This is a genomic window from Coprococcus sp. HCN-4056, assembly GCF_037892645.1.
Taxonomy (GTDB): Bacteria; Bacillota; Clostridia; order Lachnospirales; family Lachnospiraceae; genus Coprococcus; species Coprococcus ammoniilyticus.
Genome location: NZ_JBBKBL010000004.1, coordinates 1 through 57,671 on the forward strand (window position 1 = coordinate 1; position 57,671 = coordinate 57,671).

Below are 57,671 nucleotides of genomic sequence, written 5' to 3' on the forward strand. Positions count from 1 at the left end.
ATTGTCGAACTCATCAGCGACAACTTCTATATGTTATCACATTCAGTGTTCTTTGTCAACAACTTTTTTAATTTCTTTTTTGATGTTCTGCATGCTTTCCAGATGAGAATCATCATGAAATTTGTAAGTTGTAATCTTTGTTCGTTCGGTGTTTCGTACCGCGAACAGTTGATATAATACTAAATCAGACGTCAGATGTCAACACTTTTTTTGACATTTTTTGCATTTTTTTTATGCCTGAAAAAAGCCCCAAATATGGCTGTTATACTTATATATATAACTGTCCATATTCAGGGCTTCCGTCTGATATTCTCTATCTGTATATATTAAAACTTCTAGTTATTCTGGGTCAAATCTTCTGTCTTTGCTTCCAGAGTTGCTTTTACAGTTTTCTTAACATATTCGCCTTTTTCATTTCTGTAGAATTCGATCTCGATCTCATCGCCAACCTTTCCACTTGCTATTTGGCTTTGAAGATCTGTACTGTCTGAAATATCATTTCCATCAATACCTACAATGATATCACCTGTAAGAAGTCCGCATTTCTCTGCCGGAGATCCTTCACTTACCGAATATACATATACTCCTTCCGGCATATTCAGTCCTTCTGCATATTCAGATGTGATATTTTTAACGGTTACACCAAGATAGGTTGATCCTGATTTGGTTGTACTCTTGCCTGCAAGAATATCGTTGATAATATCCTGTATATCGGATATAGGAAGTGCGTAGCCCATTCCTTCTACTGTACTGTCTACATATTTCGCTGTGTTCATACCGATCAGTTCGCCCTTCATATTTACAAGAGCACCACCACTGTTACCAGGGTTGATAGCTGCATCAGTCTGAAGAACCTTTACAGTTCCGTCATCTACACTGACTTCACGGTCAAGAGCACTGATATATCCTACTGTTACCGACTGTCCATATCCAAGCGCGTTACCAATAGCGATACATGGATCTCCGGCTCTTAAGTTCTCGGATGAACCGATTGTGATCTCTTTGATCTGACTTAATGTGTCGTCCTTGATCTTCTTTAACGGAACGGTTACAACCGCTACATCATTTGATTCGTCATAGCCTTTTACTTCTGCACCGGCTGATTCACCATCTATAAATCCTGCTGATAATTCTTTTGCATCCTTTACCACATGATAGTTCGTCAGGATATAAAGGCTTGTTTCATCTTTTCCGATTATGATACCTGAGCCTGCTCCTGACTGCTCCTGCTCATAGGTATCAAACCAGTACTGATATGTTGTTACATATGTTCCTGTTATGGATACAATGGATGGCATTACAGTTGCACTTACATCTGCTACACTGTAGTCACCGGTGCTTCCGGATGCATTTGCATCGAGCAAAGCGGAGCTTGTAGTTGTATCTGATCCGATCTGAACCGTCTGATTTTCTTTCTTTAAGAACTTATCGCTTCCATACCGGACACCCTGGAAGACACAGCCTGCAACCAGTCCGAAGACAACTGCCGCAGCTATAGTCGTTGCTACCTTCTTTCCTGTACTTCTTCCACCGTTTGTTTTCTTCATTTCTTTCTTAGCTTTTTTATCTGCTTTCTTCTTTGCCGAGCGTACCATCTTTTCTGATTTTTTCTTTTCCTTCTCAGCAGCCTTCTGCATTGCTTTATTTACATTTTCGGAATAACCATTCATATTCTGCGTGGAAGCACCTGTACCCTGTGCAGCATTTCCTGATGGATTCGTGTAAGCTGATGTATAGCCGGTCTGGCTGTTATATCCTGCATGCTGATTGCTGGAGTAAAATGCACCGCCAAAATACATATTCTGTCCCGGTGTTCCATGATACATACTACTCTGTGCATTCTGCGGGTTATATGCATTTGCGTTCTGTTCTGCACCAGTCTGTCCATATACGTTGCTGCTTCCATAGTTCTGTCCATAGGAGCTATTCTCATTCTGCATATTCATCTGTTCCGTCGTCTGTTCGGAAGCTGTCTGTGTCTGTTCCTGTGTTTGGCTTTCTGAGTCGAACTGACGATCCTGTTCTTCTCTAAAATTCTCATCCATAATCAATCATCCTTTCTTTCTATGTAACAGCAGCTTTCTTTTGTTTACTGCTCTCTTTCTTATTTACAGGTTATACTATAATCTGTAATTGTGTAAGAAGTGTGTTTTCCATGTAGAAGAAATGTGTTTTTCGTGTATAAAAATTTTGAACAACTTACATTTATTTATGCTTGACTTCATATGGAAATTGAAATACAGTTTTTTATGACAGATTACAGAATGATTTTTGTGGTATGCAATATTTTTACATATATTATATAGAAATTGAGGTTTTAACTTATGTTCCGAGTATGGGGTAAAATAATGAAGGATAACCGGCTGATAAAGGATACGGTTGTCTGTATAGATGATGCGTCTTTGACACGAACAAAAAAGGTATACAAAGCATTAGAGGAAATGTGCTATGAATTTGATCTTGCAAAACCGATCTGGCTGAAGAAAAATCAAAATGATTTTATTCTCCACGCAAGAACACGTTTCAATCATGATAATTTCGTGGAAGCGATTGAATTCGACTATCTGGATTTTCAGGTTATTGAAGAGGATTATTAATATGTTTACTGTAAATGATATTGGAAAAAATTATAAAAAGAAAATGGTACTAAATCATATCTCCCTGCAAGTTGCACCCGGTGAATGTATCGGGCTTCTGGGAATCAACGGTTCCGGAAAATCAACACTGCTTGGTATTCTGTCCGGTGGACTCCGACAGGATCATGGCACTTATTCTTTTGACGAACCGGATAATACGATCAGTTTTCTTCCACAGGAAAATCCACTGATTCCGGAGCTGTCCGGTCTGGATAATCTGAAGCTCTGGTACTCCGGCAGATCTGCCGAGCTAAACAGCACCTACAGCCTCTCTATCTTAAAAAAACTCGGTGTAGATGCTTTTCTTCATCAGAAGGTAAGTACAATGTCCGGTGGTATGAAGAAACGTCTGAGCCTTGCTATCTGTATGCTGGAGCGACCGGATCTTTTATTACTGGATGAACCACTTGCTGCGTTAGATCTTCTCTGTAAAAAAGGAATTCTGGACTATCTGAAGGAATATACCGGTAATGGAGGCAGCATTATCGTTGCAACACATGAAGAAGATGCGCTCTCCATCTGTAATCGCATCTATATATTAAAGGATGGTTTACTACAGGAAGCAAATGGTGCAGATTACGCAGCCATGCTTCGTGCCTGATTCAGATTGGATGTGAATGTTCTTATGTTTTTTCGATTATTTCTAACAGACCTTAAAAGAATAAAGCAGCGGTTTCTTCCGCTTGTCCTGATCACTCTCATTCTGGCGGTCGGACTCTCTGTCGTCGTTCTGCTGTCGAACCGGTTATTATATAATGAGCAGACCATCGAACCGGTCAATGTCGGGCTGGTTGCCGATGCATCTTCTCCTTATGCCAAGATGGCATATTCTATGGTAAGTGAAATGGACAGCTACCGGGCTACCTGCCATTTCATCGAGATAGCTTCCGAAGATCACGGCAGACAGATGCTTGCAAACGACCAGATCAAGGCGCTGATCATCATTCCTGATAATATCATCAACAGCATTATATACGGAGAAGACAATCCGATCACGGTCATTTATAATCAGGATGGTACTTTAGAGACATACACCCTAAATGAGGTGTTCAAATCTACCTCATCGATGCTTGCTACTGCACAGGCTGCAACTACGATCATTTATCAGGGCGCATATCAAATGGGGCTCCCGGATGCTGCACTGGAACAAATTGCAACGGACGCCGATAATCTCTACATGGATTATGTCTTATCCAGAACAGAGCTTTATATTAAAGAAGATTTACAGCTTACCGGAGCTTACACCCCTTATCAGTATTACATGGTATCAGGACTGCTGCTTCTGCTGTTCTTCAGCGGAATCGTCTTTTTATCTTTTATAAAAGGGAATTCTGATACATTACGTCTTCGTCTGAAGCTTCACGGAATCACCAAAGCGCATATTATAATCAGTCAGTATCTGACACTTACGATCACATTATTTATGATCTATACGATACTGTTCTTTAGCTGTATGACCGGAGGTACGATCGGTCATTTTGCCCCTTTGCAGTTTCATATATCGGGATTCTTTGCCGGAATACTCGCGATCCTGTTTATCGGATTCGTTATCCTGCTGATCGGGTATCTGCCAACCGGATATTCCGGGGCATGCCTGCTGTTATTTTTGACAGCTTTCTTACTGGCTTATATCGGAGGCGGTATTGTTCCGGTCAGACTTCTGCCTGACTTCATCCAGAATTTTGCTGAACATACCCCGTATTATCAACTGTTAAACCACTTATGTAATGGCTTTTACCATTAATCGATGAAAGGACAACTGCTTATGCTGTTACGTCAATACAGAATCCTGTTAAAACGGACTTCAAAAAAATTCATCAATCTTCTGATGCTGCTGATCATTCCGTTCACGGCATTCTATGTAAAAAATCTGCCGATGGAAGAAAAAAGCACGGTATTCATCTGTGGATATTATATGGAAGAATCAAACAGTTACCTGGCACAGGTGGAGCAGGAGCTCTCCGGACATCAGGACTGCTTTACTTTCGAGAAATGCAGTTCTATGGAGGAATTAAAGGATCAGGTTGCATCCGGGCGGTATGACTGTGGATTTGCGTTTGACAATGGATTTTCTGACGCATTTATACATGATATCAAGAACTGCCACATTCGCTTATACACTTCCCCATCTTCGATGTTCCAGACAATCTTTTCCGAAACATTATTCGACCGGCTGTTGGATACTTTCTCGCCGGCTATTGCCGTCAACTATCTGGCATCGAATTCTGCCACAAAAGACTTTTATCGGAGTTTTTTCCAGTCATATCTGGAAGATCAATACAGAAATTATATGAACAGTGATTCTGTCTTCCGGTTATCTGTCAATAATACAGGAGCCTACCATGGAACAACCGACAGCGTAGATTTGTTCCCGGTTCATGCATTTACCGGTTTTCTTCTGTTCTTATCTTCTCTGGTCGGTTTGCTGGTCTATTTGAAGGATCAGGATGACCACATCTATGACAGAGTATCCAAACGGAAAAGACTGCGTTTCTGTCTGACCGGTATTCTTGCTAATATAACACCGGTATGGCTGGTCAGTGTAGTTACGCTCTACTTATATGAGCAGCCGGAAGCCATCCTGCCATTTCTGTTAAAGATGTTCGGATATATACTGCTGTGTCTGCTGTTCACTTTTATCTGTCTGCTTATCTTCCGACATTATAAGCCGTTTGTATCGGCTCTGCCGGTTCTTGTGATCTGCACTTTGATCTTCTCGCCGATCTTCCTGCATCTGGAGGATTATGCGCCGATCCTGCGGTATCTGTCCTACCTTTTTCCGCCGACCTTTTTTTAGGGAGAACAAAAATAAGCTTACCTGTAACGCTACATAATTACTATGACGTTGTATCATTTCTATTCGCCTCGCACAGCATATTTGTCAGCAGTCGCCCAAACTCACCCTTTCGGGTTCAAACATGGGCTTGGTGCTGACAGCTAGTGCAAGGCTCATAACGAAACTTATACAAATGTCATAGCTAATCATATAGCGCTACAGGCAAGCTTATTTTATATTTACTTTAAATTAATTGGCGCAAAAAGAATGAGCCTTGTTTATACGAATTTCTCGCCTTTTTCGTCGATTACAGCGCGGGCTGCTGTTGCTTCTGTAATCTTCTTTTTGATCATAGATACATCGGAGACAGGGACTGCTGTATGGAAGGTTACGTCTGCGCCATATTCTGTATTCTCTATGCTGATCTCATTTGTTGATAAGAGATACTGTACTTTGCCGGAATCATTATAGGAGCAGGTGATATCCATAAGCTTCATGCGCTGCATCTGATGAATGCCGGCATCTGCAAGGGCAAGCTTAGCGGCTTCTGTATATGCCCGGACAAGCCCTCCTGTTCCAAGCAGAGTACCACCGAAATATCTTGTAACCACAATACAAATATCTGTTACCTGATTTCCCGATATCACTTCTAATATCGGTTTTCCAGCTGTTCCCTGCGGTTCTCCGTCATCTGAAAAACGATAAAGGGTATTCTCTTTTCCGATTGCAAATGCATGGCAATTGTGTCGTGCATCATAATGTTTTTTCTTGACACTTTCTACAAACGCATATGCTTCTTCTTCTGAAGAAACCGGCTGTGCATAACCAATAAATCTGGATTTCTTCTCAACGATCTCATCGATGCCCGGTGTCAGTATTGTGTTATATGAATCTACCATGATTGTTCCCGTCTATTTCTTGTCAGAATTTGCAGATAATAACTTACTCAGCTCATTCATAAATGTATTCACATCTTTGAACTCTCTGTATACAGAAGCAAATCTTACATAAGCTACCTGATCCAGATCCTTGATCTTATCCATAACGATCTCACCGATTGTTGTACTCTCTACTTCTTTTGCCTCCAGATTAAAGATTTCGTTCTCGATATCATCGATACACTTGGATATCTGTTCCGCAGATACCGGTCTTTTATGACAGGATCTTATGATACCGGATTCGATCTTCTTTCTGTCATAAGTCTCTCTGTTCTTATCCTTTTTGATTACGATAAGCGGGATCGTCTCAACCTTTTCATACGTCGTAAAACGTCTGCCACAGGCATCGCACTGTCTTCTTCTTCGAATCGAACAACCGTCATCCGCCGGTCTGGAATCTATAACTCTTGTATCATCAACATAACAAAATGGACATCTCATGTTTTTGCCTCCGTAAATCAGGGAACATCATTTTATCCCCTCTATTCTTTCTGCTACTAACTTTTACATATTCGGGGAGGAATGTCAACTAAAATAATATCCGGCCCGATCTTTACTACATTACAGAAATCAATGCGATACTCCTCACAAGATCCAAAGCACCAGAAAATTTTTCCCTGCTCCGGAACAATTATCGCCTCAATTCTTCCGGAGCAGGGATCAAATTCAATATCTGCAACAAAGCCAAGCCGCTGGCAGTCCTTGCAGTTTATTACTTCTTTTTCTTTTAATTCACAAAACCTCATCTATATTCCCTTTTCAACAAAATCCACCTTCCGTATCATAATATGAAACAGAGAATATATTTAGACATATAAATTATCGGTTGCACCGATCTGCCTATGAATCAGTCACAGCAGTCAGGCTCTGAATCCGATCACATTGATCAGCTTATGATCTTGACCGGACACTTTCTGGCACATGCGCCACAATGGGTACATTTATCATAATCAATATGTGCAAGGTTCTGCTCTACCGATACCGCATCAAATTCACAGGATCTGACGCAGAGTGAACAGCCGATACACCCTGCTGAACATACTGCCTTTACTTCTTTTCCTTTTTCCTTTGAATTACATCTGACACGATGAGGGGCATCGTATGGAACCAGCTCGATCAGATGTCTTGGACAGACATCTACACACTTTCCGCACGCTTTACATTTTTCCTCATTTACAACTGCAATGCCATCTATAATATCAATCGCACCGAATTCACAGACTGCCTTGCAGGAACCATATCCTGTACAGCCATATGTACAGCCCTTTGGCCCGTTATTTGGGCTGTTTTGTGCAAGAACACAGGTCTTTGGCCCAACATAGTCATAGACATCCTTTGCCTTCTCACAGTCACCTGCGCATTTGACAAAGGCTACATACTTAGTGCTTGCTGTATTCTCTACGCCGAGTGCTGCACTGATTGCCTCTGCAACGGCTGCACCTCCAACAGGACATGCAGATGGCGGCATCTCACCCTTTGCAATGGCTGCTGCAAGGCCATCACAGCCGGGATATCCACATCCACCACAGTTATTTCCGGGAAGAAGCTCCCGCACCATAACTGCCTTTTCATCTACCGGAACTTTGAACTTTTCACCAGCTACACCAAGCAGAACACCAATGATAACACCAACGCCTGCTACAACTGCAACTGCGATCAGAATTGTTGTAATATCCATGACGATCCCTCCTTATATCAATCCGGCAAAGCCAAAGAATGCTATTGCCATCAGACCTGATGTGATCAGAACGATCGGAGTACCCTTAAACGCTTCCGGAATATCACTGTATTCCAGCTTTTCACGGATACCTGCAAGGATCGTAATTGAGATCGCAAAACCTACTGCTGAACCAAAACCATTTACTATACTCTCAAGGATCGTATATTCATTCTGTACATTTGAAAGTGCGATACCAAGAACTGCACAGTTTGTTGTGATCAGTGGAAGGTATACTCCAAGTGACTCGTATAAAGACTTCATATTCTTCTTTAAGAACATCTCTACAAACTGTACCAGTGCCGCTATTACAAGGATGAACACGATCGTATTCAGATAATCTAATCCAAGCGGGGAAAGGATTCCATAATAAACAATACTTGTTACCGCTGAAGCGATCGTCATTACAAATATAACTGCCCCGCCCATACCGGTTGCTGTGTTTACACTCTTTGATACGCCAAGGAAAGGGCACAGTCCGAGGAACTGGCTTAATATTACATTATTTACGAGGGCTGCTCCAACTGCCAATAATAAAATATGCATTATTTTCTACCTCCCCTTTTCTTATTCTTTTTATCTGTCGGTTTCTCATCAAATTCCTGATATTTGTTTACCTGATCTGCACTTGCAACATCTGGTCTTACAAGCTTTGATGTGTCAACCATATCGGATTCTTCCGATACTGCTTCCGCTTTCTCTGACTCTGAAACCGGATTGTCTGTCTCTGAGAGTACAACTGCATGTGGTACTCTGTTCAGATTCGCCGGAATATGGATTCTCGGTCTGTCAGACATCTCTTTTGCCACCTGAACCGGAGTCTGCTGTACAGTTGGCGCTGGCTTTTCCTGTACCGGCTGCTGCGCCGGTTGTATTGCCTGTGCTACCTGTATTTGTGGCTCCTGTGAAACCGGAGTAGTCGCAGTCTCTGATGAAGCTGCTATCTGTGGCTGCAGTGTACTCTGAGCAACAGCCTGCTGTACGGTCGGTGCCGACTGCATCTCCTGAACCGGTTGCTGCGCTGATGGTATCGACTGCTCCTGCTGTACCGGCTGTTCATTTTCCTGCTCTACCGGTTTCTTTGCTATCTTGTCCGGGATCACAACCTTTTTCGGCTGTGGTACCGGTGCTGTCAGAGTTTGTGCAGCGGATGCCTTGCCGGCATTTGTCTGGACATTAACCTGAGTATCCTGCATAGCAGCCTTTCTTCCTGCACACATGATGTTTGCGCATCCCATACAGGATTCCGGCTTACAGCTTGCAGGGATCTCTTCTCCATTTGCAAGTGCCTTTGCTGCTTTCTTCGCATTTCTCTTATTGATCGTTGCAATAATAAAAGCAAGTACAAAGAATGCTCCCGGTGCAAGTACAAAGATCGTGATCGGCGTATATGCTGCAAGCACATCTCCGATTGCTTTTCCTGCTCCTGATGTCTTCTGAAGAAGGTTGCCATCTCCAATGATCTGGAATCCGAATACACAGCCTTTTCCGATCAGTTCACGGAACATACCGATCAAGGTAAGACCTATCGTAAAGCCAAGTCCCATTCCAAGTCCGTCAAAGATTGACGGAAGGACTTTATTCTTCGAAGCGTAACTCTCTGCACGTCCAAGAATAATACAGTTTACTACGATCAGTGGAATATAGATTCCAAGACTGTCATTTAAGGACGGCAGGTATGCCTGCATTAAAAACTGAATAACCGTTACAAAGGAAGCGATGATAACAATATAAGATGGTATTCTGACCTTATCCGGTATCACCTTACGAAGCAGTGAGATAAACGCATTGCTTAATACCAGAATGCAGGTTGTAGAAAGTCCCATACCTGCCCCGTTGATCGCTGATGATGTAACCGCAAGTGTCGGACACATACCAAGCATCTGCACAAAGGTTGGATTTTCTTTCACAATACCATTGTATAAACGTTCTGTACATTTACCCATTAGTTTGCTCCTCCTTTCAGATAATCTGCATAGGAAAGTCCCGCATTTACTGCATTCGTGACTGCATTTGTCGTGATCGTCGCACCACTTAATGCATCGATCTCCTCATCCGATGTCGCACCGGATTTTGTATATTTAAACTGTGCTACATTCTTGCCTGCAAACTGTGATTTGAACTCATCTGTATCTGCCTGCATACCAAGTCCTGCTGTCTCACTTAATGACAGGAAGGAGATACCATTTGTAGTTCCATCCTCAGCTACACCAAGAGCAAGCTGAAGATCTCCGCCATATGCCTCATGGGATGTAATAACAAATACATAACCAAGTGCATTTCCATCTTTGTCACAAGCAGTTACTGCCTCATCTATATCTGCTTTATAGCCTTTATCCGAAAGCCATGCAGATACCGCCTCACTGTCGAAGCCATCTACCGTCTGGAAATTATCAGCATCTGTGAATACTTCCCGGTATGCGTCCTCCTTTGCCTGCTGTTCCGCCTGCTCGATCGGCTTCTTTGTGATCTGCTGTACATATGCAAGCACACCGCCGGCAACAAGTGTAATAACAAGGATTGCTACCGATGCGATGACAATTGATTTCTTATCCATCTTCTTGCCGTCTGCTGCCGATCCGCCTTCTTCCTTCTGAAGCTCAGCGCCCTTACCAAATGACTTCGGTTGTGTAAACCGTTCGATCAACGGAACAAGAAGGTTCGAAATAATGATCGCATAGGATACACCTTCTGCCGAGCCGCCATAGATTCGGAACAGGAAGGTCAGAAGTCCAAGGATAATACCAAATACCACTTTTCCCTTCTTTGTAATAGGTGAGGTCACATAGTCGGTCGCCATAAAGAAAGCACCTAACATCAGACCGCCACCGCAAAGGTGCGCTGCCAGATATAATGGCTCAAAGCCCATGCCGGATGCAAGGGAGTACAGGAATATAAATACGGAAAATGTTCCAATATAAACCAGTGGGATGATCGGGCTGATCACCTTACGAATGATCAGATATAAACCACCGATCAACAGACAGATCGCAGATGTCTCACCGATCGTACCTGCAATTCTTCCGATAAACATATCTAATACATCTACTGTTCCGCCACTCTTTAAAATTGCAAGTGGGGTCGCTGTTGTGACTCCATCATATGTAAATGTAGTCATCTTTCCCGCAAATGATATTAACAGGAAGCATCTGGCTCCAAGTGCCGGATTCATAAAGTTCTGACCCAGGCCGCCAAATAACTGTTTTACTATAATAATGGCAAATGCGCTTCCGAGTATCGCCATCCATATAGGAACCTCCGGCGAAAGATTCAATGCCAGAAGCAGGCCTGTTACGACTGCACTGAAATCTTTTACTGTACTGTTTCTGTGCAGGAGCATTTCCACGCCCCATTCAAAAAAAATACAAGATGCTATACAGGTTAAGATCAGCACAAATGCTTTTGTTCCAAAATTATATACACCAAACACACTCGCCGGCAGTAATGCAATGATCACGTCCAGCATCAGGGATGATGTCGTTTTCCGATCTCTGACGTGCGGAGATGCGGAAATCTTCAATGTTGTTTCTTCCATGTCTCCACCTCCTACTTCTTCTTACTTGCCAGAATACTCTTTCTGGTTCCGGCTATTGTCTGTGTCAGATGTCTCTTGGCAGGACATACATAAGAACAACAGCCACACTCACAGCATTCCATGCCATCATGCTTTAAGAATGCATCTATATTGCCATGCTCTGCATATTTTGCAAGATCTGACGGAATAATTCTTCCCGGGCAGACATCCACGCATCTTCCACAACGGATACATGCAGATGGCTCCCAGTCCTGAACCTCATCATGTGTCATACAAAGAAGTGCCGACAGTCCTTTCACTGCCGGAACATCGAGTGAAAACATCGCCTTACCCATCATAGGGCCGCCTGCAATGATCTTCTCCGGCATCTTGCCATCCTTAAAGCCGCCTGCCGCTTCTATGATCTCCCGACAGCTTGTACCATTACGAACCAGCAGATTACATGGATTAACGATAGCATCACCTGTAACCGTTACGATTCTGGTGTACAGTGGCTTACCCTCGATCACCGCTTCATAGATGGAAACGATCGTATCTACATTATGTACGATACAGCCTGCATCTGCCGGAAGCATCTTGGAATTTACATATCTCCCTGTCGTTGCATAGATCAACTGGCGTTCCGCCCCCTGTGGATATTTTGTCTTTAAAACCTTTACCTCGATCTTATCGTTATCAGCCAGATGCTCTGAGATCTTTGCAATCGCTTCCGGCTTATTGTCTTCAATCGCGATAATTCCCTTTGCTTTATCAAACAGATTTACACAGATCTGAAGTCCAAGGATCAGCTTATCTGTCTCCTCTAACATTCTTCTGTAATCAGAAGTCAGATACGGTTCACACTCCGCACCGTTTACAATGATATATTCGATATCATCTTCATTTCTCGGTGACAGCTTTACATGAGACGGAAAACCTGCACCGCCCATTCCAACGATACCTGCCTCCTTGATCATATCCTTGATGTCTTCTCTGTAAAGTGTGGAGAGATCTCGCACATTCTCGGAGAAATCAACCGTCTCAAATAAACCGTCATTTTCTATTACGATTGAATTTACTTTATTACCGCCACTTGTCATCCTCGGTTCGATCATTTTTACCGTTCCTGAGATTGAAGAATGGATATTTGCCGAAACAAATCCTCCTGTCTCTGCAATCTTCTGTCCTACCAGTACACGGTCGCCACGCTTTACGATCGGAACAGCCGGTGCACCTATATGCTGACTGAGCGGATAAACACACTCTCCCTTTGGAAGATATTCTCTGACAGGCTTGTCTTTTGTTAGATCTTTGCCTTCATATGGATGAATACCACCCGAAAAAGTTAATAAACCCATCTGCATACCTCTTTCTCTCGTTATTCTTATCAATTCATTCTCTATTATCGAGAAAAACTAATCATATAATAATACTTCACAGGGTCAAAAACAACCCTAAAACTTGCCAATCTGACCGCCAACCGCCCGCATGACAAATGCTGCCGCAAGACCGATCAGAACTCCCGTGATCGTTCCAGAGACCAGTAAAACCGGAGCATATATCAGGATATTTTGGTTCTTTATCACCAGATATGCAACGATAAGTTGACCAACATTATGTCCGACGCCTCCAAGAATACTCGTTCCCGTTGTTGAAAAAAAACCGATCTTAACAGAGATCCACATAAACAGCATACTGACTGCTGCTCCGGCAAGACTATATATCATAACGGTAAAATTGCCAAATAATAAAGACGACAGGAAGATACGGAGCACGGATACCAAAACCGCATCCGCAAGTCCAAGCTTGCACAGCACTACAATAGTTACAATATTGGCAAGTCCGAGCTTGATTCCCGGTACCGCGATATCGATCCGGATAAAGGATTCGATATATGAAAACACCATTGCAACCGCAATAAACATTCCAAGCTGTGCTATCGTTCCTGCGCTGTTATGAGCCTTTTTCTGTATCTTCCTATTTGTAGGTTTTTTTTTGGAATTTTTTTGTTTCTTCCCCATCTTTTCTTTCTATATATGCCTTTCCTGCTATACTATGAATAGCTCTTATCGATTATCATATTCTGATTTCTGTCCAACATCACCCTCCACCTGAATCACCAGCTTATGCGGCAGGCAGACGATATTTTCTCCTGTCTTTGATATCTTCCCCATACGGATGCATACCTGATCCGGACAGTCTGCTTCTGTTACATATGCCATTCCATTCTTTATTTCCAGAATATTCATTCCTTTTGCGGTCTGAATCTCTTTCGTGGTATCTGTATTCAGATCATATCTGCCAATCTCTTTCTGGTCTTCATATATAATAACCTGACTGCCTTTTTTCTGACCCAGCCGGATGACTCCATAGCAGACGATTCCTAAAAGGATCAGCACAAGTGCCAGAATGATGTCTCTTTTTTTTATCATTTTACTTTATAGTCTCCATTTGTTATCGTGAACTGTTTTCCTGCCTGCTCTGTCATATATATATTCTTATCCTTATCGATCAGGATCACATCTGCGTCAAAGCTTTTTACAAGCTTAAGTGCCCGATCCGCCGGAAGCAGAATACACATCGTTGATAAGGCATCACTTAATGCACCGCTTTCACAGATCACTGTCGCTGATATCGTTCCGGTGTCTGCCGGGTATCCGGTCTTTGGATTTAAGATATGATGATATCTTTTTCCATCCTGAATAAAATACTTCTCATAATCGCCGGATGTTGATATATAGACCGGATGCCTGTCTGACCGGACTTCTACGGTTCCCATCATATCATTTTCATTTCCTCTCGGATCACGAATACCGATCCGGAAACCGGAACCATCCGGCTTTGCGCCGTAGCATAAAACGCTGCCGCCGACTGCCACACAAGCGCCTTCCACCTGATTTTCTTCAAGGCTTTCTGCCACCCGATCACAAGCAATGCCTTTTCCCATCGCACCGAAATCAAGGCTTAAGCCTGTTTCATCAAACAGCACATACCATGTTCCATCCTCTGAAAGCTCACTTACCTGTGTCAGCTCTTTTCCCTGTTCGTCTACGATATGCACTTTCGAATCGTTAACTATCGAACAGGCTTCTTCTATCTTCTGAGTCTCCGGTACTTCTTTCTTCCCATCTTCGATACCCCAGCAGGACGCTAACGGACGGATCGTGAGTGCCAGCAGATCATCTCCTGCCGCGCTTACTTCTTTTCCCTGCAAGACCGCAGATGCCAGGTCATAGCTTATCTCATAAGGCTCTCCTGCCTTATATTCATGATTCACACGGTATACCTCTGCGCCTTCTATCCGCCATGAGATCTGTTCACGCTCCAGTCTGCTTACACAGTCGATCACAGCATCCGCATCCTGTCTGCCCTGATCCGAATAGACCGATACCGTAACTGCAGTTCCCATGGCAAATCCGGTCGTCGTATACCCCTTTTTTTTCTGGTTATCCTTTCCGGTATAAAAGATAAACGCAATTACCAGCCCGATACATAATATACCTGATAATAATGCAAGTTTATTCTTCAAAGCATTTATTCCTCCATATATAACAGCCAATACAGGCATAAACACACTTTGCAAACCTGTTCACAGGAACATCCCACGCGTAAATTAAAAGAGCTGTTGCCAACCACGGTTCCAGCTCTCTTTTTGTCTCTGTCTGCAAAGCTCCTCGCTCTGCACCTTTTTCTATCCTCTGTAATATTTCAGGATTGCTTCTACATCAAAGTATCTGCTTCCAAAATCTTTATAAATGGCATTCTTTGTCATCGCATAAACAAATACATCACCCTGACCTTTGATTCCGTCTAAGGCAGATGGCTCTATCGCTACTGCAAACTCATCAAAGTGAAGTGCAAGTATAAAGCCCTCTGTATAATATGTATTATACAGATTCATCACTGTAAGCTCTGTCTCCGGTGTGATCGTCATATCTGAGATCGTAAGACTGTTACCTCTTGGGATATTCATATATACCTCTGCTTTCATTTCTTTACCGAAGGAAAGCTTTACAGATGCAGGATCTTCTGTCGTACGAATGCTTTTCAGAATCTCTGCAGCTTCAGCCGGTATTGCTCCCGGTGTCTTCGTGCAGTCTACAACTTCCCGTCCTGCCATGTATTTCTTATCCAGAATGTTGACACACTTTACAATCTTGTTGTCATTGCCCGGATTCGGTAATATGCTGGCAACCTTGTAATAGTCTTCGTTCTCTAAAATCTCTTTAAACAATAAGCTTTTAATATCATAAAACTTTGCCAGCATTACAGGCTTGTAATCCATGTACTTGATCGCTGACCGTATTTCATTTATATCTCTGATTTCCATTTGTATATTGTCTCCACTTCATTCAAATTTGTTCCGCTCAAATCATACATCCATTTTCTGATCTTTGCAACCCGGTTTTTAATGGAATTCCTGACAGACCAGTTCTCGCAGACGATATCGGAAAGCTTTCTCGTATTCCTCGTCTTCATCAACGCTGTGATTGACCTCTTCAAAACAAGCTTTTCGGATGGCCTCCTGTGTAAATATCGTAGGGCTTTCATCATCTCTGCCCCAGTAGAATACCGCGCCATCAACACTCTCATTTCCATAGATCTCCTGCATCCGACTGATACAGCTCTCATCTCCCAGGAACACATGACAGATACCGGCTAATGATTTACAGAGAACCTCTGCATTGATCGTATATCCGTCAAAATCCTGCGCCCAGTCCGGAATCTGATCCGGCTTATCTACAAGGATCACCGGAAGACTTCTACCAGCATGTGAAAGAAGGTTTTTAAGCTGGTCTGCGGATATCGGAACCGCTTCGGTGTCTTCATCCATAAATACGTCCGCATCCAAGAATCCGACCTGATTAAATATATCCCGCATAAACTTTGGTCGATTATACCGGCGCTCTCTGGAATAGATATTCTCACAGATATGACGGCAGGTCAGATACAGTCCATCATTGTCTTTTCTAAGTTCTGCAACCACATGCCAGATCATACCGGCTTCTTCATTGCTGATTGTCTGCATATCCATAAGAAAATATTCTTTCTCTGCAACGACCTTTAACTTATATCCCATCACTTCATAAGAAACGGATTCCAGTTTTTTCGGCATCTGTCCGAATATAAGGGAAATATGCTGATATGCCCATTCATATATAATCTCACTTGCCCGGTCAAATCCGTCATCCCGTATCCGAATCCTCTGGTCAAATACCAGATCCGATACCAATGGACGGATCTCCTGCTTAATCTCTTTGTTCAGCACTCTGCCGAACTGTTCTCTGTCAAGCTGTGCTGATATGAATTCATCATTTACCACTTCTTTATTGATAAGGTAGATTACCCGGTTCGGCGACAATACCTTCTGATATTTTTTATTCAGCAGAATATTTACAAGCTGCTGCTTGGATACCGCCCAGAACTTCTCTACGACCTCCGGATGTTCATCAAAATATGCACGAACCTCAGGCTTGATCTTATCCTGTGTGATCTTTAACCGGTATTTGCTTCGGATCGCATTTTCCCAGTTTTTCTTAATATACTGGTCTCTTGCCAGATTATCGAAGATCTGCACGATTGACCAGTCGCACAGCTCTAGGTTTGCGATGATGCTGTTCATCATGCGGGCATCCTTCTCCTGTCCATCCCACAAACTGCTTCTGTTATCATCAAAGCCTTCATCCATTTTATACTTGTACCGCATCTCATGCTCGATCTCATGCCAGCCCTCAAACAGAACCGTTCTGAGCTGAACCTCAAAGGTCCGGTCAAATGGCTGCTCCCACAACTGATCGGATATGTTGATCAGATATTTGCTTGGGATCTTAAATACACCATTACACTTCTGTGCTTCAAACCTGTTTTCTTCCCATGCCGTCTTCGACCAGTTATCTACCATAAATGTATCTTCAAGCAATGCTTCACTGATCCTGATATCTTCTGTATAAAATAAATTAATACGGATACCGATCAGATCCTGAATCTTTTTATCATCTTTTCCTGTGCCATATTTTCCTGTATCTAACTTACGCTGTAATGACGTCAATGTCTTCACTCTCGACATACTGTGAAAATAGATTCCGGCATTTCTGAGCTTCGTCATCAACGTCTGTTCCAGCTTCGTTCTTATATCATTCAATTCCTGAATATCTTTGTCACTGATCAGTGCCAGAGACTCATTATTACGTTCCATATAACCACCTGCTTTTCAAATAACTTTCACCCGTAAAAAGCGCACAAAAATACACTATTATGATACCATTTTATTCCCTTGTCAGTCAATTTTTATGACATAACCTTTTTCTAAATTTTATGTGAAAATATTCCCTTTTTATTAAAATTCTATTTCAATGGATATTGCTTATTTCCTGACACACCGATATAATGTTATGAGATCTGACATGATATAAGAAAATAAGGAGGAATCTTATGATTCTCGATTGTCAAAATATAAGTAAAGCATTCGGAACCAACGTAATTCTCGACAATGTATCCTTTCATCTTGAAGATAAGGAAAAAATGGCGATCGTTGGTATCAATGGTGCAGGCAAAACAACATTATTAAAGATCATTATGCAGGAAGAAGAAGCAGATTCCGGACAGATTGTTTTATCAAAAGACCGTACGATCGGTTACCTCTCCCAGCATCAGGATATTTTCTATGACGATACGGTATACGGCGTGATGGAGGATGCCATGAAGCCTGTGATCGAGCTTCAGGATAAGATCCGCAAACTGGAACAGGATATGACAACACTGACCGGCGACGAACTGAAATCCGCCCTCTCAACCTATAACCGCTATACACATGAATTTGAATATAAAAACGGATATGCCTACGAAAGTGAGATCACCGGAGTATTAAAAGGTCTCGGCTTCTCCAAAGAAGATTTCGACCGTCATACTGATACCTTATCGGGCGGACAAAAAACCCGTCTTTCACTCGGCAGACTTCTTCTTACAAAACCGGATATCATCATCTTGGATGAGCCAACCAACCATCTGGATATGGATTCGATCAGTTGGCTTGAAACCTTTCTAACCGGCTATCAGGGAAGTGTGATTCTTGTCTCCCATGACCGTTACTTTCTGGATAAGATCGTAACAAAGGTCGTAGAACTTGATCGTGGACACAGCACCGTATATAACGGAAACTACACCTACTTCTCTCAAAAACGCGCCGAGATCCGGACAAATATGATGAAAGCCTACTTAAACCAGCAGGCAGATATCAAGCATCAGGAAGAAGTTATCACAAAATTAAAGCAGTTCAATCGTGAAAAATCAATCAAACGGGCAGAAAGCCGTGAAAAAATATTAGACCGTGTGGAACGTCTGGACAAGCCAACCGAATTAAACAGTGAAATGCGGCTGACGCTGGAACCATCCGTTATCAGCGGTGAAGATGTACTTACGATCGAAGGGCTGTCCAAAGCCTTTGAACAGTATAATCTGTTTTCCGATCTGAATATGGAGATCAAACGTGGTGAGCATGTCGCCCTGATCGGCGGAAACGGAACCGGTAAGACTACGATCTTAAAGATCATCAACAAGCTTGTTCCAAAGGATGCCGGAACTGTCATCTTAGGCTCCCGTGTCAAGATCGGTTACTACGATCAGGAGCATCAGGTCCTGAATATGAACAATACGGTATTTGACGAGATCAGCAACGCCTATCCCGACCTGACCAATACCAGGATCCGAAACGTTCTTGCCGCCTTTCTGTTTACCGGAGAGGATGTGTTCAAACGGATCGCAGACTTGAGCGGGGGCGAAAAAGGGCGTGTATCCCTTGCCAAAATGATGCTCTCATCTGCAAACTTCCTGATTCTCGATGAGCCGACCAACCATCTGGATATCACATCCAAGGAGATCCTTGAAGAAGCGATACGGAACTATACCGGAACAGTCCTTTATGTATCCCATGATCGATATTTTATCAATCAGACAGCAACAAGGATCATCGAATTAAAGGATAAGCAGTTAACCAATTATATTGGAAACTATGATTACTACGAAAGCCACAGAGCCCAGCCGGCTTCCACCGGAAAGCAGGCATTTGCACCAGTATCTGATACTGTCTCTCAGGAAAAACAGACAGAATCCCAGGCAAAGCTCTCTTGGAAGGAAAGCAAAGCCGAACAGGCAAGACTTCGGAAAAAAGCAAATGATCTGAAAAAGCTGGAAGACAAGATCGAACAGCTTGAAAACCGTCTGGCTGAAATTGATGAAGAATTTCTGGTTCCTGAAAATGCAACAAATGTTGCACTGTTAAATGATCTGACAAAAGAACGAAATTCTGTAGAAGAAGAATTGAACACGATGTATGAACAGTGGGAAGAATTATCTTCTGAGGAATAAACATCTAAAAAAGCATTAGATACGGACAATTTGCTGTTGTAAGTTACATACAACCATGCAATATCCGCATTCTAATGCTTTTGTATTATCAGTCGATCACATTTATGATCTTTCTTCCATATGTATATGTATTGCCGGATGCCGGAATACAATAAGTACTGTTACTGATATAGACCTGACTACTGCTTCCCATTCCACCGTGAATACACCAGTAAGTTCCATCATTATCATAATAAGCGCCCCAGTCCTTGACACAGGCTTCCGCCAACTGTTTGGAAACACCCATCCGGATCAGATATTTCTTAACCGCTGCCGCATTTTTAAACTTACCAAGAAACAGGGAAACATGGCTTGCCTCTGTCTCTCCGTTTTTATAATATACGATCACGTCTCCCGGAGTTAATGCATCATATGAGAAATCTACAATATCTGAATTCAACTGAATCGAATCCTGTTTCATCCAGCTTTTCCCATCTGACAGAACAACTTTTCCGGTCACAGTTCCGGCACCGCCCCATTCCGTTCCGGTATACATCCGATCTAACAGGATACCGCCTTTTTCCGGACTTGTATACTGAACCGCAAGTTTCTGCGATGGATCATCTCCACCAGCAAGTGCAAATGCCTGATCGACAAATACATTGCAATATATATTTGTCTTACCCAGATATGCCAGGATCACGCGCTTCATCCATGCATCCGTATCCCAGTAAACAGAACCTTCCAGTCGTCTGCTATATGCACGTCCATATTTATCAAAGTCATATAGATATCCATCCACGGACTGACTTCCAGATACACTTTGTCCCTGTTCATTCATCAGGTAATATACCGTCTTGCCATTGATCTGGACAGTAACAATCCCCGGAACGATCTGATCCAGCTTCTGTCCTTCTCTGTATATGGAATATTTTCCGGTCTTGTCATAATATATGTATTTTGATACTTTTCCGGAAGCATCCGTATAGACTGCAGTTTTTTTGTCAATGGTCTGCCAGCCCTCTTCTGCCTTTATCACGCCATCTTCCGGTATATAATAATAATCCGAATGAATATTTAATAATTTATCTGTTACCTGCTGCCATCCGGAACTTCCTGCATCATAGATCCATACTGTGTTCCTGTATTTGCTCTTTGAATAGCTGGCATTAAAATACCGGTACAGACTTGTTCCATTTTTATCATAGTAAAAGGTTTTTCCTTTATTATATGGCGCCCACATACTGGAAACTTTCTTCCATCTGACTCCATTTGCCTGATACAGCACATATCCGTTTCCGGACTGTTTTCGTTTATAGAGCACTTCTCCCTTTCGGATATAATACATGGTCGTATCATTTGAGCTGTACCATCTGGTTGATGTATAATGTCTTCCATTTTTAAAATATACAAATGAGCCATCGATCTTATAAATGCCATCTGTTACAAAATTCCATTTGTTTTTACTGTAGATCTTATACATTCCGATCCGCTCGCTGTCCTTATATCCATCCAGATAATAGGTCTTTGTATTACGTGCATTTGCATTAAAATACATCATGGCATTTTTTACATTTACCCATGTATCTCTTACTGCTTTGCCATCTTCGCCAAAATAATAGCCATAACGATCAACCTTTTTATAATAGTTCCGACGGCTTACACCATCCCGCAGATAATAATATTCTCCGCCGGCCTGTTTCATTCCCTGTGCCAGTGCACCCGCTGCATCAAACCAGTACACTGTGCCTTTAACGCTGATGTAACGATCCGTTACACGCTGTTTCTTGCCATTTGTAAATGAATAACAGGCATCTCCTGAAAAACGGAATATTGCCTTTCCATCCTTTGCATATACCTGTGATCTTCCATATGGATACCAGCCGGTTTCATCCACCCGCTTTCCTTTCCGGAAGAAATAATACGTTCCTGCTACCTTCTTGATTCCTTTTACCGGTGTTCCGTCAATGTAATATATATCCTTTGAAAAACCGGTTGTCAGAATGGAATAATCGTCACTATAGTAAAAGCATTTTTCAAGAGCTGTGTTTCCGGTTTTATTTTTTGAAAACCGAAGCACGGTCTTTGTCGTTGCCGGCTTAAATTTCAATGACATCTTGCCTGTATAAGAGCTGGTATCATAGGAACCATTAAACTCACTTTTCTTAGTTACTACAACCGCCCACAGCTTCTCATCATAGCTTACAAGTGCATATTTCAGTCCGGTGCTCTCATCTACACCCATACCTTTATAGTAATCTGACTTTACTGCATAATCATATTGGAAGGAACCGTCACTGGCATTTGAAAATGTATGTGTGTTCTCGTCCTGTGATAATTCCTGTTTCTTTACTGATTCCGCAGCCTGCACATTTCCGGTATTTTTCCCGGCTCCCATAAACAATATCAACAAAGCTGCTATACATAGAAGTATTAATCGTTTATTCTGCTGTTTCATTTTTCTTTTTATCCGCCTTTTCTGTCCATAAATACGGGGTTATCTGGTATACGTAATAATTCAGCCAATTGGCATATAATGTATTAGCATGGCAGCGCCAGGATTTGATCGGTGTCTTGCTTGGATCGTTGTCCGGATAATAATTTACCGGAATATCCGGATTCAGTCCCTTTGCAAGATCACGCTTATATTCTTTATCAAGCGTCAGAATATCATATTCCGGATGTCCGGTTACGAATATATTCTTTCCTTCATCGCCAATGATCAGATAAGGACCTGCCTCATCGGACTCCGCTACGATCTCCAGGTGCGGATTTTTTACGATCTCATCTTTGTCTACACCTGTATACCTGGAATGCGGTACATAAAAGATATCATCAAACCCACGAACAAGCGGTGTCTTTCTGTGGAAGGTATGATGCATATAGATTCCTGATAATTTCTTATCCAGCTCATGCTTCTGCACCCCATACCGATAATACAGACCTGCCTGTGCGCCCCAGCAGATATGGATCGTAGAGGTTACATTTTTCTCCGACCAGTCCATAATTTCTTTTAATTCATCCCAGTATTCTACATCTTCAAATTCCATCTTCTCGATCGGTGCTCCTGTGATAATGAATCCATCCCATTTCCGATCTTTGATGCTGGAAAAATCGGTGTAGAACCGTTCCAGATGGCCTTTGGGTGCATGCTTGGATTCATATGTCATCGTACGGATCAGAGAAATATTCACTTGAAGCGGCGTATTTGACAGACTTCTCATAAGCTGTAATTCTGCATCCTGCTTTAAAGGCATCAGGTTCAATATCAATATATCAAGCGGACGGATATCCTGACGGATGGCTCTGTCTGAACCCATCACAAAGATATTCTCATCCTCCAGTATTTTCTTTACCGGTAAATCATCGTCAACTCTAATTGGCATTTTCTATCAAGTCCTTTCTGTTTCAACTGCCATTTTTCTGTTTCTATATTATCAGGAAAACTGTTCCAGAAACTGCGCTTCTGAAATGATCGGTATTCCCAGACTCTGTGCTTTTTTATTCTTCGAAGATGTGGATGTCACATCGTTATTGACCAGATATCCGGTCTTTGAAGATACAGAACCTGCTACCTTTCCGCCCCGGTCTTCGATATACTGCTTCATCTCATCCCGGTTTGCAAATTGTACCAGGCTTCCGGTTATTACAAAGGTAATACCTGCAAGCGTCTGTGGTACCGTTTCAGACTCTGCTTCAAACTCTAATTCACGAAGCAACCTATCTATAATAGCACAATTCGACGGATTTTTAAAATATCTTACAATTTCCTCTGCGATCACTGTTCCGATTCCATCAATCTCTGTATATGCTTCTACATCCGCATGCATGATCTGATCCAGGTTATTTTTAAAATGTTTGCAGATCAGCTTCGCTGTTGCATCTCCGACCCCAGGAATTCCAAGGCCATAGACAAAACGGTTCATCGTTGTGTGTCTGGATGTATCAACAGCCTGAATCAGCTTCGCATAAGACTTCTCTCCAAAGCCTTCCAACTCAACGATCTCTTCTTCATGACGATTCAGGTGATAGAGATCATCCAGATGATCCAGATATCCCTGTTCAATAAATTTGTCTATCGTGGCTTCTGAGAGACCGTCAATATTCATAGCATTTCTGGATACAAAATGAGCAAATGATTTTAACTTCTTTGCAGGGCAGAATTCATTGGTACAATAAAGGGTCTCTACCTGATCTACACCCTCTCCCTCCGTCACGATCTTTGTCAGACCACCACAGGCAGGACAGGATTCCGGAATCGATACATTTCCACTTCTGGTATGATTTTCGGCAATCTGCGGAATGATCATATTTGCCTTATAGACCGAGATCTCATCTCCGATCCCAAGCTGCAACGACCGAAGGATACTGACATTATGGATACTTGCACGGCTGACTGTTGTTCCTTCAAGGGACACCGGATCAAATACCGCAACCGGATTGATAAGTCCCGTTCTGGAAGGGCTCCACTCCACATACTGCAGATGGGTCACTGCCTGTTCATCCGCCCATTTGAATGCCATACTGTCTCTTGGGAACTTCGCTGTTCTACCGAGACTCTTTCCATATGCAAGATCTTCTAACACCAGTACCAGACCATCCGAAGGAAAATCGTTCTGCTCAATCTGTTCTGCAAACTTTGCTACACGCTCCGGCAGCTTATCAGCATCGATCAAATAATGCTCTACGACATCAAAGCCCTGCTGCTCCAGCCAGTCTAATTCATAGGAAAAGGAATTCTTAAAGTCCACATCTTCTCCATCCACCAGATTAAAGGCAAAGAAATGTACGTTTCTCTCTTTTGTAATGCGGTTATTCAACTGTCTGACAGAGCCGCTGCATAAGTTTCTCGGGTTTTTATATTTTGCATCTGCATCTGTGATCTGCTCATTTATCTTCTCAAAATCTGAATACTTGATAACTGCCTCTCCACGGATCGTCAGCTTACCCTTATATGGAATCTCTTTCGGAATATTTGCAAATACTCTTGCGTTGTTCGTTATAACCTCGCCCTCTAAGCCATTTCCTCTGGTTACTGCTTTTACAAGCGTGCCATTCTCATAGGTAAGGACAACGGTAAGACCATCTAACTTCCATGAGATCACACCCTGATGTGTGCCAAGCCATGCTGCCAGTGCTTCCACACTCTTGGTCTTATCCAGAGAAAGCATTGGATGCTCATGAGCCTCTTTCGGAAGCTCACTTACAATCTCATATCCGACATGAACCGTCGGACTGTTCGACATTACAATTCCTGTCTCTTTTTCAAGTTCTACCAGTTCATCATACAAGGCATCATATTCCAGATTGCTCATGATCTCGGTATCTTCCTGATAATATTTCTTTGATGCCTCATTCAGTTTTTCAACTAATTCTTTGATTCTGTCTCTCTTTTCCAACTGACATACCTCTTATTTCCAACAACATTCTGTTCATTTTTATTATCCGGCTGTGCTTCTTCCCGCTTTGTTTTTACTTCTTCTTTTCGTTCCACTAAACGTCTGAGTTCTGTTTCTTCTTCCTTTGTCAAATGGCGGTACTCACCCGGTCTCAGATTCCCCAGACGAATATTGATCACTCGAAGCCGTTTCAGATTTACGACCTTATATCCAAAATATTCGCACATTCGGCGGATCTGGCGATTCAGCCCCTGTGTAATTATGATCTTAAAGGAATAATTATCGATCTTATACAGACGACATTTTTTTGTCACCGTATCAAGAATCGGAACACCTGCCGCCATCTGTGTTAAAAATTCGTCCGTGATCGGCTTATTCACACGGACACGATATTCCTTCTCATGATTATTGACTGACTTCTGGATACTGTTTGACAGGTCTCCATCGTTTGTCAAAAGCAGTAATCCCTGTGAATCCTTATCTAATCTTCCTACATACTGCAATCGGATCGGATACTTAATATGATCAAAGATGTTATCCGGATCATCATGACTTGCCGTGCAGGTCAGTCCCAGTGGTTTATTGTATGCAAGAATAACTGTCTCTTCACGCTTTCTTACAGGCTTTCCATCGACCATTACCCTGTCATTTGCCTCTATCTTCTGCCCCATTTCCGCAGGCTTCCCATTTATTGTGATCCTGCCTTTTAATATATATTCATCTGCCGCACGTCTGGAACAAATGCCAGCTTCGCTCAGATACTTATTAATTCGAATGCCTTCTGCCATATCATGACCCTTCCTGTTCTGTCTCTCTGCTGCGACTGTTTTGCCGCTCTTTTTATCTGTTTTCTTTATAACCATATCTTTTTAATCATACCATTCTGATCATTAAAAGTAAACAATTACAACTTTTCAATTTCGGGGCTTGTTTTTTCTCTTTTTCCGACGTATAATAAGGCAAACGCAAAGGTGTGTTTCTACGGAAACGCACCTTTTTTTGTATTTAAATTTAGAAGCTGAAGTTATAACATTTTATAAAGGACGTGAATATATGGATAATATCGATAAGAAAATATTACATTTATTACAGCACAATGCCAGAACCCCTTTAAAGTATCTGGCAAATAAAGTATTTCTCTCCTCTCCTGCGGTATCTGCAAGAATCGACCGGCTGGAAAAGGCAGGTGTGATCACCGGATACCATGCAGGCATCAACCCGGAAGCTCTGGGGTATCACATTACCGCATTTATACACATGGCACTCGATCCAAAACAGAAACCAACCTTTTATCCCTTTATCGATGCCTGCCCCAATGTACTAGAATGTAATTGTGTGACCGGTGCCTACTCTATGTTGATGAAGGTTTGTTTTCCAAGCACAATGGAACTGGATTCTTTCATTGGCCAGCTACAGCGATTCGGAAATACAGAAACACAGATCGTATTCTCCACTCCTGTTCAAACTCGTGGAATCGACATCGGTATTGTATCTCCTGTAAATGAAGAAAATGCTATCTAGTATGTCTGCGGACGGTCGTCTGTAACTTCTATATTATATAAGGCAAATAATAAAACAAAAAAGTTCCGTATCAGAATTCTGTCATATCCGAAGAATTCTTTTATGGAACTTTTTTATGTCTTGATATCTGCTTACAAACCTACTGCTAACTGGTTCACACATTTGCAGAATCAGCTAAAATATCCTTCCTATTGTGCATCTTCCGGTGTAGCTACAGTATTCTCTGTTGTAGCCGGTTTGCTGATCAAATCATAAAATGCCCGGAATGTTTTATCTGTATCCAGAAGATATTCTGTATTCTCTTTTACATGAACATAGATATCCTGAATATCCTTTGATGCCTTAAAGCTGTTCAGATAAGAAAGCTGTGCATTTGACAGCTCCCCATTAGCGATCTTATACGAACCGTCCTGGTCTGTTATAATATAGAAGGTCACGATATCAAGCGGCTTTGATTCTACGTCCGCAATGTCCATATAGGACAATTCAACCACAACATATTCTCCTTCTGCATAACCATCTGCCAGATAACAGGTCGTATCTTCAAAACCTTTTAGGTATTTTGCAGAGTTTTCCAATACTGACATATCATCAAACTCGGTTGGATCCGTCACCAGTGACTGTAACGTTGCCTGATCACAGGCTGCTTTTGCCGTAAGATACTTACTAACCAAATCATTAATCTCTGAAACATCACTTTTCTTATATGATGCATTCTCCGGAATCGTCAGCTCAACCGTATTATTTTCTCCCGGCACAATTTTGGGTTTTCTGATAAAAAATGCGTACACATAACAGGAACACAATAATGCAAATATCACCCAGCCGATCGCAAGCTTCATTCCAGCCCGGATCACGATCTCTCCTTCTTTTGTCTTTATATATGTATCACCAAGAAAACTGTTTTTTTTATGATTCAATTTTCCTATGCTCCTTTTCATATTTTATATCGACAAAATTCTACCATTCTGTTCTGTATTTTGCAAGTTCATCCAGGAAGTATTCATAATTCAGCGAAGAAATATAAGAAAATATTTGATTATTTCAGCGAAATATTGTATTATATATAAGTCATGCACCAGTAGCTCAGTGGATAGAGCAACGGCCTCCGGAGCCGTGTGCGGTGGTTCGATTCCACTCTGGTGCATATTTTTTATGCATAAAAATACCGGCAGCCACTTAAAAGGAATGTGGCTGCCGGTATTTTCTTTTAATAAAATGATGATATTTTTACATTGTAACAAAGATGAACTTTACAACGAATAACGCTGCGATGATCGTTACAACGATATCTTTCTTCTTGTAGTTACCTGTGAATAAGGTAATCAGAACGTATGAAATTGATCCTACACCGATACCATTTGAGATAGAATAGGTTAATGGGATCATAAGGAAGGTAAGGAACGCAGGAACTGCTGAACGCATATCATCCATATCGATCTTGGCAAAGTTCTTAGCCATTAATACACCTACAAAGATCAGTGCCGGAGCTGTTGCACATGTTGGGATCACACCTGCGATTGGGCTTAAGAACAGACATACTGCGAAGCAGGCTGCTGTAACTAAACTTGCAAGACCTGTTCTACCACCTGCTGCGATACCGGATGCAGACTCAACGAAGGTTGTACATGTCGATGTACCAAGAATAGCACCTGCTGCTGTACCGATAGAGTCGCACATCATACTCTTATCTAAGTTGATCGGGTCACCATTCTCATCTAACATATTTGCCTGTGATGCGGTTCCGTATAAGGTTCCGATCGTATCAAACATATCTACCAGACAGAATGCAACGATCAGCATGATACCTGAGAATACGCCACCAACATATGGGCTTTCAAATGCATTTCTCCATGCATCCGCCTTGAAGCATCCAAGGAAACCGATCTCGCCAAAGTCTTTGAAAGACTGACCGATGCTGGATACATCAAAAGATGGTGTCTCCAGATTAAATACATAATAAAGGACTGTGGAAACAATGATACCGATTACGATATTTCCCTTTACATTTAACTTTGCAAGAACTGCGATCAGGATAATACCGATGATAGTTACAACCGGTGGAATAACTGCTTTCCATGCAGCTGCCGGTGTCTCTGCGCCTGAAATTGCTCCATGGAAATCAAAGATCTGTACCAGTGTATACTTGTTCGCCTGTACAAGACCTGAGCCCTTTAAACCAACCAATGCGATGAACAAACCGATACCGGCCGGTATTGATTTCTTCAGACATTCCGGCATGGCTGTCGCAATGTACTTACGAAGTCCGGTTACGGACAGGATCAGGAATACAATACCTGATAACAGAATGATAACAAGACCCGACTGATAACCTTCAATCACGCTGCAACCTGCAAAGAATGCACCGGATACAAATGAGGTACAGAAGAATGAATTCAGTCCCATACCACATGCCTGTGCATACGGCATTCTGGCAAGGAATGCCATAAGAAGTGTACCGATAACAGCCACAAGAACGGATGCGATAAATACTGCATTCCATACCCTGCCTACTTCTGCTGCGCTTGCGCCTTCTGCAACAAGCCATCCAGCCTTACCATCTGCTGCTACCTGATTTGGGTTTACCAGGACAATGTATGCCATGGCAAAAAATGTTGTGAGTCCGGCCATAATCTCTGTACGAACATTAGAACCGCGCTCTGAAATGTGGAAAAATTTATCCATATTTCCCTTCCTTTCTTTTGTTTATTCTTATTAAAAGCATTGGTTGTCTACCTGTCCCTCACTACAGATATATGCCATGCTTTATAATCAAAATTCTGTGTGCCGTTACCGCACTGTTTCTTCCAGGAATTCGGCAACACTGTCATCCAGATAATCACCGATCACAAGATCCGCCGCTTTCTTGCAACACTCTGTCGCGTTTAAAACCGCAACACCAAGTCCGGCTTCTGCTAACATCTCACTGTCATTATCTCCATCGCCGAAAGCAATTGTTTCTTCCATTGATATTCCAAGGAATCGTAAAATTTCCTTTAACCCATTATGTTTGCCGGAATGACGATCAGATATCTCGATCAATCGCGGCGCTCCGGATGTTACATAAACAGTATGGATATTTTGTGTTAATTCATGCATGATACGGTATTTTTTCTCTGTCGGTCCTACAATCGAAATCGAATCCAACTCCGTATTATGCTGTAAAATAAACTGCCTTATATCAGGCACCGGCGTTCTGGTGCTTCTTACATAAGCACTGATATCCTCTGACTCTCCAAAATTCATTGGATTCTCATAATATATCTCAGATGTATATCCTCTACCGTCTATAAAACATTCAAAGAATACATCTTTATCCGTAACCAGATCAAATATCTGCTCCGGTACTTCCGGTCGTAATTTTAAATTATATACTGAATGATCATCTGATAAATCATAGATTGCTGCCCCATTGGATGTGATCGCATACCGGACACCCCGAATCTCCCGGATGCATTCTGGAATGGAATAAACAGATCTTCCACTTGCCGGAATAAAAATAACGTGGCTGTCTGCCAGTTTTTCAAGAACTTCCTTTGTTCTATGGGAAATCCCATCCCGTCTTAAAATCGTTCTGTCCAAATCTGAAACCACGCATCTGTACTTCATCTGCTTTTCCTCTGTTTTCGAATTTACTTTCATATGTTACCATATTTCGTAAGGGAAATAAAGATATTATAAACTTTTTTTACATAAATACAGAAAAAGGGGCTATTTTCATTACATTTTTACCCGGTTGTATAAAAACTGTGATAAAATAAATACACATCAGAAAGGAGACCACTATGTTGCATGAAATATCCGATGAACGCTACTGCTTTATTGAAGATACCATTTGTGATGCATTTTTATTGGTATTGAAAGAAAAAGGAATAGAAAAAATAACCGTGACCGACATCATAAAAAGAGCCGGAATTGTTCGCAGTACATTCTATAACCACTACGAAAATATTCCAGCTCTTATAACTGCTGTTGAAGATAAAACTATCCAGGATATTTTCACCCTCATGGAAGACTTTCATCCTGAAAACAATCAGGATATATGCAAATCTTTCTTTCTGACAATTTGTAATTATACCAAAACGAATCCGTTTCTGGCAAATATTCTCCGGAGTCCAAGAGGCGATGAATTCTTTGAAAAGGCTTTAACTATGTTCCATCGTTATGTAACAGATGCCACCCTGAAAACAACGCCTTCCATGCACTCCAAAGAAGAGGTCTCATATATGATCGCATGCAGCATTGGCAGTACCTTGGGTGTTCTCCATAAATGGACAAGAGAAAATTTTGAGAGTTCCGAAGAAATCATTGCCGGAATACTGACACAGTCATTTCTCACAGGTATACTTCCTTATCTGTCTTAAAGTGCTTCATCAATCAGAACTTCCTGCCTTTTTATCTTCTTAGTCGCACTCTTGATAAATGGATATTTACGAATAACCAACCCCGTAATCCGACGATAGGTCGGCTGCGTATTATTATAACTGTCGATAAATGCCTGAAGCTCTGATCTGATTGTTTCCTCGTTCATCCGTTTTGCCGAGACAGCATCCTGATCCGGATAGATCCTTGCAATAAGACCATTGTTCTCTCCTGTCACAATCACCTCCCCCACCAACTTTCCAAGAGCCAGCTTATTTTCTATTTCCTCCGGTGATATATTTTCTCCGTTTGAAAGAATGATCAGATTCTTTATTCTTCCATTTATAAATAAGAATCCATCTTTATCCAGATATCCTTTATCTCCTGTATGCAGCCATCCACCTCTTAAGGCTTCTGCAGTCTCTTCCGGCATCTGATAATAACCCTTCATAACGCTGCTGCCCCGTACCAGAATCTCGCCATCCTCAAAAGAAATCTCAACATTGGAAAGCGGTCGTCCTATAGAACCGGTCTTATGATCTTCCGGTACATTGCTACTGATAACAGGAGAACATTCCGACATTCCATATCCCTCATAAATATTTACACCATATTCTGCAAATTTCTCAATATAAAACGGATCCAGATGTGCTCCACCTGTAAATATTGTTTTCAGCTTTCCCCCAAATGCCTTGGCTGCAACTATTTTCTTTGGGATCAACGGGTTCATTGCCGAAAGACGTTTGTAGATTGTTTCTACCATCAAAGGTACCATCAGCATAATATCAGGATGAAAGACGCCCATATTTTTTACCATATGCAACAGAGAATCATTAATACATACCGTTGCTCCAAAGGAAAAACCTTTGAGCCAATCCATAACAAGGCAAAATGCATGATGAATCGGTAAAACACTTAATACTATGGTTCCGGGCTCTGCAGTATAATTAACAGATTTTACATTTTCTGCCAGATTTCTCTGTGTCAGCATAACACCTTTACTCTTTCCTGTAGTTCCGGAGGTGAAAATGATCGTAGCAATATCTTCCGGATCCGGTGCTGCAAAATCATCTGTACCGTTTATACCTGACGTCATTAATTCTGCTACAGATGCAACTTTTTTCTGATTTGTTTCGATTTTTTCTTCCTGTAATATCCAGATTTTTTTCAGTTTTGGACATTCCTCCAGTATCCGTTCCGACAAGGTCTGAATTTTAGGACTTAAAAAGAGTGCTTCCGCATCTGAACGATTCAGAAGATCTATCAAATCCTCTACCGGAAGTCCTGCATCAAGAGGAACGGCTACTGCCTGACCTGTTATAATTCCCAGATAAGCTTCTATCCATTCCACAGAACTACTACCGATCAATGCTATATGCTTTCCCTGAAAGCTTTCCTCACACAATCCTTTTCTGACAGACTCGGCATTCTCCATCAGCTCCCGGTAGCTTCTATCACAGATTTCCTTTTTCTTCAACCATTTTACTGCCTTTATTTCTGAAAACTTTTTTTCGCTTTCTTCCAAAATATCACGAATTAACATATCTTATTATACCTCCGCACATACTTGCTGCGATCATATACTTATATTCTCTGATTATACAGTTTCCTGCTGTAATCGCTCTAACAGATCAAGTGCTTCTACAATTGTGAATACATGCAGTGCATCGTCTTCCTCCAGTTCAATGTCAAATGTGTCTTCGATTTCTCCCAAGAAAGACATAAAATCAAGCGAACTAAAGCCCAGATCTTCTCTGAACTTCATATCGTTTGTCATCTCCTCCGGCTTAACATCACAATACTGTGCTATGATTTTCTTAAATTGCATTTCCTGTGTCATAATAATTTCTCCTTTATATGTTTTATTTTATACCTGTTCCATGATTTCTCCGATACTCATATCAGGTTCCGCGATTCCTTTAAACAGTATCCGCATCATATAGTAATATAACAATTCCATATCATGTTCTGCCAAATGTGCGGTCTGGTAATGATATGAAAAATTCATACCTCCATTATCTGTATGAGATACTGTCAGATACATTTTCTTTGTAGCTGCACCATTTGCAAACCATTTTGCATGCTGTGGAATTTGTACCAGATGAGGATTATCCAATTTTACCGGCATCGGCTGATAAGTAAGGTAACAGCTTTCATAGGCTGTATTCTTCGGTGTATGATATCGTTTCTGCATCTCCTCTCTGATCAACGCCGGATCATAGTTACTGTGCATATAGATCCGATTCTGCATATTCTGGATCTCATATGCTGCAGACAGGAAATCAGTATCTGCCGAAATCACAGTTCTACATGGAAACATAATAGTTCGACTACCACCGGAGGTCCATTCATCATGGGTAGATCGTCTTGAAATGAAATTTTCTATCGTAATATCTTCCTGTCCATGATTCATCTTTGACAGATATGTACGAATACCAAGCAACAACAGATTTGTCATTGAAAGCTGATGGTTCATACAAAAATCTATCAGATTTTTCGTTGGCTCCGGTTCCAGTTGATAATCCTTTACTGCCACAAACAACTGATCTAATTCTATATCGGCAGCCCTGAGTGTTTTATTCCTATGTAACTTTCTTGATGCTTCCAGTACATCTGAACCCTGGATATCAGAATAAAGGGGTTCCCCCCATGCATCCAGCTGATCATCCCAGAACTTTTTATCTTTGGCAAACCGTTTTTCATTATTTGCACGATTCAGATCTTTAACCAGCACTTCCTCAAAATCAGCTAACTTCTGCGGATATGGTGTATTGAATTTATAATGCGTATATAACTGCATCAGGTCATTGATCATCACAACCAGTCCACAGGAATCAATCAATCTATGATCCATATGGATGAAGAAACCATTATATCCATCTGGCAGTTTAACCATCACTACATCGCAAAGCGGAATATCATCTCCGTCAAATGTCTCATATGCCCACTGCTGCATTAGATAGTCTGCTTCTTCCATATGCATTCCTGATAAGTCTTTTAAAGGAATATCACGGGTTTCTTTTTCAGTAAGATATTGCTTCACATCACCATTTTTATCACGTTTCGTAAAACGAATACGCATACATCCATATCTCTCATATTCCAACTGAATACATTTTTTTAAAAGTCCGAAATCCAGTTCTGCTTTTAAAGATGCCACAACACTGACACCGGACACCTGCTGTGTTTTATATTTTTTTATCCAGTCATCATGCATTTTTTGTGCTGCTGTTAAGGGATACTGTTTCATCATCATGGATAACCTCCTGTATTCTTTATTCTTTTGTGAACTTATCACATTTCATTTTTGAATTCCACCCCTTGTACAACTTAACAAACACTTTACATGAAATTGACCGAAACTTTAAAAGTAATCTATGGATCAGAATTATCCCAATATAAAAATCCCCCTTAAACAGATTCGGCATTTACCTTATCTGCTTAAGAGGGATCCTGTTACTTCTGATGATTCTATTTTAATTATCATATTTTTCAAAAAAATCAAGCAGCTTTTGTCGATAAAGCTCTGGAGCTGCATATGGCGCGCATAGATGCCGTGCTTCCGGTATAATGACCAGTTCTTTGGGAGCACTGCATAATGCATAATTATATACAGAATTCTCCGGAACTACATAGGTATCTGCTTCCCCATGAAAAAACAAAACCGGACGTTTATTTTTCTTCATTGCATCTATCGTGTCAGCATCACTCATACGAAATCTTCCAAACATCCTGCAAAACAGATCTACACGGAACAAAAGCAGCTCTACCCAACCCAAATGAAACCAGTTAGCTGCGATATCCTGAAGCTGCCGTTTCATCGAGCAAAATCCACAATCTGCAATCAAGCCTTTCACTTCTTCCGGCAGTTTATGTCCGGAAGCCATAAGCACTGCCGCAGCTCCCATGGATTCTCCATAAAGATAGATTGGGAGCTTCTCTCTGTTTCTTGCAGCAATATAATAACTCCATTGCTGTACATCCCATTGCTCTTTTGCACCAAATGTAATATATTCACCCTCGCTCAAACCGCAGCATCTCTGATCAATAAACAATAAATTACACGCATTCTCATGAAGGAAACGTGCTGTATATGCAAAATCGCCAAAGCCGCTACCTTTATATCCATGACTTAACAAAACAAAACGTTTCGCTTCTTTTGTCGGAAGATAATAAGCATGCAGATACAGTCCATCTCTGCTTCTGATAAAGCAATCCTTCATCTGCTGTTCAGCACACCACAGTTTTCCTTCTTCATATTCTTTTTCATATTTGTCTCTTGGATGATTTTTCTTTATATGAGACAGTTGAAACCATTTCTTTTTTTTCTGTCGTTTTTTCCCTTTGCAACGAACAAGCATATCAAAGAAAGACCAACCAAATGCAACAAACAGACCAAATGCACCGGCTGTTATTTCCAGTAATCTTAATATTTTCTGCTTATTCCCTGTATCATTCATAATCGTTATCTTCTCCGCTTCTTTTTCGCGTATTTGTAAAACAGCCCTTGAAAACATAATGTTTTCAAGGGCTTGAAATACTTTATTATCATTCAACAAATAAAATTATACATTCATCTGCTTAGCAACTTCTGCTGCGAAGTCTTCATTCTTCTTCTCCATACCTTCACCAACTTCGAAACGAACGAACTTAGCGATCTTAAGAGCAGGATTTACAGACTTCAGGTATGCTGCAACTGTCTGCTTGCCATCTTCAGCCTTAACATATACCTGATCAAGAAGACAGATTTCCTTCATCTGCTTGGAGATACGTCCTTCAACAAGTCCTGAGAAGATCTTGTTGCCTGAGATCTCTTCCTTATCAGCACAAGCGATCTCTGCTAACTGAGCCTTAGCTTCCTTTGAAAGGAAGTTAGGTAAGAAGTTCATATTTGACTTCTTCTCTTCGTAGATAGCTACATCTTCTGCGCTCCATACACCGGCTACAGCCTTCTCGATCAACTTGGAAAGAACCGGCTTTGGAAGTGAGAACGGATCATTTAATGCACTGTCAATTGTGATCTCTTTCATCTTAGCAAGCTCATCTGCTGAGATCTCGTCTCTTGAGATGTACTGTGGGTTCATAGCTGCGATCTGCATTGCAATGTTTGTAAGTGCTTCCTTAGCTGCATCATCTGAAGCACCGTTACCGGCTACAAGAACACCGATTCTTCCGCCACCATGGATATAAGAAGCAACAACATCTGCTGTAACCTTCTCAAATCTTCTGATGGAGATTTTCTCACCAATCTTGAGAATCTTATCATCAAGATCAGCCTTCATATCAAGGATTGAAACAACGTCTTCGCCATCTCCAGCCTTTTCTGTATCTACTGTAAGTGCCTTATCTGCAACTGCCTGTACAAATTCCTGGAAAATTGCATTCTTTGCAACGAAGTCTGTCTCTGAGTTAACTTCAACAACTACTGCTGTATTACCATCAATTGCAACCTTAGCGATACCTTCTGCTGCAATTCTTGCTGCTTTCTTCTCAGCCTTAGCTGCACCACTCTTTTTGAGTACTTCCACAGCGGCATCCATATCGCCGTTTGTCTCTGTAAGTGCTTTCTTACAATCCATCATACCAGCACCTGTGAGTTCTCTTAACTCTTTTACCATGCTTGCTGTAATAGCCATCGTAATAACCTCCAAAATTCTAGTATTTATATTCTAAAATATTACTCTTCTACTGCTGCATCCTCATCTGCAACTTCTTCAGCATCTGTTGCATCAGCACCCTGCTGAGCTTCGATAACTGCATCTGCCATCTTTGAAACAATAAGCTTTACAGCTCTGATAGCATCATCGTTACCAGGAATAACATAATCTAATTCTTCCGGATCACAGTTCGTATCAGCAATACCTACAAGCTTGATTCCAAGTGAATGAGCTTCCTGGATACAGATTCTTTCCTTCTTAGGATCTACAACGAAGATCATGTCAGGAATTTCCTTCATTTCCTTGATACCGCCAAGGTTCTTCTGAAGCTTCTCCATCTCCTTCTTGATCTGGATAACTTCCTTCTTAGGAAGAACATCAAATGTTCCGTCAGCTTCCATAGCTTCGTACTTCTTAAGAGTAGCGATTCTTGTCTGGATTGTGCTAAAGTTTGTAAGCATACCGCCTAACCATCTCTCGTTTACATAGTACATACCGCAACGCTCTGCTTCACTCTTGATTGAGTCCTGAGCCTGCTTCTTTGTACCAACGAAAAGAATCTTTCCACCATTTGCTACGCAGTCACCGATTGCATTGTAAGCATCGTCAACCATTCCTACTGACTTCTGAAGGTCGATGATGTAGATACCATTACGCTCTGTGTAGATGTATGGCTTCATCTTAGGGTTCCATCTTCTTGTCTGGTGTCCGAAATGTACACCTGCTTCTAATAACTGTTTCATTGAAATAACGCTCATTTTTTCTACCTCCATGGTTATATTCTTCTGCTGATCTCTCTTTCACCGAGTCACCCGAGCTATAGGCACCACTTCAGGAATCAATCAGCATGTATATTGTTTTTTATGAGCCTGCTATATTCAAGCCCACACACAAAATCGATAATAACACAAAAAGAAAGTGCATGCAAGCACTTTCTTTTTATAATCTCATGTCACTTAACAGTTCCATGTCTTTTTCGCATTATGCTGGTATGTGCGAGCACATTCCAGCGCAATGCTCATTATCTCATATTTTGTTTTAATTCATGCTATAACTATCGTCCATCTCTCATAATGGTGATCATCTCATCGTAGGTTTCATCACCCTTGAATGTGAAAGTTCCACACATCAGTTTCATGGAATTACCGGAGCTTACAAGGTAATCATAGAAATCCTGTACACTGTCTACCATTCCGATATCATATAATGCCTGAGAGATTGCCTCTGCATACATACCCGGCTTGATCGTAATCGAACCACCCTTTTTCTTTTCTTCTGTAGTTGTCTCTGTCGTAGCTTCCGTAGTTGTTTCTGTCGTCGTCTCTGTCGTAGCTTCCGTAGTTGCTTCTGTTGTAGCTTCCGTGGTTGCCTTGGTTGTACTTTCGGTTGTGGCTTCCGTGGTTGCCTTGGTTGTATTTTCCGTTGTGGTTTCCTTTGTCGCCTCTGTTGTAGCTTCCGTCGTTGCCTTAGCTGCATCCTCTTTTGTCGTTTCCGTTGCAGTCTCTGTCGTTTTCGCTGATTCAGTAGTTTCTTCTGATGCAACAACTTCTACCGCATCTCCTTTTGACGGATCATTCTTCTTTGTATCTGCAAAGCTTCCGGACTTAATTCCAACCATCATAACGAGCGCACCAATGATAAGTCCAAAGCCTAATCCTCTGAAAAAATATTTTTTCTTCATACTGCCGTTTCTCCTATCGTATAAAACAATTTCAATTTACTGCTTCTGATTCTCAATATTTTTAATGATCACCTTGGTTTCACCAACACCGATTCCAAGCTGGTTCGCGATCTCCATAATTCCAAATCCCTGCTTGTAAAGCTCTGCCACTTCTTCATCGATATTTTTCTCATCATCCCAGATTTCTTCCGGTGCAGGAGCTTCTTTCTTTGCCTCCTGTGCACGATTCTGATTTCTGTTTGTTCTGTTCTTCTTGCGATTCTTCTTTCTGGAACGGTTGCCTCCCGCCGGCTGTTCTGTCTTCTGTACAGGCTCAGTACCGGTTGCTTCTGCGACTGTTGTTTCTTCTGTAATTTCGGTTGCTTCTGACTCAACAGCAGGCTCTTCTGCTTTCTTAAAGGCAACAACATTGGATTTTTCTTCTGCCGCTTCTTTCTCGGCTTCCTCAGCAACAGCTTCTTCTGCAACAGCTTCCTCTACTTCTTCCTTTGGTTCCTCCGCATCATCTTCTGCCGTGTTCTCTTCAACATCCTGTTCCGGTACAGTTTCGGTTATATCACCATTTGCAACTGCATCACCGGAAATAACTGTCTCCGTCTCACTTGCCTCTAATGCTCCGAGAGAATTCTCATCCGGCTCTTCTTCGATTTCTTCTGTCTGCTCATTTTCTTTGGGAGCTTCTTCTGTCTGCTTCTCTTCCGAAACAGCTTCTTCAGCCTGTTGTTCTTTTTCTTTTGCGATCTCTTCTTCGGTTTCCTTTACTTCCATTTCAAGAAGTTCTTCATAAGTAACCGCTTCCGGTTTTTTCTCTGCATCCGGATTATATTCTTCATAGGCTTCTGCAAGGCTCTGATTGATATAATCGATCATCTCCTTCTTTGCCTTTTCAGACAACTTGGATGCCCATTTTTCAATCTGTTCCTTCAGTTCCTTTTCTGTCTTCTTGCGGACATCTTCGCTGTATTCATCTAACGATGTCTTGCTCTGCTCAAGAAGAGAATCACATAATTCCGTAATCTTTCGTTTTAATTCTTCTGAGCTTTCATTATATATCTCATCTTCCTCTTTAAAATCATGACTATCCAGAATAAAAAAGCTTACACCTACAACTGCTACGCCAACTAATAATGTTATGATTGGTAATATCATTTCTTTACTCTCCTTTGCAAAATTTTATACGGCTTTTAATTCGTCAAATACAACATCATTCAGAACCTTAATATAAGTTCCCTTCATGCCTGAGGATCTTGCTTCTATAACACCCGCACTCTCAAACTTTCGAAGTGCATTCACGATTACGGAACGGGTAATTCCGACCCGGTCTGCAACCTTACTTGCAACAAGGATTCCCTCATTTCCATCCAGTTCCGAAAAAATGTGCTTGATCGCCTGTAATTCTGAAAATGATAAAGTACTGATTGCCGAACGCACGATTGCGATCTTACGATCTTCTTCTGCATTTTCTTCATTTAAAGCCCGCATCATCTCAAGTCCTACAACCGTCGTTCCGTATTCCCCGAGAATAATATCATCAATATCATACTGTGCATCCAGCTTATACAGAAATAACGTTCCAAGCCGTTCTCCTGCTATATCAATTGGAAGCAGAAGTCCCTGATATTTCTCTATGTTATCACTGTCAAATCCGAGCGTAGTCAGATTTACATTTTCCTTTGTTGACAATACAAGGAGAAGTCTCTCATTCAGCATACTGTCGATCAGCAGACCGACCTTATCCTCGATCAGTTCATGGATCTCAGGTATATCTTCACGGTTCTTAATTCCCAGAACCTTACCTTTTTTACTGATAACCAGTACATTTGATTTTAAAATATCACTCAAAACATCACAAATATCATTAAAAACAACCTTATGCGAGTTGTTATTGTGCAATAATTTGTTGATTTTTCGTGTTTTATCTAATAATTGAACACTCATTTCTGTTCCTCCGTATGTAAAATACAAAAAAGTTGTTTTTGCATAAAAAATCTACACTATTTGACATTCTATCACAATGGTCATGAGATAACAATAGCCTTTCCTGTCAAACGAGAGATTTAATATTTAAAAACAACTTTTTTTATATGGCAGGCCGGACAACTTCATCCGATCACTTATGCCTATTTTTCCTTTTCGGTATTATCTCTGGAATATCCACAGTTTTCTGCTGAACAAAGTAACTTATTACCCTTTTCAACCATATAACTGCCACATACCGGACATTTTTCCCTTGATGGTTTCGCCCATGACATAAAATCACATTCAGGAGCATTGATACATCCATAGTATCTTCTGCCCTTTCTGGTCTTCTTTATTACTATGTCACCTCCACACTTTGGACAAGGAACTCCTGTCTTTTCAAAGAACGGCTTCGTAAATTTACAGTCAGGGAAGCCCGGACATGCAAGGAATTTACCGTGTGGACCATACTTTACGACCATATTGCGTCCGCACTCGTCACACACCTCATCCGTTACTTCATCCTCAATCTTAATGGACTGCAACTCACTCTCGGCTTTCTTAACCGCCGCATCGAGATCTGGATAGAAGTTTCTTACTACAACTTTCCATTCGATAGCACCCTCACCGATCTTATCGAGAAGGGACTCCAAATTCGCTGTAAAATTCACGTCGATAATAACCGGAAATGCCTGTTCCATAATCTGATTCACGGCTTCTCCCAGTTCTGTTACGTATAATTTCTTATTCTCTTTTGTGATATAACGACGATTCAATATTGTTGAGATCGTCGGTGCATAAGTACTTGGTCTTCCAATGCCAAGCTCCTCTAAGGTTCTTACCAGAAGTGCTTCTGTATATCTTGCCGGCGGCTGTGTAAAATGCTGCTTCTCGTCAAAATCTTCTAATTTTAACAGATCCCCTTCATTCAGATCCTTAATTCCCGCAATATGCTCACTCTTCTCGTTGTCCACATTATAAACCGTTGTAAATCCTGCAAATGCAATCTTTGATACTGAGGTCTGGAACCGATAGCCTGCTACTTCTGCCTTTACGGTCTTAATGCTGTATACTGCCTCTGCCATCTGGCTTGCAAGGAAGCGGTTATAGATCAGCTGATACAGACGGAACTGTTCTCTGCTTAACTGATCCTTGATAGCTGCCGGTGACAGTGTGATATCCGTCGGACGGATTGCTTCATGCGCGTCCTGGATCTTCTTACCCGGTTTGTCTGCCCGAGGTATTCCCGCTATATAATCTTCTCCAAAATTCTTTATGATATAATCCTTGGCTGCTGCTGCCGCTTCATCCGATATTCTGGTAGAATCCGTTCTCAGATAAGAGATCAGACCGATGGAACCTCTGCCCTTGATCTCCACACCTTCATATAACTGTTGTGCGATACGCATCGTTTTGGATGTCGCAAAGTTCAACTTGGAGGAAGCTTCCTGCTGCAACGTACTGGTTGTAAATGGAAGTGGCGCTTTCTTATGACGCTCACTGTCCTTGATCGATGCGATCTTAAAAGACTGCTTTCCGATTGTTTCTATGATATGATCCAGTTCCGCTCTGGAAGATATTTCTTCCTTATCGCTCCCATTTCCCATGTATTTGAATTCAATGCTTTTCTTGGCCTTTTCCGGTGCCAGCATAGCAGAAAGTGTCCAGTATTCCTTTGGAATAAATTCATTGATCTCTTTTTCTCTGTCACAGATCAGCTTTAATGCTACAGACTGTACACGTCCGGCACTTAAACCTCTCTTAATCTTTGCCCAGAGAAGCGGACTGATCTTATAACCAACCAGTCTGTCCAATACACGTCTCGCTTGCTGTGCATCCACAAGTGCCATATCGATATCGCGTGCCTGCTTAATTGAATTCTTTACTGCATTTTTCGTAATTTCATTGAAGGTAATTCGCTTGTACTTCTTATCATCCAGTTTCAGTGCTTTTGATAAATGATAGGAGATTGCTTCTCCCTCACGGTCGGGGTCAGTTGCGAGGTACACTTTGTCAGCTTTCTTTACTTCTTTTCGAAGCTGTGCAAGTATATCTCCTTTTCCTCTGATCGTTATATATTTCGGTTCAAAATCATTATCAACATCAATGCCCATCTGGCTTTTAGGCAGATCACGCACATGACCATTCGACGCAATCACTTCATAATTACTGCCCAAAAACTTTTTAATCGTCTTGGCTTTCGCCGGAGACTCTACAATAACAAGATATTTAGCCATGTACTCTTTCCTTTCCTGTTCGTTTAAACGACACAAACTATACACCATTTTTTCCTGCCATGCAAGTGAATATTTTATTACAATTTTCTGAAAAAATGCCCCGGATTCTGTTTTCATCCCTGTGTAACAGCAAAATAATACCGTACCGGCTGCCGAATTATTCCTTTTCTTTCCATATCAAATAACGCTGTCAGGATTCTTGCAGGAGGCTGATCCACGCGGGCACAGATTTCCTCTATATGCAGCACTTCCCGCCCCATACAGGCACATATCTTCTGTTCCAGAGCGGTAAGCCGGCTGTCCTCCCGACATTCTGCTTTCCCTGCTGCAAGGATCCTCCGTTCAAGTTTTAAATCCTCCACAATATCCTCAGGATCCGTCACAAGCATAGCCCCCTGCCGGATCAGATGATTGCAGCCCTCACTGTTTCTGTCTCCAATCCGTCCCGGAACTGCATACACCTCACGCCCCTGTTCCAGCGCCTGATCGGCGGTGATCAGAGATCCGCTTTTCTTCTGTGCTTCTACAACCAGCACCCCTTTTGCAAGTCCACTGATGATCCGGTTCCTAAGTGGAAATCTCCATGCCGCAGGCTCTATATCCAACCCATATTCTGACAGGATCACACCCTGATGCCCAATCCGTTCAAACAAATTGTAATTTTCCTTCGGATAACAGATATTGATCCCACAACCTAGTACTGCAACTGTAAATCCATTTTCTACATTGATTGCCGCACGCTGGGCGGCGCCGTCGATTCCTGCTGCAAGTCCGCTGATAATACCAGTCCGATATCCTGCAAGCACAGAAGCAAACTGCTCCGCCATCTCTTTCCCATATGCGGAGGCCTTTCTTGCACCTACGATCGCTATACCGGTTCTGTCTGTTTTAAGCGTCTCCACACACCCCTTTGCATACAGCAGAAACGGACAATCCGGAATTTCCCGCAGGACTTCCGGGAAATAAGGATGTCCTGGATATATATATGTAATATTCCGCTCCTTTAGTCTGTTTTTATAGACGATTATTTTCTTTTCATCCCGTGTGCACAGGATCCGTTCACTCTGTTTTTCTGTCAACGTTTCCCGAAGCACATGTTCTGGAACATTCCACAGTTCTTCAGGTCCTCCAAAATAATCAAGGATCCTGCCAAGTGCTGCATTCCCCATATCCGATATCATCCCCAGCCACAGCCTTATAAGATCATACTCCATATCTGTCCCCCCCTTTCATTCCTTTGTACTGCATATTTCCCTCTGTCTCTTCTGTAAGATTCTGATACCGGAAAAACAATGCCTCTTTTAAATGTTCCTCATGGATCCCGATACTTCCTGCCAGATCAGCGATCGTCCTTGCGATCTTAAGTACCCGGTTATAGCCTCTGGCAGAAAGTTCTGTATGTTCAAACGCTTCCCGCACCAGCTCCTGCTCTGCCCTTCCCAGGGAAATATATTGCTTTGTTCTCTTTCCATCCAGTTGGGAATTAAAATTTATCGACTCTGAACGGTAACGCTCCTTCTGTATGTTCTGCGCCGCAAGCACCCTTTCCCGGATCTCAGCCGAAGTTTCTGCCCGTTTATCCTCTAACAGGTCAGAACAGTCAATCCTGCGGACATTTACGTTGATATCAATACGATCGAGTAGCGGTCTGCTAAGCCTTGCATTGTATTGTCGGATCTGCCTACAGGTACAGGTACATTTATTCAGATCCGGATACATGCCGCAGGGACAGGGATTTCGTGCCGCAACCAGCATAAATCCTGCCGGATATATATATTTACCCTGGATCCTTGCGATCGTTACTTCCCGATCTTCTAACGGCTGCCGCATTACTTCAAGAACATTTCTGCCAAATTCCGGAAGCTCATCCAGAAACAACACCCCATTATGACTAAGACTGATCTCTCCCGGCTTCGGTATTGCTCCGCCACCGGTCAGAGCAATGGCAGATACGGTATGATGCGGTGCCCGGAACGGACGCTTTGTTATCATCGCCTGTCCTTTTTTCAGCAGACCTGCCACACTGTATATCTTGGTAATATCAATACTCTCCTCAAATGTCAGACGTGGAAGGATCGTTGGCAGGCATTTTGCAATCATGGACTTTCCTGAACCTGCTGCTCCTGTCATCAGAATATTGTGCATTCCGGCTGCTGCGATCTCCATTCCGCGCTTCAATATTTCCTGCCCTTTAATATCTGCAAAATCTCCCAGTTCCCCCATATCCCCCTGGTCGAGCAGATCCTCCACATCTACAAATGCAGGCTCGATCACCGCTTTTTCATTCAGATAAGATTCCGCTTCTGACAACGTCCGGAGCGGGATCACTTCTATATTTTGGATCAGTGCCGCCTCCTCTGCATTTTCCGCCGGAACAAGACAGCGTGTGATTCCTTGTTTTACTGCATGATGAACAACCGGGAGTATTCCTGATACAGCATTGATCCTGCCATCCAGCCCCAGTTCACCCATAATCAAGGTATTTTCTATTTTATCGTTTGGAATAAGCCCCATAGATACCATAATTCCTATGGCAATGGGAAGATCGTAGGCAGTTCCTTCCTTCCGGATATCTGCCGGTGATAAATTGATCGTGATCTTTTTCGGTGGTATCTGAAATCCAGAGTTTTTGAGCGCTGTTCTCACCCGCTCTCCGGCTTCCTTTACGCATGCAGACAAAAAGCCTACCATATGAAACATTGGCAGTCCGTCATTGATATCTGTTTCCACCTGAATCAGAAGTCCCTCTACTCCAAGGACTCCTCCACTTGTTACTTTACTGTACATCTGTATCTGCTCCTTTCGACATTTCTGCCGTCTCTCCATGGAGCATGCCTGAACAGAATCAGCGAAAACAAAAAGCTGCCACCTGGCAGCTTTTTATACGCCTGCATTTATACTACCTGTATCCATACAAAAAGTCAAATGCATTTTTATATTAACTGAAGTATACAACCTCTTCTTCCGGCGGACCGGTCAGCACAACCTTCTCTGCATAGAGAACCGGACCATCTCCCTCAAAATCAGGATAGTATTCTTTCTTGATCGTTGCTGTTACATCTACCCACTGTCTGTCAATCAGATTCTTAGAGCCATCGTAATAGCATTTGAAGCCTACAAATGTAATATCCTCTACACAGCAGGTCATCGCAAAACGTCCCGGTACAAATGCATTCTTACCATACTGTTTCGGCTTGAATACCATGCCACGGAAATGAATCTTCTTACCGACATAACGATCCGGCTGATCAGAGGCATCCACATACCAGATACCGAAATCCTCATCGTTCAGCTCGATCACGTCAGCCTTTACATCGTATGGCAGATCTTCTTCGTCATTCTCATCCGGTGCGATCGAACCATCCTTCATCTCAAAGATGATCTGTGCCCGTCGGTTGACTGCTTTGATTCCTCTGCGCCATTCTGCGCGCTTGGACTTCTCATCACAACGGTTAAATACAACCATATCCGCACTGTTAACCTGATCCATCATTGTTGCTTTCATATTCTGCTGATATACATCATATGTCTCAGCATTTACAAAGGATAATACCTGGACAACGGTCCATCCCTTCGGCACACGGATATCAAAGATCTTGTCCAGCTTCCACATACCATTGTATTCGATCATAACCTGCTCTGGCTGATATTTGTCCTGCAGATCTAACAGATGCTCTGTGTTCAACTGATCTTCTTCTATGAATTCCAGAAAAATATTTTTCTTTTTCAGGTCTTTCTCATCGTACTCTTCTTCACCGTCTTCGCATACAAGAAGCAGTGTCTTGGCACCTCCGGTGAATTCCCGGTCTAATAATGTCTCCTTCACAAATGTAGTTTTACCACTGTCAAGAAAGCCCATAAATACATAAACCGGAATCTCTGTTTCCTGTTGTCTTGCCATCATTTTCTCCTATACCTCAAACAGCTCTGCAAGCTTGTCTTCTGCCAGTTTGCTTCCGATCACACATAACTTACCTGTGATATCCGGATTTCCCTTACGGATCTCATACTCACCCGGTACAAGATCAAAGTATAACCAGTCTGTACCATCACTTGGAACGATACCCTTTGCACGAAGGATAATACCATATTCCTCTGTGTTAGCAAGCTCATCCAGAGTCTCTTTTAACTTATCTTCATTAAACTTATGTGGAGTTTCCTTACCCCAGCTTGTAAATACCTCATCTGCATGGTGGTGATGGTGATGATCGTGATCATGACAGCCACAACTACATTCGTCGTCATGGTCATGATGATGATGTTCATGATCGTGGTCATGGCAGCCACAGCCACATTCGTCGTCATGGTCGTGATGATGATGTTCATGATCGTGGTCATGATCGCCACAGCCACATTCGTCATCATGGTCGTGATGAAGGTGGTGATGCTCATCTTCATCCTCAAATAAAGCGTCCTTAACGGTTTTATGATTCTGCATAGCTTCTTTGATCTTAGAACCGTCAATATCATCCCATGGAGTCGTGATGATCGTAGCATCTGCATTGTGCTCACGGATCATGGCAACTGCCTTTTCGATCTTATCCTGGGAAGCTGTCTGTGTTCTGCTCAATACGATCGTATTTGCACTTTCGATCTGATTATTGAAGAATTCACCAAAGTTCTTCATGTAAATCTTGCATTTGGATACATCTGCAACTGTTGTATAGCTGTCAAGCTGTACTTCAACTTCTTCTGCAACACCCTTTACAGCCTTGATAACATCTGAAAGCTTACCGACACCGGATGGCTCGATAATGATTCTGTCCGGTGCATATTCTGTAATAACCTTCTTTAAAGCCGTACCAAAATCTCCAACTAAGGAGCAGCAGATACAACCGGAATTCATCTCAGTGATCTGTACACCGGCATCCTTTAAGAATCCGCCATCAATACCGATCTCGCCAAATTCATTCTCAATCAGCACAAGCTTCTCGCCCTTAAAACCTTCTTCGATCAGCTTCTTGATCAGAGTTGTTTTTCCGGCACCTAAGAAACCGGAAATAATATCAATCTTTGTCATTTCTAAATCACTCCTAATCTATTAAATGTACGGATAATTGTGTGATAGTAAACTCATCACACAATTATCTAGTTTTCATATCACAACCGATTATTATACTCGATTATCTGTTTTTTTGCAAGAATCGAGGTTGACATCCAGTTTATTATATGGGATAACGATGCCATTTTCATCAAATGCTTTCTTGATATTCCATCTTGCCGACCAGAGTGCATCCCAGTACTGGTCGATTTTCGCATAGAACCGAACACTGACCACAATGCTGCTATCTGCGAATTCATCAATGAAGAAATCCACGACTTCATCCTCCAGATATCCCGGAACTGTCTTTACCGCATCCAGTACCACACGCTTTACCTTATCCAGATCTTCATCGTAACCGACACCGAGCTTGATCTCTGCCCGCCTCTTATCATGTAAAGTAACATTCACCAGTGATGTATTCGATATGCTTCCATTTGGTATGACTACGGAACGATTATCGATCGTCTTAAGCTTTGTATAGAATATATCGATCGATACAACCTCGCCTTCACATTTGGTATTATTCTCGATAATATAGTCACCTACATGAAATGGTTTCAATATCAGGATCAGCACACCACCGGCAAGATTGGACAGGCTGCCCTGCAACGCAAGACCGATCGTCACACCCGCCGTTCCAAGCAATGTGACAAATGAAGTAACCTGAAAACCGACAATGGATGCCGCCGTTATCAATATTATAAAATTCATCAGAATACGGATGGCAGACAGTAAAAATCCTACGACACTGACATCCATATTGGAACGGTCAAAGGTTCTCTTTATCAGCTTGATGATCCATTTCACAACCCGAAATCCGATCACCATAAAGATAACCGCCACTACCAGGCTTCCAACCTTTGACATGCACCAATCCAGCAGATCTGTCATATACTGTCTGAGCAATCCAGCTTTTTGTTCTGCATCCTGTACGATCTCCGATGCCGTTTCTGATGCTGACTCTGTAGTATCCGCCAGCTTCTCCGTCAATGCTATACCTATCACTTAATTATTTCACCTTCTTAAATACTGTGATTGAAAGTGCAGGGAGAACAATCTCGATATCACCGTCCTTCGTCACCTTCTGCTGTTTATTGTTATTACCTTCTCCACCATACTTTGCCGCATCACTGGAGAAAATCTCTTTATAAGTTCCCGGAGCTCCGGTCTGTAATACATAGCTCTTCTGATCTGAAGTTCCAAAGTTCGCAGCTACATAACAGACAGAACCCTTACTGTCTGTTCTTGTGAAACATACGGTATGTGGCTCCTGCTCTCCTGCAAATACAAATGGAAGTTTGTCTGCTTCATAAAATGCCGGTTCTGCAAGATATAAAGCATTCAGATCCTTTACATACTTCTGAAGATATTTATTTGCTTCAAACTCCAGAACGCTCCAATCAATAACATGATAGCCATCAAAGCCGCCAAACATTCCAATCTCCTGTCCCATAAACATCAGTTTTTTACCAGGAAGGAACATATTCAAACCATAAAATATACGAAGATCTGCATATTTGTCTTCATAGCCACCCGGCATCTTCTCTATAAAGCTTCCCTGACCATATGCCACTTGATCATGTGATAATGCACTTACCTCCTGATGCTCGGATATAAATCCGGTTACAGAAGATACATAGTCTACAAAGTTCTCTCTGCGATCCGGCGCAGTCTTCATATACTCTGTAAGCTTTGAAACGCCCATTGTGTTCCATGTAAGATCCACCATAACATCCGCATATCTGTCTCCGGTCACCTTTCGGAAGGAACGGATCAGCTCTTTATTATCCAGACGGATGCCATCCAGATGATACGCTTCCAACCAGTAAGTCATACAGTCAATATCCATCACAGGCACCATATCAAGGATCACACCAATACCTTTTGCATGCAGATAATCAACCATTGCCATAAAATCAGTTGGAGAACCAAATCTGGACGTTGGTGCATAGATACCCGTCGTATCATATCCCCATGTATCCTCACCGGAATATTCCATGATTGGCATAAGCTCGATGTAATTATACTTCATGCTCTTTACATAAGCTGCGATTTCTTTTGCAAATGCCTGATAGGAAAGCCGTTCTCCATCTTTGTCGGTCTTAAATGTCTGCATATGTACCTCATAGATATTCACAGGTTCCATGCTGATATTCTTCTTTTTTCGGTCTGTCATATATGCCGCATCCATCCAGTCATATGTCAGCTCTGTAAATAAGGACGCATTGCCCGGAACCGGTTCAAATGCTGTTGCATATGGATCGGAGAAAATATCGGTTTCTCCATTTTCATATAATACTTCAAATTTATATCTGGTCTGGTTAATGTCATATGGTATAAACAGTTCAAACAGATCGGTATACTCGATCTTCCGCATCTGGTTCACTCTGCCGTCCCAGTTATTGAAATCTCCGACCACGCTGGCTCTGACGCAGCCCGGAACCTGAATACAGAATGCCACTCCTTCTGTGCCATCAAAGTTCAGCTTTCTGGCTCCAAACAATTCTTTGATCCGGAAGCCTGATTCCACGTCATCTTCTCCATTTACCACCTGCATTACTTTTTCAAGATCCGCAGAATAGGAAAAGCTGTATGCATCCTTTATCAAACTGACTTCATCTGCTTCTTCTCCGTCTGCATCCCATACCTTCCGGACAATCTTTAGCAGATATGCAAATGGCTGCCGGTTCTCAATCTTTACTGTAAAAAATCCATCGGCGTATTCTACATGCATCGGATATTCTGTCTGATCCTTTTCATCCACTACATAAACTTCTGCTGCATCCGGCAGAAATGCATTCACATATACATCAGCCAGACAGGCATGCATACCAAGTATGTGATGTGGATTGCCATGTCTCGCCCCCGTGATCGCCATAACCTCATCCTGATTCAGAACGAAAATCTCTGTGTTCTTTGTCATAACCCATTCTCCTCATGTGTATTCTTTTCTATATGCAAAATACGAAATAGCTGCACCGTTTCCCTGTTCAATTTTCTCATTTGCATATGACTGTTCATCTTTATTCGTTTATCTTGTGGATAAAGATTCCGCTTCGAAGCTTTGGTTCAAACCATGTAGACTTCGGCGGCATCAATTTGCCTGCATCCGCAATATCAAATAATTCTGTAATGGAAGTCGGATACATGGAAAATGCTACCTTCTTTCCTCCATCCACCAGTCGTTCCAGCTCGGAAAGTCCACGGATACCACCGACAAACTGGATTCGTTTGTCCGTTCTCGGATCTCCAATGCCAAGCATCGGTGCCAGAACATTTTCCTGAAGCACAGATACATCCAGACAGCCGACAACATCCTCCGGAACAACTCCGTCCTTTACCGTTAACTGATACCATCTGCCATCCATATACATGCCAAAGCTGCCTTTCTTCTCCGGTGAAACAGCCGCATCACATGCTTTTACTTCAAATTTGTCTTCCAGTTTCTTTAAAAATTCGTCATCAGTCATACCGTTCAGATCATTTACAACACGGTTATATGGAAGGATCATCAACTGATCATGTGGAAACAGAACGGACAGAAAATAATTAAATTCTTCCTCTCCGGTATAATCCGGATGCTGTTCTCTCATATGGAGGCCTGCTTTTACAGCAGAAGCAGAACGATGATGTCCGTCTGCTATGTAAATCTCGTTGATACCTGCAAATGCTTCCTGAATTATCTGAATATCATCTGCTTCATCAATGATCCATACATTATGTGTGATACCATCCGGTGAAGTAAAGCCATATAACTTTTCTCCTGTCTTTACCCGGTCAATGATCTGATTTACAATATCAATCGAACGATAGGCAAGGAAGATTGGTCCGGTCTGCGCACCACAGGCTTCTACATGGCGGATACGATCCTGTTCTTTGTCTTCTCTGGTATTCTCGTGTTTCTTGATCACACCATTCACATAGTCATCAATCGAAGCACAGGCAACCAGACCTGTCTGATGACGTCCATCCATGATCAATTCATATATGTAGTATACCGGCTTTTCTTCCTCAATATAAGTACCATCCTCCATCATCTCATGCAGAAGATCTCCTGCCTTCTTATACACTTCCGGTGCATAGGTATCCACACTGTCATCAAATGATGTCTCTGCACGATCTACCTTTAAAAATGACATCGGTTCCCGACGTACTTCTTCACAGGCTTCTTTTCTGCTATACACATCATATGGTAATGCTGCCACTCTGTCGCAGATATCCGGTCTTGGTCTGAATGCTTTAAAGCATCTGATTGCTGCCATGTTCTGTTCCTCCTGATCTCTGTTTGTCTATATAAATATTGCAACAGAAAACATTGCTGATTCCTGTTGCAATACTCAAAATCACTATCAACCTCTGATTGCCTTAACAACCTTATCTATAGATGCCTTAAATTCTTCATCGGAAGAATTCTCAAATATAAAGAGCTCTTTGATATTTGTTGGCGGATTGAAGTTCTGACTGTTGATATATTCATCCCAGTGCTCCAATTTCCAGGTATCTCTGTCTGATGCACGCTTGATCATTCTTTCGTGGCAGACATCTTTTCTGGTATTTACCCAGATCACAAAGAGCTCTGCACCTTTTTCTGCAAGCTTTGCACGGAGATTGTCAAGATATTCGTCATCTCTGATCTCATCTGTGAATGGTGCATTTATAAGAACTGTATCATTGTATTCCAGTGCTTCAAATGCAAGATCCAGTACACAATAATATTCGTAGTCGCGGATATTTTTCTGGAAGAAATCGGATGAACGGTTATATTCCTCACCAGCCACTACAAAAATCTGCTTTGAAAGAACAATTAATGTATCCTTATCCAGATATACACAATTTGGCAGTGCCTTTGCCACCTGTTTGGAAATAAATGTCTTTCCACAGGCTGGTGGTGATGTAACTAAAATTAATTTCTTCATGTGTGTGCCTCCATTTTTCTCATTATCTCAATCCTGTTTGATTTTAGCACAATTGTATGATGGTAGCAAGAATTTGTTAGCGAATTTGGTGTTATTTCTTATTTCTTAATAATTAATACATTGTACATAAATTGACTATTCCAGTAATATGGATTTTCAACAGATGTAAATACCAATTCACAACCATGCTTTTGTGAAAACATTTCAAACATGGATTTTGAAATAAATAACTTATCAAGATTTTTATATTTTTCATCATAATTCTGTATTTTAGCTCTTCTATACTGCATGCAGGCATCTTCCAGCTCTTTATCAAATATCTCTGTGATCAGCACAGCCTTATGCGCTTTTTCATACATCTTCTCCAGAACATCAGATACATAGGCTTCATCTGGAAAATATGCAAATACAGAATCAGCCATCACAACATCAAATTTTTCATCTGTTGAAATATGGTCCGCTTCCATACATGCTATCTCCGCTTCTTTTAATACAATTTTTGCAATATCTGTACTCTGTCTGGAATAATCAATTCCGCCAATCTTTTTATTCTGCCTGGAAAATAAATATAAGGTCGCTCCTGCGCCGCATCCTACTTCATAAATGCTGTTCCACGGACCAATATGTGTATTTAAAAGTGCACATTCTTCTTCCCAGCTTTTATAAAATGCATTATAATATGCATCCGCTGAATCTCCCAGATCCACATCAAATCCATCAATTCGTTTCAGCTCCCGCCAGATTGCTTTAGGATCTTCAAGCGACTGCAAAAAACATTCATCCGCTTCTCTTCTATTCCAGATTGCTTTCCAGTTATTCAATATATTCACCTCCAAATTTTTCCAACAATTCAATCAGATGCAGATTCTCTTCATCCGTCCGAACTGCAAGTCTGATCATTTCCTTTTGGTTATTTAATTTCTCATTCAGCACTTTGATCAAAATATTATTTTCCAGTAAAAATGATGCAAGTTTCCTGCTTTTCACTCCATCTGAAAGTTCACACATAACATAATTTGCTTGCGATGGATATACCTTCATATATGGGAGTTTTTCCAGCTCTTTCATGAAAATCTCACGGGACTTTCTAAGACGATCCAGTGACAGTCTGTAATCCTCCTTGTACTTTTCTATGATCTGTAAAAAGAATTCTGCATAAGAATTAATATTCCAGATTGGCAGTTTGCGCTGGATCTGATCAAGTTTTTCACTGTTTCTTCCAGCTAATATTCCCAGTCTGCAGCCCGGAACCCCATATGATTTTGAAATACTTTTTATTACATAAAACTCATCATACAGTTCCAGATACGAATCAGCTATACAAGATTCTGCCTCATCCGAAAAATCCGAAAAACTCTCATCTAATATAAGACATATCTTTTTCTTCTTACACCAATGGATCAATTCATATATTTCTCTGGAATCAATATAATTCCCACTAGGATTATCCGGATTTATCAGCACAAGCATTTGAATATGCTTCTGTTCAAAATAATCCTGAATGTCCTGTCCAGAATATGAAAAATCCATTTTTCTGGTATCCATAATAACTCTTTGTTCCTGCTTACAGCAATTTATATATTCCTCAAATGTCGGAGTCACAAAACCTATTTTTCCATTCGTTTCCTGCATCATTTCACGAATTAATTCCGCTGCTCCATTACCAACTATAATTTTCTTATCTGATATGCCAAACAGTTTGCCTGCCAATAACCGTATCACTCTTGCACCAGAGGGATACTGCATGATCAGCCGGTCACTGTTGGCACGGATTTCTTCCAACATGTGTTCTGTTGGGAAATACGGATTTACAAGATAGCAATAATCGACCAATTTAGGATATCTCCAAAAGCCACCATATCTGGCAGTTATTTTTTTATACTGTTCCTCTGTATTATCTGTAAACAGGCTTTCTGCAATATCCAGATCCTGAATATCATCAATCTCATACCAGCGCTGACCGTTAAGCCGTCTGGCCTGCAACTCTTTCGTGTCAAGCATTGCGATCAAGCGGATAACAGACTCATAATATTCATTATTTCCCATTGCCATTGCATACGCCTTTAGAAAAGGCACATATGTATACTTGGAAAAATGCCTGCTGAATTTATATATATTCACTGTCTTATAGTATTGATCCGCATTTACAAAATGAAGATTTTTTTTTGCGACCATATCCACAATACAGTCATTCTCATCCAAAAGCATACATGTACCATCCATCCAGCTTTCAAACCGATCAACAAGTGCAAGGTTCTCTCTTGGATCACATAATATCAGATCTATTACCGTTTCATCAAAAATCAGATCTGATTCCAGCAAGAGGGTGTCTTCTTCCTCCAGAAAAGTGGCCGTTAAAGACAGGGAATAAATATTATTTGTTTTATCATATATTGGATTTTCCACAAATATGATCGGTGTATGTATTGTTAATGACACAATATATTCCTTTAATGTCTCTTCCTGATACCCTGTCACTATAACGATCCTTGACAGGTCTTTTCTGTCAAGGATCTTCAGCATTCTTTCAATCAGAGATATTCCATTTACTTCAACCATACATTTAGTCTTATTCTTTGTAATATTCTTTAATCGTTTCCCCATTCCTGCTGCTAATATTATACCCTGCATTCTCCTACCCCTCTCTATTCCATAAGCCGTTTCATAATATATTTTCCACTTAATATCCGGCTCTTTCCGATATTAAAAATATGTTTCTCTCTGGCATCCGCAATCTGCTTTCTATACATGTCCTTTTGCTTTAACATATCTGTAGATATTTCAAGTATATTATCAATATCATTTACAGATATCGCCTTCCCAAGCACATTTCGCAATGTCACATTAATTGGCTTCTGCTCAATCTTATCATATTCAGGATTCATGATTTTCATTGGCGTATCAATAAACAGCACTGGTTTCAATGTTGTAAATGCATATTCAAATGATATATCTGACCAGTCTGTTATCAGCAGATCAGCATCCATAACCGTACTGTTAGAAGAAAAGTCCGTCTGTATAGTTATATTATCATCCTTTGCATATCGCTCCTGCATTTCCACAAACCGTTCCATCTGATGTCTCACCTGCTGCGGATGCGGCCGTACAATGACCTCATATGGTGTATTCTTATATTTATCTAATATCTGCTCAATACACAGATCAATAATATTTTCCGGCTGCCACGATGGTGCGATCAGTATTTTTTTCTTTTCATTTTCTTTTCTGTTTTCAATCTGATACTGCTCGATCATCTGATCCAATAACGCATATCCTGTCTCAACCAGAGTTTTAGGCTGTGTCACATACAGCGCTTCCATTTGCTGTATTTCACGTACCGAATCGATTCCTACACAAAAAACCGTGTCATAATAATCTAATGCACCTTTCCGTAATGTAAGTGCATTACTTCCCATCCCATGTGCTACATAAATATATTCAATATCTGATCTTACCTTGGAACGCTTGATATGATATTTTTCCAGATCTGGCATCGTCATCAGACAGATATCACAATCCAATTTCATAAACAAAGGAATCAGATACTTGTCCTGTGCTATATAATATGCCCGGACTGCCGACTGCTCCTGCTTCAGGATCGGATCCTCCGGATCACTGGTAACATAATCCATTTTATAATCAGACCGTTCAGCCAGATACTCTATGATCGGCTGATAATATTTATAAAAGCCCCGGCCCTCTGCATAAAATACAATTCTCTTTTCAGTCTTCTCAAACCGATGATAATCCTGTTTCTCTGTTCTCCCATACTTTTTTCGTATCTTTTCTTTTTCCTCTGCTGTTTCATTCAAGATCCGTATGTAATCCATATCAATATATTTTTCAGGCGGCATCACAATATTTACCAGATACATGGAAGGAATTGCGAACAAATTTCCAAAGATCCAATATACCCCGACTCCAGCCGGAACAAGGAACGCAAAATATGTGGAAAATGCTATCATAAATACCGTCATTCCTATTTTATTCCATTTTCCGGCATATAACTGCAGCACATTTATTTTATTTTGAACAACACACATGAGCCATGCGCTCACACCCGATAAAACAGGAATCAAAACCAGTTTATTATGTAATGATAATTGTGGTTTCTCTGATAAATTAAATCCGATAAAATTCATATCAAAATCTGATATCTTTTCTATCAGTCCCATAAGGTTTTCAGGCACACCGCTAATACCATTCTGTATTTCATGGATCATTGTCAACTGGTAAGAATTATCCTGCAATGTCCATCCAAGCCCCTCAAACCATTTTTGCAGCATAGCGATATCGGGATCCTGCATCCGCAGGATATATGAAAGCGGGCAATACATAACACCCACCAATCCAAGAACGATCAGAATCTGGATCAGCAGTGGTATCATATCCAGTAATGGATGATATTGCATTTTTTTATATAATTCCAGTTGTGCATCTGCATACCGATCTTTATCATCCACATATTTTACTTTTAAAGCATCAAGTTCCGGACGCATCTGTGCCATTTTTATCGAATTTTTCTGTGTAATCAATGAAATAGGAAATAATACAAATTTTGTAAAAATCGTAAACACAATAATTGACAATCCATAATTATTTACAAAAACATAGCACCATCTCATTATGATCCCGAAAAAATCCGAAACATAATTAATTATCTGATTCACTTCTATTCCTCATCATCTAACAAATCATCTGCAGTAACAATTTTCTTTTCTTCATTTCTTGTCTTTTTTACGGGCTGTTCTTCTGTTTTTCCTTTTTTTAATGCTCTTTTTATTTTACTGAATGCAATTCCTGCTACCGCACCTGCTGCGATCACTACTCCGGCAATTATCTGGATCAGATAACTTGTCGTCGCCGGATCAATATATAATTTCATTGTTGGAAATTCCTGTACTAATAAATTCATTTCATTAAACATCATACTATCTCCTTTTCTTGTTTTTTAATACCAGAAATCGATCA

At 41.4% G+C, this 57,671-nt stretch carries 50 protein-coding genes, 1 tRNA gene and 2 pseudogenes (1 of these 53 running past the window's edge); 8 read left to right on the top strand and 45 right to left on the bottom strand.

Annotated features, from left to right (window positions below; translation table 11 throughout):
• Window positions 1-335 precede the first annotated feature (335 nt).
• Window positions 336-2,045 carry a S1C family serine protease gene (locus WKT03_RS06830; protein ID WP_340391317.1) on the bottom strand — a complete coding sequence of 570 codons (1,710 nt, stop codon included), beginning with the start codon at window positions 2,043-2,045 and terminating at the stop codon, window positions 336-338.
• A 279-nt stretch (window positions 2,046-2,324) separates the two neighbouring features.
• On the opposite strand from WKT03_RS06830, the gene WKT03_RS06835 reads away from it, so the two are divergent.
• Genes WKT03_RS06835 through WKT03_RS06850 form a run of 4 tightly spaced genes read left to right on the top strand, consistent with a single transcriptional unit; the run spans window position 2,325 to window position 5,433 of the window.
• Entirely contained in the window at window positions 2,325-2,597 is a 273-nt protein-coding gene (locus tag WKT03_RS06835) for a hypothetical protein (protein ID WP_021943110.1), read from the top strand.
• 1 nt (window position 2,598) lies between these two features.
• Window positions 2,599-3,237: an ATP-binding cassette domain-containing protein gene (locus WKT03_RS06840; protein ID WP_340391318.1), complete on the top strand. Its 639-nt coding sequence runs from the start codon at window positions 2,599-2,601 to the stop codon at window positions 3,235-3,237.
• 24 nt (window positions 3,238-3,261) lie between these two features.
• On the top strand, window positions 3,262-4,380 hold the full coding sequence (locus WKT03_RS06845; RefSeq protein ID WP_340391319.1) for an ABC transporter permease: 1,119 nt from the start codon (window positions 3,262-3,264) through the stop codon (window positions 4,378-4,380).
• 21 nt (window positions 4,381-4,401) lie between these two features.
• Window positions 4,402-5,433 (top strand): ABC transporter permease, encoded by a 1,032-nt coding sequence (locus tag WKT03_RS06850; RefSeq protein WP_340391320.1) that lies wholly within the window; start codon window positions 4,402-4,404, stop codon window positions 5,431-5,433.
• 257 nt (window positions 5,434-5,690) lie between these two features.
• On the opposite strand, the gene WKT03_RS06855 is transcribed toward WKT03_RS06850, so the two are convergent.
• From WKT03_RS06855 to WKT03_RS06920, 14 genes and pseudogenes are all read right to left on the bottom strand, one after another.
• Complete coding sequence (locus WKT03_RS06855) at window positions 5,691-6,311, bottom strand: YigZ family protein (RefSeq protein WP_021943106.1); 621 nt, start codon at window positions 6,309-6,311, stop codon at window positions 5,691-5,693.
• 12 nt (window positions 6,312-6,323) lie between these two features.
• Window positions 6,324-6,791, bottom strand: a complete 468-nt coding sequence (gene nrdR, locus WKT03_RS06860) for a transcriptional regulator NrdR (RefSeq protein WP_021943105.1) — start codon at window positions 6,789-6,791, stop codon at window positions 6,324-6,326.
• 56 nt (window positions 6,792-6,847) lie between these two features.
• Window positions 6,848-7,096 carry a YlmC/YmxH family sporulation protein gene (locus WKT03_RS06865; RefSeq protein WP_117785395.1) on the bottom strand — a complete coding sequence of 83 codons (249 nt, stop codon included), beginning with the start codon at window positions 7,094-7,096 and terminating at the stop codon, window positions 6,848-6,850.
• A 140-nt stretch (window positions 7,097-7,236) separates the two neighbouring features.
• Window positions 7,237-8,028: an RnfABCDGE type electron transport complex subunit B gene (locus WKT03_RS06870; RefSeq protein WP_340391321.1), complete on the bottom strand. Its 792-nt coding sequence runs from the start codon at window positions 8,026-8,028 to the stop codon at window positions 7,237-7,239.
• Window positions 8,029-8,040: 12 nt separating this feature from the next.
• Entirely contained in the window at window positions 8,041-8,613 is a 573-nt protein-coding gene (locus WKT03_RS06875) for an electron transport complex protein RnfA (RefSeq protein WP_021943102.1), read from the bottom strand.
• Window positions 8,614-9,272: 659 nt separating this feature from the next.
• Window positions 9,273-10,013 (bottom strand): annotated as a pseudogene (gene rsxE / locus WKT03_RS06880) (electron transport complex subunit RsxE); the annotation flags it as partial.
• Window positions 10,013-10,624 (bottom strand): RnfABCDGE type electron transport complex subunit G, encoded by a 612-nt coding sequence (locus WKT03_RS06885; RefSeq protein ID WP_340391537.1) that lies wholly within the window; start codon window positions 10,622-10,624, stop codon window positions 10,013-10,015. The gene WKT03_RS06885 and the pseudogene rsxE, both read right to left, overlap by 1 nt.
• A 51-nt stretch (window positions 10,625-10,675) precedes the next feature.
• Window positions 10,676-11,602: pseudogene (locus WKT03_RS06890) on the bottom strand (RnfABCDGE type electron transport complex subunit D); the annotation flags it as partial.
• Between the two features lie 11 nt (window positions 11,603-11,613).
• Entirely contained in the window at window positions 11,614-12,939 is a 1,326-nt protein-coding gene (rsxC, locus tag WKT03_RS06895; RefSeq protein ID WP_340391323.1) for an electron transport complex subunit RsxC, read from the bottom strand.
• Between the two features lie 96 nt (window positions 12,940-13,035).
• Window positions 13,036-13,602: a Gx transporter family protein gene (locus tag WKT03_RS06900; RefSeq protein WP_340391324.1), complete on the bottom strand. Its 567-nt coding sequence runs from the start codon at window positions 13,600-13,602 to the stop codon at window positions 13,036-13,038.
• 45 nt (window positions 13,603-13,647) lie between these two features.
• Window positions 13,648-14,013 carry a NusG domain II-containing protein gene (locus WKT03_RS06905; protein ID WP_173788582.1) on the bottom strand — a complete coding sequence of 122 codons (366 nt, stop codon included), beginning with the start codon at window positions 14,011-14,013 and terminating at the stop codon, window positions 13,648-13,650.
• Window positions 14,010-15,110 (bottom strand): FAD:protein FMN transferase, encoded by a 1,101-nt coding sequence (locus tag WKT03_RS06910; protein WP_340391327.1) that lies wholly within the window; start codon window positions 15,108-15,110, stop codon window positions 14,010-14,012. Before WKT03_RS06910 ends, WKT03_RS06905 begins: the two co-directional genes overlap by 4 nt.
• A 162-nt stretch (window positions 15,111-15,272) precedes the next feature.
• Window positions 15,273-15,911 (bottom strand): hypothetical protein, encoded by a 639-nt coding sequence (locus tag WKT03_RS06915; protein ID WP_262530003.1) that lies wholly within the window; start codon window positions 15,909-15,911, stop codon window positions 15,273-15,275.
• Window positions 15,912-15,989: 78 nt separating this feature from the next.
• A complete protein-coding gene (locus WKT03_RS06920; protein WP_340391330.1) occupies window positions 15,990-17,777 on the bottom strand; it encodes a hypothetical protein in 1,788 nt (595 codons plus the stop codon).
• Window positions 17,778-18,013: 236 nt separating this feature from the next.
• Here WKT03_RS06920 and abc-f point away from each other — a divergent pair, with 236 nt between their 5' ends.
• On the top strand, window positions 18,014-19,945 hold the full coding sequence (gene abc-f, locus WKT03_RS06925) for a ribosomal protection-like ABC-F family protein (protein ID WP_340391332.1): 1,932 nt from the start codon (window positions 18,014-18,016) through the stop codon (window positions 19,943-19,945).
• 88 nt (window positions 19,946-20,033) lie between these two features.
• Here abc-f and WKT03_RS06930 read toward each other — a convergent pair whose 3' ends face one another.
• Genes WKT03_RS06930 through WKT03_RS06945 form a run of 4 tightly spaced genes read right to left on the bottom strand, consistent with a single transcriptional unit; the run spans window position 20,034 to window position 26,111 of the window.
• A complete protein-coding gene (locus tag WKT03_RS06930; protein WP_340391333.1) occupies window positions 20,034-22,382 on the bottom strand; it encodes a hypothetical protein in 2,349 nt (782 codons plus the stop codon).
• Window positions 22,366-23,310: a homoserine O-acetyltransferase MetA gene (metA, locus tag WKT03_RS06935; RefSeq protein WP_021944428.1), complete on the bottom strand. Its 945-nt coding sequence runs from the start codon at window positions 23,308-23,310 to the stop codon at window positions 22,366-22,368. Before metA ends, WKT03_RS06930 begins: the two co-directional genes overlap by 17 nt.
• A gap of 51 nt (window positions 23,311-23,361) precedes the next feature.
• On the bottom strand, window positions 23,362-25,323 hold the full coding sequence (ligA, locus tag WKT03_RS06940; RefSeq protein WP_340391335.1) for an NAD-dependent DNA ligase LigA: 1,962 nt from the start codon (window positions 25,321-25,323) through the stop codon (window positions 23,362-23,364).
• Entirely contained in the window at window positions 25,293-26,111 is an 819-nt protein-coding gene (locus tag WKT03_RS06945; RefSeq protein WP_117807448.1) for a pseudouridine synthase, read from the bottom strand. The genes ligA and WKT03_RS06945 overlap by 31 nt, the downstream gene beginning before the upstream one ends.
• A gap of 265 nt (window positions 26,112-26,376) precedes the next feature.
• Between WKT03_RS06945 and WKT03_RS06950 the strand changes: the two genes are divergently transcribed.
• Window positions 26,377-26,844 (top strand): Lrp/AsnC family transcriptional regulator, encoded by a 468-nt coding sequence (locus tag WKT03_RS06950; protein ID WP_021944425.1) that lies wholly within the window; start codon window positions 26,377-26,379, stop codon window positions 26,842-26,844.
• A gap of 188 nt (window positions 26,845-27,032) precedes the next feature.
• Here WKT03_RS06950 and WKT03_RS06955 read toward each other — a convergent pair whose 3' ends face one another.
• The gene (locus WKT03_RS06955) at window positions 27,033-27,764 is read right to left on the bottom strand and encodes a hypothetical protein (RefSeq protein ID WP_340391337.1); all 732 of its coding nucleotides are present in this window, start codon (window positions 27,762-27,764) and stop codon (window positions 27,033-27,035) included.
• Between the two features lie 155 nt (window positions 27,765-27,919).
• On the opposite strand from WKT03_RS06955, the gene WKT03_RS06960 reads away from it, so the two are divergent.
• Window positions 27,920-27,991, top strand: a tRNA-Arg gene (locus WKT03_RS06960).
• An 83-nt stretch (window positions 27,992-28,074) separates the two neighbouring features.
• On the opposite strand, the gene WKT03_RS06965 is transcribed toward WKT03_RS06960, so the two are convergent.
• Together WKT03_RS06965 and WKT03_RS06970 are read right to left on the bottom strand one after the other, a co-directional pair.
• Window positions 28,075-29,529 carry an NCS2 family permease gene (locus tag WKT03_RS06965; protein WP_117807416.1) on the bottom strand — a complete coding sequence of 485 codons (1,455 nt, stop codon included), beginning with the start codon at window positions 29,527-29,529 and terminating at the stop codon, window positions 28,075-28,077.
• Between the two features lie 105 nt (window positions 29,530-29,634).
• On the bottom strand, window positions 29,635-30,486 hold the full coding sequence (locus WKT03_RS06970) for an HAD family hydrolase (RefSeq protein ID WP_173788575.1): 852 nt from the start codon (window positions 30,484-30,486) through the stop codon (window positions 29,635-29,637).
• Between the two features lie 143 nt (window positions 30,487-30,629).
• Here WKT03_RS06970 and WKT03_RS06975 point away from each other — a divergent pair, with 143 nt between their 5' ends.
• On the top strand, window positions 30,630-31,208 hold the full coding sequence (locus WKT03_RS06975; RefSeq protein ID WP_117785409.1) for a TetR/AcrR family transcriptional regulator: 579 nt from the start codon (window positions 30,630-30,632) through the stop codon (window positions 31,206-31,208).
• On the opposite strand, the gene WKT03_RS06980 is transcribed toward WKT03_RS06975, so the two are convergent.
• From WKT03_RS06980 to WKT03_RS07090, 23 genes are all read right to left on the bottom strand, one after another.
• Window positions 31,205-32,749: an AMP-dependent synthetase/ligase gene (locus WKT03_RS06980; RefSeq protein ID WP_340391340.1), complete on the bottom strand. Its 1,545-nt coding sequence runs from the start codon at window positions 32,747-32,749 to the stop codon at window positions 31,205-31,207. The two genes, WKT03_RS06975 and WKT03_RS06980, sit on opposite strands and share 4 nt — an antisense overlap.
• A gap of 54 nt (window positions 32,750-32,803) precedes the next feature.
• Window positions 32,804-33,046, bottom strand: a complete 243-nt coding sequence (locus tag WKT03_RS06985) for an acyl carrier protein (protein ID WP_008402883.1) — start codon at window positions 33,044-33,046, stop codon at window positions 32,804-32,806.
• Window positions 33,047-33,073: 27 nt separating this feature from the next.
• Entirely contained in the window at window positions 33,074-34,462 is a 1,389-nt protein-coding gene (locus tag WKT03_RS06990) for a condensation domain-containing protein (protein ID WP_340391341.1), read from the bottom strand.
• 220 nt (window positions 34,463-34,682) lie between these two features.
• On the bottom strand, window positions 34,683-35,666 hold the full coding sequence (locus WKT03_RS06995) for an alpha/beta hydrolase (RefSeq protein WP_226800986.1): 984 nt from the start codon (window positions 35,664-35,666) through the stop codon (window positions 34,683-34,685).
• Window positions 35,667-35,771: 105 nt separating this feature from the next.
• Entirely contained in the window at window positions 35,772-36,842 is a 1,071-nt protein-coding gene (tsf, locus tag WKT03_RS07000; protein ID WP_117807412.1) for a translation elongation factor Ts, read from the bottom strand.
• A 41-nt stretch (window positions 36,843-36,883) separates the two neighbouring features.
• A complete protein-coding gene (gene rpsB / locus WKT03_RS07005; RefSeq protein WP_021944417.1) occupies window positions 36,884-37,621 on the bottom strand; it encodes a 30S ribosomal protein S2 in 738 nt (245 codons plus the stop codon).
• A gap of 296 nt (window positions 37,622-37,917) precedes the next feature.
• Window positions 37,918-38,544 carry a hypothetical protein gene (locus WKT03_RS07010; protein ID WP_181985737.1) on the bottom strand — a complete coding sequence of 209 codons (627 nt, stop codon included), beginning with the start codon at window positions 38,542-38,544 and terminating at the stop codon, window positions 37,918-37,920.
• Between the two features lie 36 nt (window positions 38,545-38,580).
• Window positions 38,581-39,693, bottom strand: a complete 1,113-nt coding sequence (locus WKT03_RS07015) for a hypothetical protein (protein ID WP_117785415.1) — start codon at window positions 39,691-39,693, stop codon at window positions 38,581-38,583.
• 24 nt (window positions 39,694-39,717) lie between these two features.
• Window positions 39,718-40,482 carry a GTP-sensing pleiotropic transcriptional regulator CodY gene (gene codY / locus WKT03_RS07020; protein ID WP_021944414.1) on the bottom strand — a complete coding sequence of 255 codons (765 nt, stop codon included), beginning with the start codon at window positions 40,480-40,482 and terminating at the stop codon, window positions 39,718-39,720.
• 182 nt (window positions 40,483-40,664) lie between these two features.
• On the bottom strand, window positions 40,665-42,740 hold the full coding sequence (topA, locus tag WKT03_RS07025) for a type I DNA topoisomerase (RefSeq protein ID WP_340391346.1): 2,076 nt from the start codon (window positions 42,738-42,740) through the stop codon (window positions 40,665-40,667).
• 113 nt (window positions 42,741-42,853) lie between these two features.
• Complete coding sequence (gene dprA / locus WKT03_RS07030; RefSeq protein WP_340391348.1) at window positions 42,854-43,954, bottom strand: DNA-processing protein DprA; 1,101 nt, start codon at window positions 43,952-43,954, stop codon at window positions 42,854-42,856.
• On the bottom strand, window positions 43,944-45,527 hold the full coding sequence (locus tag WKT03_RS07035) for a YifB family Mg chelatase-like AAA ATPase (protein ID WP_340391350.1): 1,584 nt from the start codon (window positions 45,525-45,527) through the stop codon (window positions 43,944-43,946). Before WKT03_RS07035 ends, dprA begins: the two co-directional genes overlap by 11 nt.
• 151 nt (window positions 45,528-45,678) lie before the next feature.
• The gene (locus WKT03_RS07040; protein ID WP_021944410.1) at window positions 45,679-46,641 is read right to left on the bottom strand and encodes a TIGR03943 family putative permease subunit; all 963 of its coding nucleotides are present in this window, start codon (window positions 46,639-46,641) and stop codon (window positions 45,679-45,681) included.
• Window positions 46,642-46,650: 9 nt separating this feature from the next.
• Window positions 46,651-47,760 carry a GTP-binding protein gene (locus tag WKT03_RS07045; RefSeq protein ID WP_173788569.1) on the bottom strand — a complete coding sequence of 370 codons (1,110 nt, stop codon included), beginning with the start codon at window positions 47,758-47,760 and terminating at the stop codon, window positions 46,651-46,653.
• Between the two features lie 93 nt (window positions 47,761-47,853).
• Window positions 47,854-48,789 carry a mechanosensitive ion channel family protein gene (locus WKT03_RS07050; protein WP_021944408.1) on the bottom strand — a complete coding sequence of 312 codons (936 nt, stop codon included), beginning with the start codon at window positions 48,787-48,789 and terminating at the stop codon, window positions 47,854-47,856.
• Between the two features lie 4 nt (window positions 48,790-48,793).
• Window positions 48,794-50,707, bottom strand: a complete 1,914-nt coding sequence (locus WKT03_RS07055) for a GlgB N-terminal domain-containing protein (RefSeq protein WP_021944407.1) — start codon at window positions 50,705-50,707, stop codon at window positions 48,794-48,796.
• A 100-nt stretch (window positions 50,708-50,807) separates the two neighbouring features.
• Window positions 50,808-52,046 (bottom strand): DUF1015 domain-containing protein, encoded by a 1,239-nt coding sequence (locus WKT03_RS07060; protein WP_021944406.1) that lies wholly within the window; start codon window positions 52,044-52,046, stop codon window positions 50,808-50,810.
• Between the two features lie 87 nt (window positions 52,047-52,133).
• Entirely contained in the window at window positions 52,134-52,700 is a 567-nt protein-coding gene (locus WKT03_RS07065; RefSeq protein WP_021944405.1) for an AAA family ATPase, read from the bottom strand.
• Window positions 52,701-52,798: 98 nt separating this feature from the next.
• Window positions 52,799-53,521 carry a class I SAM-dependent methyltransferase gene (locus WKT03_RS07070; RefSeq protein ID WP_021944404.1) on the bottom strand — a complete coding sequence of 241 codons (723 nt, stop codon included), beginning with the start codon at window positions 53,519-53,521 and terminating at the stop codon, window positions 52,799-52,801.
• Window positions 53,514-55,331 carry an aminotransferase class I/II-fold pyridoxal phosphate-dependent enzyme gene (locus WKT03_RS07075; protein WP_340391352.1) on the bottom strand — a complete coding sequence of 606 codons (1,818 nt, stop codon included), beginning with the start codon at window positions 55,329-55,331 and terminating at the stop codon, window positions 53,514-53,516. Before WKT03_RS07075 ends, WKT03_RS07070 begins: the two co-directional genes overlap by 8 nt.
• 14 nt (window positions 55,332-55,345) lie before the next feature.
• Window positions 55,346-57,370 (bottom strand): membrane protein insertase YidC, encoded by a 2,025-nt coding sequence (yidC, locus tag WKT03_RS07080; protein WP_021944402.1) that lies wholly within the window; start codon window positions 57,368-57,370, stop codon window positions 55,346-55,348.
• A gap of 2 nt (window positions 57,371-57,372) precedes the next feature.
• Window positions 57,373-57,630 (bottom strand): hypothetical protein, encoded by a 258-nt coding sequence (locus WKT03_RS07085; protein WP_021944401.1) that lies wholly within the window; start codon window positions 57,628-57,630, stop codon window positions 57,373-57,375.
• A gap of 21 nt (window positions 57,631-57,651) precedes the next feature.
• On the bottom strand, window positions 57,652-57,671 hold the final stretch of the coding sequence (locus WKT03_RS07090; protein ID WP_147340228.1) for a hypothetical protein. The gene runs 2,038 nt beyond the window's last position; the window shows 20 of its 2,058 coding nt (coding positions 2,039-2,058); its start codon lies beyond the right edge, outside the window; its stop codon occupies window positions 57,652-57,654.

Excerpts from the sequence above, each read along its gene's own strand:
- WKT03_RS06830 (WP_340391317.1), bottom strand. The coding sequence starts at position 2,045 with ATGGATGAGAATTTTAGAGAAGAACAGGATCGTCAGTTCGACTCAGAA.
- WKT03_RS06835 (WP_021943110.1), top strand. The coding sequence starts at position 2,325 with ATGTTCCGAGTATGGGGTAAAATAATGAAGGATAACCGGCTGATAAAG.
- WKT03_RS06840 (WP_340391318.1), top strand. The coding sequence starts at position 2,599 with ATGTTTACTGTAAATGATATTGGAAAAAATTATAAAAAGAAAATGGTA.
- WKT03_RS06845 (WP_340391319.1), top strand. The coding sequence starts at position 3,262 with ATGTTTTTTCGATTATTTCTAACAGACCTTAAAAGAATAAAGCAGCGG.
- WKT03_RS06850 (WP_340391320.1), top strand. The coding sequence starts at position 4,402 with ATGCTGTTACGTCAATACAGAATCCTGTTAAAACGGACTTCAAAAAAA.
- WKT03_RS06855 (WP_021943106.1), bottom strand. The coding sequence starts at position 6,311 with ATGGTAGATTCATATAACACAATACTGACACCGGGCATCGATGAGATC.
- nrdR (WP_021943105.1), bottom strand. The coding sequence starts at position 6,791 with ATGAGATGTCCATTTTGTTATGTTGATGATACAAGAGTTATAGATTCC.
- WKT03_RS06865 (WP_117785395.1), bottom strand. The coding sequence starts at position 7,096 with ATGAGGTTTTGTGAATTAAAAGAAAAAGAAGTAATAAACTGCAAGGAC.
- WKT03_RS06870 (WP_340391321.1), bottom strand. The coding sequence starts at position 8,028 with ATGGATATTACAACAATTCTGATCGCAGTTGCAGTTGTAGCAGGCGTT.
- WKT03_RS06875 (WP_021943102.1), bottom strand. The coding sequence starts at position 8,613 with ATGCATATTTTATTATTGGCAGTTGGAGCAGCCCTCGTAAATAATGTA.
- WKT03_RS06885 (WP_340391537.1), bottom strand. The coding sequence starts at position 10,624 with ATGGATAAGAAATCAATTGTCATCGCATCGGTAGCAATCCTTGTTATT.
- rsxC (WP_340391323.1), bottom strand. The coding sequence starts at position 12,939 with ATGGGTTTATTAACTTTTTCGGGTGGTATTCATCCATATGAAGGCAAA.
- WKT03_RS06900 (WP_340391324.1), bottom strand. The coding sequence starts at position 13,602 with ATGGGGAAGAAACAAAAAAATTCCAAAAAAAAACCTACAAATAGGAAG.
- WKT03_RS06905 (WP_173788582.1), bottom strand. The coding sequence starts at position 14,013 with ATGATAAAAAAAAGAGACATCATTCTGGCACTTGTGCTGATCCTTTTA.
- WKT03_RS06915 (WP_262530003.1), bottom strand. The coding sequence starts at position 15,911 with ATGGAAATCAGAGATATAAATGAAATACGGTCAGCGATCAAGTACATG.
- WKT03_RS06920 (WP_340391330.1), bottom strand. The coding sequence starts at position 17,777 with ATGGAACGTAATAATGAGTCTCTGGCACTGATCAGTGACAAAGATATT.
- abc-f (WP_340391332.1), top strand. The coding sequence starts at position 18,014 with ATGATTCTCGATTGTCAAAATATAAGTAAAGCATTCGGAACCAACGTA.
- WKT03_RS06930 (WP_340391333.1), bottom strand. The coding sequence starts at position 22,382 with ATGAAACAGCAGAATAAACGATTAATACTTCTATGTATAGCAGCTTTG.
- metA (WP_021944428.1), bottom strand. The coding sequence starts at position 23,310 with ATGCCAATTAGAGTTGACGATGATTTACCGGTAAAGAAAATACTGGAG.
- WKT03_RS06945 (WP_117807448.1), bottom strand. The coding sequence starts at position 26,111 with ATGGCAGAAGGCATTCGAATTAATAAGTATCTGAGCGAAGCTGGCATT.
- WKT03_RS06950 (WP_021944425.1), top strand. The coding sequence starts at position 26,377 with ATGGATAATATCGATAAGAAAATATTACATTTATTACAGCACAATGCC.
- WKT03_RS06965 (WP_117807416.1), bottom strand. The coding sequence starts at position 29,529 with ATGGATAAATTTTTCCACATTTCAGAGCGCGGTTCTAATGTTCGTACA.
- WKT03_RS06970 (WP_173788575.1), bottom strand. The coding sequence starts at position 30,486 with ATGAAAGTAAATTCGAAAACAGAGGAAAAGCAGATGAAGTACAGATGC.
- WKT03_RS06975 (WP_117785409.1), top strand. The coding sequence starts at position 30,630 with ATGTTGCATGAAATATCCGATGAACGCTACTGCTTTATTGAAGATACC.
- WKT03_RS06980 (WP_340391340.1), bottom strand. The coding sequence starts at position 32,749 with ATGTTAATTCGTGATATTTTGGAAGAAAGCGAAAAAAAGTTTTCAGAA.
- WKT03_RS06985 (WP_008402883.1), bottom strand. The coding sequence starts at position 33,046 with ATGACACAGGAAATGCAATTTAAGAAAATCATAGCACAGTATTGTGAT.
- WKT03_RS06990 (WP_340391341.1), bottom strand. The coding sequence starts at position 34,462 with ATGATGATGAAACAGTATCCCTTAACAGCAGCACAAAAAATGCATGAT.
- WKT03_RS06995 (WP_226800986.1), bottom strand. The coding sequence starts at position 35,666 with ATGAATGATACAGGGAATAAGCAGAAAATATTAAGATTACTGGAAATA.
- tsf (WP_117807412.1), bottom strand. The coding sequence starts at position 36,842 with ATGGCTATTACAGCAAGCATGGTAAAAGAGTTAAGAGAACTCACAGGT.
- rpsB (WP_021944417.1), bottom strand. The coding sequence starts at position 37,621 with ATGAGCGTTATTTCAATGAAACAGTTATTAGAAGCAGGTGTACATTTC.
- WKT03_RS07010 (WP_181985737.1), bottom strand. The coding sequence starts at position 38,544 with ATGAAGAAAAAATATTTTTTCAGAGGATTAGGCTTTGGACTTATCATT.
- WKT03_RS07015 (WP_117785415.1), bottom strand. The coding sequence starts at position 39,693 with ATGATATTACCAATCATAACATTATTAGTTGGCGTAGCAGTTGTAGGT.
- codY (WP_021944414.1), bottom strand. The coding sequence starts at position 40,482 with ATGAGTGTTCAATTATTAGATAAAACACGAAAAATCAACAAATTATTG.
- topA (WP_340391346.1), bottom strand. The coding sequence starts at position 42,740 with ATGGCTAAATATCTTGTTATTGTAGAGTCTCCGGCGAAAGCCAAGACG.
- dprA (WP_340391348.1), bottom strand. The coding sequence starts at position 43,954 with ATGGAGTATGATCTTATAAGGCTGTGGCTGGGGATGATATCGGATATG.
- WKT03_RS07035 (WP_340391350.1), bottom strand. The coding sequence starts at position 45,527 with ATGTACAGTAAAGTAACAAGTGGAGGAGTCCTTGGAGTAGAGGGACTT.
- WKT03_RS07040 (WP_021944410.1), bottom strand. The coding sequence starts at position 46,641 with ATGGCAAGACAACAGGAAACAGAGATTCCGGTTTATGTATTTATGGGC.
- WKT03_RS07045 (WP_173788569.1), bottom strand. The coding sequence starts at position 47,760 with ATGACAAAGATTGATATTATTTCCGGTTTCTTAGGTGCCGGAAAAACA.
- WKT03_RS07055 (WP_021944407.1), bottom strand. The coding sequence starts at position 50,707 with ATGACAAAGAACACAGAGATTTTCGTTCTGAATCAGGATGAGGTTATG.
- WKT03_RS07060 (WP_021944406.1), bottom strand. The coding sequence starts at position 52,046 with ATGGCAGCAATCAGATGCTTTAAAGCATTCAGACCAAGACCGGATATC.
- WKT03_RS07065 (WP_021944405.1), bottom strand. The coding sequence starts at position 52,700 with ATGAAGAAATTAATTTTAGTTACATCACCACCAGCCTGTGGAAAGACA.
- WKT03_RS07075 (WP_340391352.1), bottom strand. The coding sequence starts at position 55,331 with ATGCAGGGTATAATATTAGCAGCAGGAATGGGGAAACGATTAAAGAAT.
- WKT03_RS07085 (WP_021944401.1), bottom strand. The coding sequence starts at position 57,630 with ATGATGTTTAATGAAATGAATTTATTAGTACAGGAATTTCCAACAATG.